The 57,671-nt window shown below is 60.4% G+C and carries 48 protein-coding genes (1 of these 48 only partly in view); 18 read left to right on the forward strand and 30 right to left on the reverse strand.

Going from position 1 to position 57,671, the window contains the following annotated elements; all coding sequences use genetic code 11:
• Positions 1–95: the final stretch of a metallophosphoesterase family protein gene (locus tag FY550_RS02275; RefSeq protein WP_070981333.1), read on the forward strand. Its footprint begins 427 nt before the window's first position; only the last 95 of its 522 coding nucleotides appear in the window; the start codon falls outside the window, past its left edge; the stop codon is at positions 93–95.
• Between the two features lie 46 nt (positions 96–141).
• Positions 142–873 carry an SDR family NAD(P)-dependent oxidoreductase gene (locus tag FY550_RS02280; RefSeq protein WP_070981335.1) on the forward strand — a complete coding sequence of 244 codons (732 nt, stop codon included), beginning with the start codon at positions 142–144 and terminating at the stop codon, positions 871–873.
• A gap of 106 nt (positions 874–979) precedes the next feature.
• On the opposite strand, the gene FY550_RS02285 is transcribed toward FY550_RS02280, so the two are convergent.
• From FY550_RS02285 to fnr, 4 genes are all read right to left on the reverse strand, one after another.
• On the reverse strand, positions 980–1,072 hold the full coding sequence (locus FY550_RS02285) for a cytochrome bd oxidase small subunit, CydX/CbdX family (protein WP_149054327.1): 93 nt from the start codon (positions 1,070–1,072) through the stop codon (positions 980–982).
• A 28-nt stretch (positions 1,073–1,100) separates the two neighbouring features.
• Positions 1,101–2,231 carry a cytochrome d ubiquinol oxidase subunit II gene (gene cydB, locus FY550_RS02290; RefSeq protein ID WP_070981337.1) on the reverse strand — a complete coding sequence of 377 codons (1,131 nt, stop codon included), beginning with the start codon at positions 2,229–2,231 and terminating at the stop codon, positions 1,101–1,103.
• A 4-nt stretch (positions 2,232–2,235) separates the two neighbouring features.
• Positions 2,236–3,822, reverse strand: coding sequence for a cytochrome ubiquinol oxidase subunit I (locus FY550_RS02295; protein ID WP_070981338.1), 1,587 nt, complete (start codon positions 3,820–3,822; stop codon positions 2,236–2,238).
• Between the two features lie 287 nt (positions 3,823–4,109).
• Positions 4,110–4,844: a fumarate/nitrate reduction transcriptional regulator Fnr gene (fnr, locus tag FY550_RS02300; RefSeq protein ID WP_070981339.1), complete on the reverse strand. Its 735-nt coding sequence runs from the start codon at positions 4,842–4,844 to the stop codon at positions 4,110–4,112.
• Between the two features lie 255 nt (positions 4,845–5,099).
• On the opposite strand from fnr, the gene hmpA reads away from it, so the two are divergent.
• The gene (gene hmpA, locus FY550_RS02305) at positions 5,100–6,278 is read left to right on the forward strand and encodes an NO-inducible flavohemoprotein (protein ID WP_070981340.1); all 1,179 of its coding nucleotides are present in this window, start codon (positions 5,100–5,102) and stop codon (positions 6,276–6,278) included.
• A gap of 74 nt (positions 6,279–6,352) precedes the next feature.
• On the opposite strand, the gene FY550_RS02310 is transcribed toward hmpA, so the two are convergent.
• The 3 genes from FY550_RS02310 to FY550_RS02320 all read right to left on the reverse strand — a co-directional run bounded on the left by FY550_RS02310 (position 6,353) and on the right by FY550_RS02320 (position 9,355).
• A complete protein-coding gene (locus FY550_RS02310) occupies positions 6,353–6,919 on the reverse strand; it encodes a peptidylprolyl isomerase (RefSeq protein ID WP_070981866.1) in 567 nt (188 codons plus the stop codon).
• A gap of 80 nt (positions 6,920–6,999) precedes the next feature.
• Complete coding sequence (narL, locus tag FY550_RS02315) at positions 7,000–7,653, reverse strand: two-component system response regulator NarL (RefSeq protein ID WP_070981342.1); 654 nt, start codon at positions 7,651–7,653, stop codon at positions 7,000–7,002.
• Positions 7,610–9,355: a histidine kinase gene (locus FY550_RS02320; protein WP_070981344.1), complete on the reverse strand. Its 1,746-nt coding sequence runs from the start codon at positions 9,353–9,355 to the stop codon at positions 7,610–7,612. Before FY550_RS02320 ends, narL begins: the two co-directional genes overlap by 44 nt.
• Positions 9,356–9,578: 223 nt before the next feature.
• Between FY550_RS02320 and FY550_RS02325 the strand changes: the two genes are divergently transcribed.
• The 7 genes from FY550_RS02325 (at position 9,579) to FY550_RS02355 (ending at position 20,987) form a co-directional block, all read left to right on the forward strand.
• Positions 9,579–12,248, forward strand: coding sequence for a nitrate/nitrite transporter (locus tag FY550_RS02325; RefSeq protein WP_070981867.1), 2,670 nt, complete (start codon positions 9,579–9,581; stop codon positions 12,246–12,248).
• Positions 12,249–12,270: 22 nt separating this feature from the next.
• On the forward strand, positions 12,271–16,044 hold the full coding sequence (locus tag FY550_RS02330) for a nitrate reductase subunit alpha (protein WP_070981347.1): 3,774 nt from the start codon (positions 12,271–12,273) through the stop codon (positions 16,042–16,044).
• Positions 16,045–16,143: 99 nt separating this feature from the next.
• Positions 16,144–16,497, forward strand: a complete 354-nt coding sequence (locus FY550_RS02335; RefSeq protein ID WP_070981349.1) for a DUF488 domain-containing protein — start codon at positions 16,144–16,146, stop codon at positions 16,495–16,497.
• Between the two features lie 630 nt (positions 16,498–17,127).
• Positions 17,128–18,702, forward strand: a complete 1,575-nt coding sequence (gene narH, locus FY550_RS02340; protein ID WP_070981351.1) for a nitrate reductase subunit beta — start codon at positions 17,128–17,130, stop codon at positions 18,700–18,702.
• Positions 18,695–19,444 (forward strand): nitrate reductase molybdenum cofactor assembly chaperone, encoded by a 750-nt coding sequence (narJ, locus tag FY550_RS02345; RefSeq protein ID WP_070981354.1) that lies wholly within the window; start codon positions 18,695–18,697, stop codon positions 19,442–19,444. The genes narH and narJ overlap by 8 nt, the downstream gene beginning before the upstream one ends.
• Positions 19,445–19,461: 17 nt before the next feature.
• Positions 19,462–20,142, forward strand: a complete 681-nt coding sequence (narI, locus tag FY550_RS02350; protein ID WP_070981356.1) for a respiratory nitrate reductase subunit gamma — start codon at positions 19,462–19,464, stop codon at positions 20,140–20,142.
• Positions 20,143–20,171: 29 nt separating this feature from the next.
• On the forward strand, positions 20,172–20,987 hold the full coding sequence (locus FY550_RS02355) for a peptidylprolyl isomerase (RefSeq protein ID WP_070981358.1): 816 nt from the start codon (positions 20,172–20,174) through the stop codon (positions 20,985–20,987).
• Between the two features lie 146 nt (positions 20,988–21,133).
• Here the strand turns inward: FY550_RS02355 and FY550_RS02360 are convergent, their stop codons facing one another.
• From FY550_RS02360 to FY550_RS02395, 8 genes are all read right to left on the reverse strand, one after another.
• Complete coding sequence (locus FY550_RS02360; protein WP_070981360.1) at positions 21,134–22,483, reverse strand: GntP family permease; 1,350 nt, start codon at positions 22,481–22,483, stop codon at positions 21,134–21,136.
• Positions 22,484–22,647: 164 nt separating this feature from the next.
• Positions 22,648–23,409: an amino acid ABC transporter ATP-binding protein gene (locus tag FY550_RS02365; RefSeq protein WP_070981362.1), complete on the reverse strand. Its 762-nt coding sequence runs from the start codon at positions 23,407–23,409 to the stop codon at positions 22,648–22,650.
• On the reverse strand, positions 23,402–24,067 hold the full coding sequence (locus FY550_RS02370) for an amino acid ABC transporter permease (protein WP_070981868.1): 666 nt from the start codon (positions 24,065–24,067) through the stop codon (positions 23,402–23,404). Before FY550_RS02370 ends, FY550_RS02365 begins: the two co-directional genes overlap by 8 nt.
• 22 nt (positions 24,068–24,089) lie before the next feature.
• The gene (locus tag FY550_RS02375; RefSeq protein WP_070981364.1) at positions 24,090–24,731 is read right to left on the reverse strand and encodes an amino acid ABC transporter permease; all 642 of its coding nucleotides are present in this window, start codon (positions 24,729–24,731) and stop codon (positions 24,090–24,092) included.
• Positions 24,732–24,806: 75 nt separating this feature from the next.
• Positions 24,807–25,688, reverse strand: coding sequence for a transporter substrate-binding domain-containing protein (locus FY550_RS02380; protein ID WP_233350257.1), 882 nt, complete (start codon positions 25,686–25,688; stop codon positions 24,807–24,809).
• Between the two features lie 140 nt (positions 25,689–25,828).
• Positions 25,829–26,758, reverse strand: a complete 930-nt coding sequence (locus FY550_RS02385) for a CobW family GTP-binding protein (RefSeq protein WP_149054328.1) — start codon at positions 26,756–26,758, stop codon at positions 25,829–25,831.
• On the reverse strand, positions 26,751–28,379 hold the full coding sequence (locus FY550_RS02390; RefSeq protein WP_149054329.1) for an amidohydrolase: 1,629 nt from the start codon (positions 28,377–28,379) through the stop codon (positions 26,751–26,753). Before FY550_RS02390 ends, FY550_RS02385 begins: the two co-directional genes overlap by 8 nt.
• Positions 28,376–29,779, reverse strand: coding sequence for a sodium/glutamate symporter (locus tag FY550_RS02395; RefSeq protein ID WP_070981370.1), 1,404 nt, complete (start codon positions 29,777–29,779; stop codon positions 28,376–28,378). Before FY550_RS02395 ends, FY550_RS02390 begins: the two co-directional genes overlap by 4 nt.
• 223 nt (positions 29,780–30,002) lie before the next feature.
• Between FY550_RS02395 and pdxR the strand changes: the two genes are divergently transcribed.
• Entirely contained in the window at positions 30,003–31,478 is a 1,476-nt protein-coding gene (gene pdxR / locus FY550_RS02400; RefSeq protein ID WP_149054330.1) for a MocR-like pyridoxine biosynthesis transcription factor PdxR, read from the forward strand.
• 10 nt (positions 31,479–31,488) lie between these two features.
• Here the strand turns inward: pdxR and FY550_RS02405 are convergent, their stop codons facing one another.
• A complete protein-coding gene (locus tag FY550_RS02405) occupies positions 31,489–32,808 on the reverse strand; it encodes an aspartate aminotransferase family protein (protein ID WP_070981372.1) in 1,320 nt (439 codons plus the stop codon).
• Positions 32,809–33,024: 216 nt separating this feature from the next.
• On the opposite strand from FY550_RS02405, the gene FY550_RS02410 reads away from it, so the two are divergent.
• The 4 genes from FY550_RS02410 to fabF all read left to right on the forward strand — a co-directional run bounded on the left by FY550_RS02410 (position 33,025) and on the right by fabF (position 36,513).
• The gene (locus FY550_RS02410) at positions 33,025–33,789 is read left to right on the forward strand and encodes a sulfite exporter TauE/SafE family protein (protein WP_199287836.1); all 765 of its coding nucleotides are present in this window, start codon (positions 33,025–33,027) and stop codon (positions 33,787–33,789) included.
• A 51-nt stretch (positions 33,790–33,840) separates the two neighbouring features.
• Positions 33,841–34,605 (forward strand): SDR family NAD(P)-dependent oxidoreductase, encoded by a 765-nt coding sequence (locus FY550_RS02415; protein WP_070981374.1) that lies wholly within the window; start codon positions 33,841–33,843, stop codon positions 34,603–34,605.
• Between the two features lie 86 nt (positions 34,606–34,691).
• Positions 34,692–35,198, forward strand: coding sequence for a winged helix-turn-helix transcriptional regulator (locus tag FY550_RS02420; protein WP_070981376.1), 507 nt, complete (start codon positions 34,692–34,694; stop codon positions 35,196–35,198).
• Between the two features lie 49 nt (positions 35,199–35,247).
• The gene (gene fabF / locus FY550_RS02425) at positions 35,248–36,513 is read left to right on the forward strand and encodes a beta-ketoacyl-ACP synthase II (protein ID WP_070981379.1); all 1,266 of its coding nucleotides are present in this window, start codon (positions 35,248–35,250) and stop codon (positions 36,511–36,513) included.
• Positions 36,514–36,557: 44 nt separating this feature from the next.
• On the opposite strand, the gene speA is transcribed toward fabF, so the two are convergent.
• From speA to FY550_RS02470, 9 genes are all read right to left on the reverse strand, one after another.
• A complete protein-coding gene (gene speA / locus FY550_RS02430) occupies positions 36,558–38,483 on the reverse strand; it encodes a biosynthetic arginine decarboxylase (protein WP_070981381.1) in 1,926 nt (641 codons plus the stop codon).
• 89 nt (positions 38,484–38,572) lie between these two features.
• Positions 38,573–39,547, reverse strand: coding sequence for an NAD-dependent epimerase/dehydratase family protein (locus tag FY550_RS02435; RefSeq protein ID WP_070981383.1), 975 nt, complete (start codon positions 39,545–39,547; stop codon positions 38,573–38,575).
• On the reverse strand, positions 39,544–41,211 hold the full coding sequence (locus tag FY550_RS02440) for a glycosyltransferase family 39 protein (protein WP_149054331.1): 1,668 nt from the start codon (positions 41,209–41,211) through the stop codon (positions 39,544–39,546). Before FY550_RS02440 ends, FY550_RS02435 begins: the two co-directional genes overlap by 4 nt.
• Positions 41,208–42,950: a glycosyltransferase family 39 protein gene (locus FY550_RS02445; RefSeq protein ID WP_233350258.1), complete on the reverse strand. Its 1,743-nt coding sequence runs from the start codon at positions 42,948–42,950 to the stop codon at positions 41,208–41,210. Before FY550_RS02445 ends, FY550_RS02440 begins: the two co-directional genes overlap by 4 nt.
• Positions 42,947–43,246 (reverse strand): lipid-A-disaccharide synthase N-terminal domain-containing protein, encoded by a 300-nt coding sequence (locus FY550_RS02450; protein WP_149054332.1) that lies wholly within the window; start codon positions 43,244–43,246, stop codon positions 42,947–42,949. Before FY550_RS02450 ends, FY550_RS02445 begins: the two co-directional genes overlap by 4 nt.
• The gene (locus tag FY550_RS02455) at positions 43,236–44,048 is read right to left on the reverse strand and encodes a glycosyltransferase family 2 protein (RefSeq protein ID WP_149054333.1); all 813 of its coding nucleotides are present in this window, start codon (positions 44,046–44,048) and stop codon (positions 43,236–43,238) included. Before FY550_RS02455 ends, FY550_RS02450 begins: the two co-directional genes overlap by 11 nt.
• 176 nt (positions 44,049–44,224) lie before the next feature.
• Complete coding sequence (locus FY550_RS02460) at positions 44,225–44,848, reverse strand: hypothetical protein (RefSeq protein ID WP_149054334.1); 624 nt, start codon at positions 44,846–44,848, stop codon at positions 44,225–44,227.
• 122 nt (positions 44,849–44,970) lie between these two features.
• Positions 44,971–45,927, reverse strand: a complete 957-nt coding sequence (locus tag FY550_RS02465) for a homoserine kinase (RefSeq protein WP_070981393.1) — start codon at positions 45,925–45,927, stop codon at positions 44,971–44,973.
• A 127-nt stretch (positions 45,928–46,054) separates the two neighbouring features.
• Positions 46,055–46,363, reverse strand: coding sequence for a DUF2782 domain-containing protein (locus FY550_RS02470; protein WP_084388277.1), 309 nt, complete (start codon positions 46,361–46,363; stop codon positions 46,055–46,057).
• A 158-nt stretch (positions 46,364–46,521) separates the two neighbouring features.
• Here FY550_RS02470 and polA point away from each other — a divergent pair, with 158 nt between their 5' ends.
• Positions 46,522–49,302, forward strand: coding sequence for a DNA polymerase I (gene polA, locus FY550_RS02475; protein WP_070981395.1), 2,781 nt, complete (start codon positions 46,522–46,524; stop codon positions 49,300–49,302).
• Between the two features lie 37 nt (positions 49,303–49,339).
• Here polA and FY550_RS02480 read toward each other — a convergent pair whose 3' ends face one another.
• The 4 genes from FY550_RS02480 to FY550_RS02495 all read right to left on the reverse strand — a co-directional run bounded on the left by FY550_RS02480 (position 49,340) and on the right by FY550_RS02495 (position 54,036).
• A complete protein-coding gene (locus tag FY550_RS02480; protein WP_233350259.1) occupies positions 49,340–50,113 on the reverse strand; it encodes a MipA/OmpV family protein in 774 nt (257 codons plus the stop codon).
• A 70-nt stretch (positions 50,114–50,183) separates the two neighbouring features.
• A complete protein-coding gene (locus tag FY550_RS02485) occupies positions 50,184–52,121 on the reverse strand; it encodes a TRAP transporter permease (RefSeq protein WP_149054335.1) in 1,938 nt (645 codons plus the stop codon).
• Positions 52,122–52,198: 77 nt separating this feature from the next.
• Complete coding sequence (locus FY550_RS02490) at positions 52,199–53,218, reverse strand: TAXI family TRAP transporter solute-binding subunit (RefSeq protein WP_070981399.1); 1,020 nt, start codon at positions 53,216–53,218, stop codon at positions 52,199–52,201.
• 50 nt (positions 53,219–53,268) lie between these two features.
• On the reverse strand, positions 53,269–54,036 hold the full coding sequence (locus tag FY550_RS02495) for a GntR family transcriptional regulator (RefSeq protein WP_149054336.1): 768 nt from the start codon (positions 54,034–54,036) through the stop codon (positions 53,269–53,271).
• A gap of 152 nt (positions 54,037–54,188) precedes the next feature.
• Between FY550_RS02495 and FY550_RS02500 the strand changes: the two genes are divergently transcribed.
• Together FY550_RS02500 and FY550_RS02505 are read left to right on the forward strand one after the other, a co-directional pair.
• Positions 54,189–55,982 carry a gamma-glutamyltransferase family protein gene (locus FY550_RS02500; RefSeq protein WP_070981405.1) on the forward strand — a complete coding sequence of 598 codons (1,794 nt, stop codon included), beginning with the start codon at positions 54,189–54,191 and terminating at the stop codon, positions 55,980–55,982.
• A 174-nt stretch (positions 55,983–56,156) separates the two neighbouring features.
• On the forward strand, positions 56,157–56,798 hold the full coding sequence (locus FY550_RS02505; protein ID WP_139148768.1) for a hypothetical protein: 642 nt from the start codon (positions 56,157–56,159) through the stop codon (positions 56,796–56,798).
• 42 nt (positions 56,799–56,840) lie between these two features.
• On the opposite strand, the gene FY550_RS02510 is transcribed toward FY550_RS02505, so the two are convergent.
• Positions 56,841–57,578: a Crp/Fnr family transcriptional regulator gene (locus FY550_RS02510; protein WP_233350260.1), complete on the reverse strand. Its 738-nt coding sequence runs from the start codon at positions 57,576–57,578 to the stop codon at positions 56,841–56,843.
• Positions 57,579–57,671 lie beyond the last annotated feature (93 nt).

A 57,671-nucleotide genomic window follows, 5' to 3' on the forward strand; every position in this document is an offset into this window, starting at 1 on the left:
AGCGACGCTTTCGTCTGCCGATCACGCTGGGGCGACTCTGGGCCGAAGAAACGCAACTGCGTCGTGCCATTCTCCACTTGCCACTGATTGATTGAGGCCGCTGCTATGCTGGGCCACACAGATTCGTATCAGGAGCGCAGTATGGATGATCTGACAGGACGGATCGCACTGGTCACCGGTGGTTCACGCGGTATCGGCCATGAAACTGCCGTGACGCTGGCGCGTGCCGGCTGCGATGTCGCCATCAATTTTCTTCATTCCGATGAAGCGGCCGAAGCGGTCGTCAACGAGATCGAAGCGCAGGGGTGTCGAGCGCTGGCAGTGCGGGCCGACGTGGCCGTGGGCGAGGAGGTCAATCGCCTGGTGGATGAGGTCGAGGCCCAGCTGGGCTCGGTCGATATTCTCGTCAACAACGCCGGCATCAACCCCATTTATCCCCCGGACGAGATTGACGAGGCGCGCTGGCAGGAGACCCTGCAGGTCAATCTGACCTCGGCCTTTCTGGCCAGCCAGCGGGTCATTCCAGGCATGCGCAGTCGTGGCTGGGGTAGGGTGATCATGATGTCGTCGATCGCCGCCCAGTTCGGTGGCGTGATCGGCCCCCATTATGCGGCCAGCAAGGCCGGTATGCTGGGGCTGATGCGCAGCTATGCCAAACAGCTGGCTGATCAGGGGGTCACCGCCAATGCCATCGCGCCCGCGCTGATCGAGACCGACATGATTCGCGATAACCCGAACATTACGCCGGATCTGCTGCCGGTGAAGCGCTTCGGCCAGTGTGACGAAGTGGCGGAAACCGTACTGTTAATGGCTCGCAATGGTTACATCAATGGCCAGACGTTCAACCTCAACGGCGGCTGGGTGATGAGCTGAGCAGATGAGCCAGGCGCGTCACCTGCCATTGGCGAGCCTCATGGCTGGCGAAGACAAACGACAAGGGCCCGGCAAAAGCCGGGCCCTTGTCGTTCAGTTGGGAGGATCAGCGGAAGTCGCGTTTTTCCAGTTTGGCGACCACCAGGATGGTCACGCCGCAGGCGACCGCCAATCCCAGAGCCCAGATCAGATACCACATGAGCGTTCTCCTTCAGCAGTTTCCGTATTCAGTAAAGGCCGTGGGCATCGCTTTTGATGTGCTCGACGGTAATACGCCGCCACATCTTGAAGTAACACCAGCTGGTGTAGGCGAGGATGATCGGTACCATCACCAGCGCGACCCAGAACATGATCCGCAGTGTGAGTTCACTCGAGGTGGCATCCCACAGCGTTAGGCTGGCCTTTGGATCGAGACTCGATGGCATGACAAAGGGGAACAGAGCCAGGCCGGCCGTTGCGATGACACCAGCCATCGAGAGCGACGTGGCAATAAAGGCCTGACCGCCTCGTCCGGCGCGCGCCAGACTTGCCGCCACCAGTGCACCGGCGACGGCCAGCAGCGGTGCGATCCACATCAGCGGATTGTCAAAGCGGGTGAGCCAGCTCTGCTGTGAGACCTGTTTGTCGAGCAGGTTCATGGCGGTATTGGTATTGCCGATGGTATCCAGGTGATAGCCCATACCGCTGGCGCTGACCCAGAAGCCGGCCAGTGCAAACAGTACGATCAGCGCAATGGCTGCCAGCTGCACCACACGCGCAGCCCGGTCGGCGACGATCCGATCAGCGCGGGCCAGCAGCCAGGCCGCACCGTGCATGACGATCATGGCCACAGAGATCAGCCCGCAGACGATCGCGAAGGGGTTGAGCAGACCGAAGAAGCTGCCGTCATAAAAGGCTCGCATCATGTCGTCGACCCGGAAGGGCACACCCTGCAGCAGATTGCCGAACGCAACACCGAACACCAGCGTTGGTACGAAACTGCCGAACCAGATCAGCCGATCCCACCAGCCACGCCAGCGACTCGATTCGATCTTGGAGCGGTAGTCGAAGCCGACGGGACGGAAGAACAGCGCCAGCAGTACCAGCAGCATGGCGAAGTAAAAACCCGAGAAGGCCGTGGCATAGACGGGCGGCCAGGCAGCGAAAATGGCGCCGCCGGCAGTGATCAGCCAGACCTGGTTACCATCCCAGTGCGGCGCGATGGTGTTGATCACAACGCGGCGTTCATGGTCGGTACGACCAATCATCGGCATCAGGATGCCGGCGCCCATGTCGAGGCCGTCGGCGATGGCAAATCCGATCAGCAGTACCCCGATCAGCAGCCACCAGATCAGCTTGAGCATTTCATAGTCGAGCATGGTGTCAGCCTCCAATAGCCGGTGAGGGAGTGCCGTGCGTGCTGTCACTCTCGAAGTGATAGCGCCCCGTGTGCAGGCTGGATGGGCCCTGGCGAGCAAAGCGCAGCATCAGCCACATTTCGACGATGAACAGACCCGTATAGACCACCACGAAGCCGGTCAGACTGATCCAGAGATCACGCGCTGTAAGCGATGAAGTGGCCAGGAAGGTCGGCAGGACCTCGCCGATTGCCCAGGGTTGACGCCCGTACTCGGCCACGAACCAGCCGCACTCGACCGCAATCCAGGGCAGTGGGATGGCGAACACACAGAGCCACAACGCGCGACGGTAGTTCGACACCGTTCGGCGCACGCTGATCCAGGTACCGAAGGCGAAGACCAGCAGCATCAGCAGTCCACAGGCGACCATGATGCGGAAGGTGAAGAACAGTGGTGCCACATTGGGGATGGTATCCAGTGCCGCCTGATGGATCTGGGCCGGCGTGGCATTGGCCGGATCCTCGAGATAGCGCAGCATCAGCATGCCGTAGCCGATATCGGCCTGGTGCTGTTCGATGGTCTGACGTACTGCGGGTGAGTCATTACCTTCGCGCAGCTGCTGGAGTGCCGTATAGCCCTTGATACCGCTGATGATACGCTGCTCATGCAGATCGGTGAGCTCATTGAGGCCGGTGACCTGCTCATCCATCGAACGGGTTGCGATCAGCCCCAGTAACCAGGGAATCTGAATGGAGAAGTCGTTTTCGCGGGTTTCCTGATTGGGTATGGCGAACAGGGTGAAATCCGCGGGTGCCGGCTGAGTATCCCATTCGGCTTCGATGGCGGCGAGCTTGTATTTCTGAACATCGCCCATTTCGTAGCCGGATTCGTCTCCCAGTACCATGACCGACAGCACCGCAAACAGCCCGAAGATCGAACCCACGGCAAAGGAGCGTTTGGCGAAAGCCAGATCACGCCCCTTGAGTAGATACCAGGCACTGATACCGACTACAAACAGGGCGCCAGTGCAGTAACCTGCTGCCACGGTATGTACGAACTTGACCTGAGCAACCGGGTTGAAGATGACATCGGCAAAGCTCTGCATCTCCATGCGCATGGTTTCAAAGTTGAACTGGGCGCCGGTGGGGTGCTGCATCCAGCCGTTGGCGATCAGGATCCACAGTGCCGAGAAATTCGAACCGATGGCCACCAGCCAGGTCACCACCATGTGCTGGACCTTGCTCAGTCGATCCCAGCCGAAAAAGAACAGCCCGACAAAGGTGGATTCGAGGAAGAAGGCCATCAGCCCTTCAATGGCCAGCGGGGCGCCAAAGATATCGCCCACATAGTGGGAGTAGTAGGCCCAGTTGGTGCCGAACTGAAACTCCATGGTCAGCCCGGTCGTCACGCCGAGGGCAAAGTTGATACCGAACAGCTTGCCCCAGAAGCGGGTCATGTCACGGTAGATTTCGCGGCCGGTGGCGACATAGGTCGTCTCCATGATGGCCAGCACGAAAGCCAGTCCCAGCGTCAGCGGGACAAAGAGAAAGTGATAGAGCGCGGTGAGGGCAAACTGCCATCTCGAAAGCGCGACGAGCGACTCGGAAATCATGTCCCGGACCCCTTGTCGAATGATCCCCTGATGTCCCCGTGTCAGCGAGCGCGTTGTGCCGGTTCTGTCGCCGGCTGTTCGAGTTATCGCGTACGAGGGCACCACCTGAAAGCCCATGCGACTTTCATGGCCATTTTACGGCCGATATGAAGAATCCCTATAGGGCAGTTTGTCGCATGCGCTTATATATAATGAATTGCTGTTTCAAAATAAAAAACCCATGTCCTGGAATTTTCCAATCAAAAGATGGGTTGTGGTACTGATGGAAAGCAATCCTGTCGTTTTTTTCAGGGTGAACCGTTTTCGGCAAGTTCATATAATAATTGTGGCTGCAATATTTGAACGTCGCGTCCCCTGATGGCGACCAGATGATTGTCCCTGAAGCGTTTGAGCACCCGGCTGACCGTTTCAAGAGCAAGGCCAAGATGATTGCTGATATCGGTTCGTGTCATGGGAAGCCGATAGGTTTTTGAAGAGTGCCCGCACCTCTGAAAGCGCACAGCCAGATTGATCAGAAAACCGGCAATACGCTCATCGGCCGTCTTGCATGACAGCAGGCGAATCAGACGGTGATCCTCTTTCATCTCGCGGCTCATGCTGCGAAATAATTGACTGCGCAGCTGTGGTATCCGTTCGGCCAGCGTCTCCAGATGGCTGAAGGGGATTTCACAAATACAGGTTTTCTCCATGGCATGGGCATAACCGGTATGGTAGCCATCGTCGATACCATCGAATCCCACCAGTTCTCCGGGCAGAAAAAAATGGGTGATCTGCTCATTGCCTGCATGATCAAAATTGACCTGTTTGAGGCTGCCGGAACGAATGGCATAGACGTTTGAAAAATGATCGCCCTGTCTGAAGAGACAATCGCCTGTCGCCAGTGGGGGGCGTCTTTTGATAATGGCATCAAAGTGATCCAGCTCACCGGTTTTCAACGCCACTGGCAGACATAGCGAGCTCAGGCTGCAGGTCTGGCAATGTGCGCCATGAGAACAATAAGGGGTGGCCGACGCAATGGTCATGATTTCATTTCCGTGAGGAGTTCATCGCGCATTCGAAAGGATCTTGTAATAAACAATGATAATGGATTTTCTCTCTGCAGAATTCTCGCTGAAGGTATCAAATTGACTCAGGTAGTGTCACTTGGACACTGTCGACAAGAATCAAAATGACACGCTTTTAATAATAGGTATGGTATTTCAAGCAGTTACAACCTGGCATGAGACTTGCTAAGTCATGATTGTGTTTTTATTGATTTGATCAAAGAGAATGTTTTTATGCTAACTAATGAACAGGCCCGGATTATTGCAACAACCGCACCGGTTGTTGCAGAGCACGCTGAAACCATCGCCAAAACCTTCTATCCGTTAATGTTCGAGCGTTATCCGCATGTGAGATCGATGTTCAACATGCGTCATCAGCAGACCGGAGAGCAGCCCCGGGCGTTGGCACGTTCGGTCGTGGCCTATGCCCTTGATCGGGAGGACCCGGTCGCGCTGGAGCGGCTCATGACACCGATCGTCAACAAGCATGTCGCCATCAATCTGCAGCCCGACCAGTATCCGATCGTGGGCGAGTGCCTGATGGCTGCCATTGGTGAAGTGCTTGGCGATGCCGTCACCCCTGATGTGGCTGACGCGTGGAGCGGACTCTACTGGGAGTTCGCCAATCGACTCATCGATGCCGAAGAGCAGACCTACCGTCAGCTGGAAGAGGCGCCGGGGGGCTGGCGTGGTGAGCGCGAATTCTATCTGATTGATCGTGTGCCGGAGAGCGATGAGATCGTGTCGTTCTACTTCAAACCGGTGGATGGCAAGCCGATCCGAACCTTTCAGCCGGGCCAGTACCTGGGCGTGGCACTCGAGATCGACGGTGAACAGTCCCTGCGTCAGTACAGCCTGACGTCACGGCCGGGGGATGATTTCTATCGCATCTCGGTCAAGCGTGAGGGTCAGGGGCGGGCCAGCCGCCACCTGCATGATCATGTGAAGGTCGGCGATCACGTCAGGCTACTGGCGCCGGTCGGTGAGATGGTACTCGATGATCGCGATGCGCCGGTCATGCTGATCAGTGGTGGTGTGGGCCAGACGCCCATGCTCTCACTCATGGCACAGGCGCTTGATGCAGGGCGCCGGGTGATCTACCTGCATGGCGCACGCAACGCTCGCGTTCATGCCTTTCATGAGCATCTGCAGGCAATGTCCGAACAGTACGGCAGCCAGCTGACCTATCGCTACGTCTACAGTGATCCGGAGACTGCCGATGGCCAGCACCACAAAGGCATCATCGATCGGGCGCTGCTGGCCGACTACCTGCCGCGTGAGGCGACGCCGAGCTGCTACTTCACCGGCCCCACTGGCTTCATGCGTGACCTGGATAACGAGTTGGCTGCTCTTGGTGTCGATGCACCGTATCGTCATTTCGAGTATTTCGGCCCCTCCGGTCAACTGCACTGAGTATCGCTGATACGCCAGCGCACGGCCCCGCAGGTCGAAGGGGCCGTGGCCTGATGGACCGCTGGCGAGGCACGTTACTGCAGTCGCCTGACGCCCAGAATGGTGACTGGTTCCCGAGGGACATCGGCGTGTTGGCCCTTGTGAGTGGTCGGCACGCCGGCGATGGCGTCAACCACGTCCATTCCCGATACCACATGTCCAAAGACGGTGTACCCGGGCGCCTGAAAGTTGCGGTAATCCAGTGTCGGATTGTCGACCAGGTTAATGAAGAACTGGCTGGTAGCCGAGTCCGGTTGGGCGGTACGCGCCATGGCAATGGTGCCACGGGTGTTACTGAGTCCACTCTCCTCCAGTGCCATGGGGGCATGCGTCTTTTTGGGCGAGAGATTCGCTGTCATGCCGCCGCCCTGGATCATGAAGCCGTCGATAACGCGATGAAAGATGGTGCCCTGATAGAAGTCTTCATCGACGTAGCGCAGGAAATTTTTCACCGTGCGAGGCGCCGCCGTAGCATTGAGTTCGAGCTCAATCTTGCCCTGGCTGGTTCTGATTTCGACGTGTGGATGATTGCCATTGGCCAGTGCCAGAGGCGAAAACAGCGACAGTATCAGCAGGCCACTGCGCAGTAATGGTTTCAACATGAAGGGGGCTCCGATAGTAAATGAGACCAGCATCCGGCCGGAAGAGAAGAACCTGCTCGGCCATGAAACACGCAAGGCGATCATTTCCACCCCTCTCGCGCCGCCCATACGGCTGCTTCGGTGCGGGTGCGCATGCCCATCTTCCTGAGCAGGTGACGCATGTGAACCTTGACCGTACCTTCACTGATGTCCAGCCTTCGGCCGATTTCCTTGTTGGCATAGCTGCGTGCAATCAGACGCAGGATGTCGCGTTCTCGCCGGGTCAGCCGGGCGATGAGCACCTCGGGGCCGCTCGCAGGTTCGCGTAGTGCTCGCGCGAGAAGGCCCATGAGTCGTGGGTCGAAGGCATCATCCGAGGTCTCGAGACTGTCAATGGCGGTCAGCAGCTCCTCGGGGGCCGTATCCTTGAGAAGATAACCACTGGCGCCGGCACGAATGGCCGCCAGCACGTCGTCCTGCTCTTCCGAAACGGTCAGCATGACAATGGGGGCCGATACTCCCGCCTCGCGCAGCCGGGTCAGTGTCTCGATACCATCCATACCGGGCATCCGCATATCCAGCAGGATCAGATCCGGCATGTGGCGCTCGCAGATATCCAGCGCCTGCTGGCCGCTTTCGGCCTCGCCACACAGGGTCCAATTCTCGCTCATGGCCAGCAGTTGCTGTACCCCGCGACGAAAAAGCGGATGATCATCCACGATCAGAATGCCCCGGCCCTGCTCGGACTGCGTCATGTCCTGCTCCTTCAACAGTGAATTCAAGCGCCACCCGGGTTCCGCCGGTCTCGCGCCGAGTGAGTTCCAGCGTGGTCCCCAGACTGCGCGCGCGTTCGGCCATGATGATGGTGCCGTAATGATGGGAGCGATTCACCTGCTCGGGCAGGCCAACGCCGTCATCTTCAACGGCCAGTGTAATGTGCCCGTCATGCTCGAGCAGGCTGATTGACACCCGCTGGGCTGCGGCATGCTGAACCACATTGGCCAGTGCCTCGCGCAGAATCTGAACCAGGTGCAACTCCTGATCAGGAGAGAGCCTGTTATCGGCAATGGTCAGGTGGGTATCGATCTCGAAATGACCGCGCTCGGTAAACTCTGCCACCGTTGCATTGACCGCTGCCTTGATGCCGTCTTCGGTCAGACGCAGTCGAAAGGTGACCAGCAATTCGCGCAGTTGACGGTAGGCATGGTCGATGCCATCGCGCAGCTCACCGAGAATGACGCTGGCGGTACTGTCGACCTCCTTTGGCAGGGCGCGGGTCAGCCGCATTGCCTGAATGTTGAGATAGCTGAGCGATTGCGCCAGCGAATCATGCAGCTCGCGAGCGATGACGGCGCGTTCGTCCATCAGCGCCAGACGACGTTTCTGCCGGCCCTGGGCGCGCAGCGCCAGCGCAGCCCCGAGCTGATCGGCCAGGGTTTCACAGATCCGACATTTCCAGTCCGGCAGGGGCGCGCCACCAGGTAGCCGGGCCATCAACATCAGAGGATCCTCTGTCTCCTCCAGCAGGGGGAAAAGATGGGTGTGCGGGGAATCATCCAGGGCGGTCTCCGGTGAGATCAGCGCCAGTTCGGCCGGTGCCATCAGCGCTTCGAAGGGGCTTAGCGCCTGCTGCAGATTGATGGCCTCGGGTGGCGTGGTGGCCAGGTAGCGCGCGTTGTCATAAAGCAGGGAGAGCGCCAGATGGCTCTGTTGCAGGCGGTGGCCGCGCTCTTCGACCTGATCGTTGAGATGCCGGCAGAACACGTCGAGCTGGCCGGCCATGTCATCGATAGTGGCTGCCAGCAGGCCGATCTCATCGTTGCGCCAATAGCCGGTGCGCACCTGAAGCTCGCCGGCACGCAATGCCTCAATCACGCTCAGAAGCCGCCTGAGCGGTCGACGCACATGAAAATGGAGCTGATACGCACCCCAGCCCATCAGCGGCAGGGTGAGCAGTAATAATATGCCCTGCAGGGCACGGAGGCGTGCAATACGCGCTTCGGCCAGATTCTGTAGATTGCCGGTCAATGCATCCAGACCGTTTACATGGGCAGTGATGCGTGCCGCATTCACATTCGTCGCCTGTTCGGGAGTGCGCATATCCGGTCGTAGCGCACTGACCCACTCAAGGTGCAAGGCTGTCAGTTGCTGCGCAACCCTGGCGTTGTACTCCAGGGCTACTGCTTCATCAAGCTGCTGCCAGGTGTGATCCATGGCGTTCAATAGCGCCTGCCACTGTTGTGTATCAGCCGTGGGTGCTTGCGCCTTCAGGCGCCAGGTCTGCATGCGTAGCGAGCCAGCCTGATTGATGACCTGCGCATCATGGCGCGCCGTCTCCGCCAGCCAGCCGCTGGCTACCATTCCGCTCAATGCCAGTAACGATACCCCAGCCAGTATCAGTCCAAGCGTTAAACTCAGTGTGTAGTGCGAGGGCACAAATTGTCGGCCTACCCCCATGTTGCTCTCCTGCGCCGTATGGATACCTCCATGGAGGTAGAAAGAAAAATAAAAGGCTGTCCATTCAGTCTTCTACATAACAGCCAGGCACTATCTCCAATGATATAAAGCACTGATTTTACTTTATTTTCTTCCAGCCCATTTTGACGACGATCAAAAGTCTGCGCAGCCCCCTGTGCAACAGTCGCCCTGACGCCATTTCCACAGGCACAAGGGCATGATCATGAAGGCAGATACCGCATCTCCCCGACGCTCGCAGCAGCGACGTGCGCTGGGTCTCTCGACACTGGCCTTCACGCTTTGCTTTGCGGTCTGGACGATTTTTTCGATCATCGGCGTACGTCTCAAGCAGGAACTGGGACTTTCCGATACCCAGCTCGGGTTGCTGATGGCCACGCCCGTACTGACCGGCTCCGTCAGCCGACTCGTGCTGGGCATCTGGACGGATCGGTTCGGTGGTCGCTGGGTGTTCGGTCTGCTCATGCTGACCTCCAGCGCCTGTGTTTATCTGGTGACGTTCGCAACTACGTATGCACTGCTGCTGCTTGCTGCACTCGGTATCGGACTGGCCGGTGGCTCCTTCATCGTGGGGGTCTCTTATGTTTCGGCCTGGTATGAACGCGAACAACAGGGGACGGCACTGGGGATCTTCGGGGCTGGCAATGTAGGAGCAGCCATTACCAGTTTTGTGGCGCCATCGCTGATGGTCGCACTGGGCTGGCAGGGCACGGCGCTGGTCTATGCCACCGTGTTGAGCGCCATGGGGGTAGCCTTCATGGTGCTGGCTGGCAACGATCCGATGCGTGCCGTTCAGGCGCAGAAACGTACCACGCTGAAAGTACAACTCGCCCCGCTGGCCGATCTTCGTGTATGGCGTTTCTCGCTGTATTACTTCTGTACTTTCGGCAGCTTTGTGGCACTGGCCATGTGGCTGCCGCTGTACCTGATGAACGTTTACGGGCTGGGCCTCACGGCGGCCGGTATGGTGGCCACGCTGTTCTCGGTGCCGGCAGCGCTCTTTCGCATTCTTGGCGGCGTATTGTCCGATCGTATCGGTGCCCGGCGGGTGATGTACTGGACGCTGGGGGTGGGGGCGATCTGCACCTTTCTTCTGAGTTACCCACCGACTCAATACAGCGTGAGCGGCGTGCATGGCACGCTTGAGTTTTCACTCGCCGTTAATCTGCCGGTTTTCATCCTCCTGATTCTTGTGCTGGGTTTCTTCCTGTCGCTGGGGATGGCGGCGGTGTTCAAGCACATCCCGGTTTATTACCCGACCCATGTGGGCGCTGTGGGTGGGGTGGTCGGCATGGTCGGGGGGCTGGGCGGATTTTTCCTGCCACTGACATTTGGCATGCTCAACGATGTGGTAGGCATCTGGCAGAGCTGCTTCATGCTGATGCTGATCATCATCGTGGCGGCACTGTTGTGGATGCATCTGGCAATCCGCCGTCAGGAGCGCCGCGAATGGGCCGCCAATACCCGCGGAGTGGATCTGCCGGAGCTTCTGAGGCCCGGGCACTTCGTGCTCGATGAGTGGCATCCTGAGGATGAGACCTTCTGGCGCCAGCGAGGGGCACGCATTGCCCGGCGCAACCTGTGGATCTCGATCCCCAACCTGCTGCTGGCCTTTGCGGTGTGGTCGATCTGGAGCATCCTGGTGGTACGCCTGCCGCAGCTTGGATTCTCCTATACCCCCAACCAGCTTTTCTGGCTGGCGGCACTGCCGTCACTATCCGGTGCCACGCTGCGTATCTTTTACAGCTTCATGGTGCCGATCTTCGGTGGGCGACGCTGGACAGCCATTTCGACCGCCTCGCTGTTGCTACCGTGCCTGTGGATTGGTGTGGCGGTACAGCACCCGAATACCCCCTATAGCGTGATGCTGATTCTGGCACTGTTGTGCGGTTTCGGCGGGGGCAATTTCGCTTCCAGCATGGCCAACATCAGCTTTTTCTATCCGCAGGCCCAAAAGGGCACTGCCATGGGCCTCAACGCAGGCCTGGGTAATCTGGGGGTTTCGGTACTGCAGCTGATTGGCCCGCTGGTGATTGCCGCTGGCGTGCTGGGGCCGGCCGCCGGTGAGCCGCTGATCGCCCAGCAAGGCGCCTACGCCGGGGAGCCGGTGTGGATTCAGAACATCGCCTTTATCTGGGTGCCGCTGATTGCTCTCGCCGCGATCGCGGCCTGGTTCGGCATGAACGACATCGCCTCGGCGAAATCGTCGTTTCGCGATCAGGCGGTGATCTTCAAGCGGCTGCACAACTGGCTGATGAGCTGGCTGTATCTGGGCACCTTCGGCAGCTTCATCGGTTTTGCCGCAGGCTTTCCGCTGCTCTCCAATATGCAGTTCCCGGATATCGATCCAACCCGCTACGCCTTCCTGGGGCCGCTGGTCGGCGCGTTGGCCCGACCACTGGGCGGTTGGCTTTCCGACCGGTTGGGTGGCGCCCGGGTGACGCTGTGGAACTTCGCCCTGATGGCCGTGGGCGTGACGGGCGTGCTGCTCTTTCTGCCCGAGCACGGCGAGGGCGGCAGCTTTGTCGGTTTCTTCGTGATGTTCATGGTGCTGTTCGTAGCCACCGGCATCGGCAACGGCTCCACCTATCGCATGGTGCCGGTGATCTTTTTCAATCAGCGCCGCCAGGCGCTGGGCGAGGATCATCTCGATGAGGCGCGCGTTCAGGCCAACCGTGAATCCGCTGCCGTGCTTGGCTTCATCTCGGCCATTGCGGCCTACGGCGGCTTCTTCATTCCCAAGTCCTACGGCACCGCCACCGCCATGACCGGCAGCGTGGCGCCCGCCCTCTACGGCTTCATTTTCTTCTATCTCAGCTGCATGGCGCTGACCTGGTGGTATTACGCCCGTCGTAACGCCCCGGCCCCTTGCTAGGCAAGCCTCAGGAGACTGACACATGAGTTACTTTCTCGACCGACTGCAGTACATGAAAAAGGTCCGCACGCCGTTTGCGGGCGGCCACGGCGAGATGCGCGAGGAGAACCGCGAGTGGGAGAACGGCTATCGCGCCCGCTGGCAGCACGACAAGGTAGTGCGCTCCACCCACGGGGTGAACTGCACCGGCTCGTGCAGCTGGAAGATCTACGTCAAGAACGGCCTGGTCACCTGGGAAACCCAGCAGACCGACTACCCGCGCACCCGGCCGGATCTGCCCAGCCACGAGCCGCGCGGCTGCCCGCGCGGGGCGAGTTACTCCTGGTATCTCTACAGTGCCAATCGGCTCAAGTACCCGCTGGTGCGCAAGGCGCTGGTGAAACTCTGGCGCGAAGCGCTTGCGCAGCACCCGGACCCGGTCGATGCCTGGGCCTCGATCGTTGAGGACCCTGCGAAAACCGCGCAGTACAAGCGCCTGCGCGGCATGGGCGGGTTCGTGCGCGCCGACTGGGAGGAGCTGGAAACCCTGGTGGCGGCTTCCAACGTCTATACCGCCAAACAGTACGGCCCGGATCGCATCATCGGCTTTTCGCCGATTCCGGCCATGTCGATGGTCTCCTACGCCGCCGGCGCGCGCTATCTGTCACTGATCGGCGGGGTGTGCCTGTCATTCTACGACTGGTACTGCGACCTGCCGCCGGCCAGCCCGCAGACCTGGGGCGAGCAGACCGACGTGCCGGAATCCGCCGACTGGTACAACTCGAACTACATCATCGCCTGGGGCTCCAACGTGCCCCAGACCCGCACGCCGGATGCGCACTTTTTCACCGAGGTGCGCTACAAGGGCACCAAGACGGTCGCGATCACCCCGGACTACGCCGAGGTCGCCAAGCTCTGCGACGAGTGGCTGAGCCCCACCCAGGGCACTGATTCGGCGCTCGGCATGGCAATGGGTCACGTGATTTTGAAGGAGTTCCATCTTGAGCGGCCCAGCGAATACTTTACCGACTACGTGCGCCGCTACACCGACATGCCGATGCTGGTCGAGCTGGAAGCCCGCGAGGACGGCAGCTTCGTGCCCGGCCGCCAGCTGCGCGCCGCCGACTTTGACCAGGCGCTGGGTCAGGACAACAACCCCGAGTGGAAAACGGTGGCGTGGGACGAGACACGCGATCAGCTCGTGGTGCCGCGCGGCTCGATCGGTTTCCGCTGGGGCGAAAGCGAGGCCGGCCAGGGCCGCTGGAACCTGGAGCCGCGCGACGCCGAGGGCGACGAGGTTCATCTGCGCCTGTCGCAGGTCAACAATCATGACGAGGTGGTGCGGGTCGGCTTCCCCTACTTCGGCCACATCCGCCATGAGCATTTCAACCACGTCGACGGCAACGACGTGCTCTATCACCACCTGCCGGCCCGCCGGCTGACGCTGGCCGACGGTCGCCAGGCGCTGGCGGTGACGGTCTTTGACCTGATGGTCGCCAACTACGGCATCGATCAGGGCCTGACGCTGGCCGGCAGCGAGGACGACGGTGCCACGGCAATCGATCAGATGCGCCCCTACACGCCGGCCTGGCAGGAAGCGATCACCGGCGTGCCGGCCGAGCAGGTGACCAGACTGGCCCGCGAGTTTGCCGACAACGCGGACAAGACCCACGGGCGTTCGATGATCATCGTCGGTGCCGGGCTCAACCACTGGTACCACATGGACATGCAGTACCGGGGCCTGATCAACATGCTGATCCTGTGCGGCTGCATCGGCCAGACCGGCGGCGGCTGGGCCCACTACGTCGGTCAGGAGAAGCTGCGCCCGCAGACCGGCTGGCTGCCGCTGGCGTTCGGGCTGGACTGGAACCGCCCGCCGCGCCAGATGAACGGCACCTCGTTTTTCTACAACCACTCAAGCCAGTGGCGCTTTGAAAAGGTCGAGGTGAAGGACCTGCTCTCGCCGCTGGCCCGCCGCGAGGACTATTCCGGCAGCCTGATCGACTTCAACGTGCGCGCCGAGCGCATGGGCTGGCTGCCCTCCGCCCCGCAGCTCGACACCAATCCGCTGCGCCTGGCCGCGGCCGCCGAAGCCGCCGGCAAGCCACTCAACGACTATGTGATCCATCAGCTCAAAAGCGGCGATCTGCGCTTTGCCTCGGAAGACCCGGACAGCCCGCAGAACTTCCCCCGCAACCTGTTCGTGTGGCGCTCGAACCTGCTGGGCAGCTCCGGCAAGGGCCACGAGTACATGCTCAAGTATCTGCTCGGCACCACCCACGGCCTGCAGGGCAAGGACCTTGGCGAGATGGGCGGGGCGCTGCCGGAAGAGGTCGAATGGCGCGAGGAAGCCCCCGAGGGCAAGCTCGACCTGCTGGTGACGCTCGATTTTCGCATGTCGACCACCTGTCTCTACTCCGACGTGGTGCTGCCCACCGCCACCTGGTACGAGAAGGACGATCTCAACACCTCCGATATGCACCCCTTCATTCACCCGCTGACTGCGGCCACCGATCCGGCCTGGGAATCACGCAGCGACTGGGAGATCTACAAGGGCATTGCAAAAGCCTTTTCCCGCGTGTGCGTGGGGCATCTGGGCGAGGAGACCGACCTGGTCACCCAGCCCCTGCAGCACGACTCCCCCGGAGAGCTGGCCCAGGTGGACGTGAAGGACTGGAAGCGTGGCGAGTGCGAGCCGATCCCGGGGCGCACCCTGCCCAATCTGGTCGCGGTCAAACGCGACTACCCGGCCACCTATGAGCGCTTCACCTCGGTCGGGCCGCTGCTTGATAGCCTTGGTAACGGCGGCAAGGGTATCAACTGGCCCACCGGCCCGGAGATCGACCTGCTCGGCAAGCTCAACCGGCGCAAGTCGGAAGGTCCGGCGGAGGGCCGCCCGATCATCGACAGCGCCATCGACGCCGCCGAGATGATCCTGACGCTCGCTCCCGAGACCAATGGCAAGGTGGCAGTGCGCGCCTGGGAGGCGCTGTCGAAAATCACCGGCCGTGATCATGCCCATCTGGCGCTGCCCAAGTTTGAAGAGAAGATCCGCTTTCGCGACGTGGTGGCCCAGCCGCGCAAGATCATCTCCAGCCCCACCTGGTCAGGGCTCGAGGATGAGCACGTCTCCTACAACGCCGGCTACACCAACGTCCACGAGCTGATCCCGTGGCGCACCTTAAGCGGTCGTCAGCAGTTCTATCAGGACCACGCCTGGATGCGCGCCTTCGGCGAGAGCCTTTTGACCTATCGTCCGCCGATCGACACCCGCGCGGCGATGGCCGGGGTCAAGCGCCCGGACGGCAACCGGAACCCCGAGCGGGTGCTCAACTGGATCACTCCGCACCAGAAGTGGGGCATCCACTCCACCTACTCGGACAACCTTTTGATGCTCACATTGTCGCGCGGCGGGCCGATCGTGTGGCTCTCAGAGGATGATGCGAAGTCGCTGGGTGTGGAGGACAACGACTGGATCGAGCTCTACAACGCCAACGGTTCGATCGCCGCGCGGGCGGTGGTGAGTCAGCGGGTCAAGAATGGCATGGCGATGATGTATCACGCCCAGGAGCGCATTGTGAATGTGCCGGGCTCGGAGATCAGCGGTACCCGCGGTGGCATCCACAACTCGGTCACCCGCGTGTGTCCCAAGCCCACGCACATGATCGGCGGCTACGCCCAGCTCTCGTATGGCTTCAACTACTACGGCACTGTCGGCTCCAACCGTGATGAGTTCGTGGTCGTGCGCCGCATGCACCACATCAAATGGCTGGATGAGGAGGGTACTGACAGCGTGCAGGAGCCCGTCAAAAGGTGAGACTTCATTGAACGTATCAGGCGCTCCACCGGAGCGCCTGATACGTTTAAAGGGTGAAGAACGTCACGCTTATCGTTCAGCAGATCACAGGCACCGATAATGAATATTCAGCTCAAGCGCATCTACGACCCATATGACAGGAATGACGGCTACCGCGTGCTGGTCGATGGCATGTGGCCAAGAGGTGTGGCGAAGGAAGACGCCCATATCGATGAATGGTATCGCGACATTGCCCCCTCGAAGGGACTGGTCAAATGGTTTGGTCATGATCGCGACCGCTGGCACGGCTTTTACGAGGCCTATCGCAGGGAACTGCGCGAGAGGGATTCCACGCTGTCGCAGACGCTTCGAGAACACGCCCGAAATGAAGGGCTGACGCTACTTTTTGCGGCGAAGGATGAAGAGTGCAACAACGCCGTGGTCCTCAGGGATTTTCTGAAACGTACCCATTGAGCGCTGTGTCGGACAATCACTGCCCGGGCCAACCCCCGGGTTCAAGCCATAAGATCATCGACCCTGGCAGGTTGGCCGACGGCCAGACTCGAACACCGGACAGGGGACAGAGTGTTGTTCGAGTGTCACTGCTGCCAATCGCAGAATCTCCAGCATGGCTGGCGAGCCCATGTTTATCCGCATGGCCACTTCCAGTGAGGTTATCACTGTCGTCTCTTCGGGCATTCTCGCACTGAAGGGCAAGACCTGAAGCAGCTTGCAGGTCATGCCGGCTCAGCCATGGGTGATCAGGAAGGTGCCAGCCTTCAATTGATGGCTCATCTGACATCTCTTTGCTCAACCCTTGAAGAAGGCCCTGAAGGCAGTAAGTGAAATCATTCGGCCTTACTCCCAAAGAACCTGTTTTCCCTGCAAGCCATGTCGGAGAGAGTGCCTCCCATTGTCATGTCATTGAATTAAAAGGGTTTATTGGTGATCCTGGGAGCTATTACCAAAGAGGTAGTTCGGCGCGCTTCTGCTTTTTCGTCTTGATCTGAATCAAAACCCCTTCGGCTGCAAGCGCACATGGTGTGCCCATGAAACAGCGCGGGCCCTGACACGCCGCCCGCGCGTCAGCCGGAGACCGTGATCATGAGAATTCGCTCCCAGGTGGGCATGGTGCTGAATCTCGATAAGTGCATCGGGTGCCACACCTGTTCGGTGACCTGCAAGAACGTCTGGACCAGTCGCGAGGGGGTAGAGTACGCCTGGTTCAATAACGTTGAGACCAAGCCGGGGGTCGGTTATCCGAAAGAGTGGGAGAATCAGCAGAAGTGGAAGGGCGGCTGGCTCAGGCGCCGAGATGGCAGTATCGAACCCCGTATCGGTGGGCGCTTTCGAGTATTGGCCAAACTCTTTGCCAACCCCGATCTACCCGAGATCGATGATTACTATGAACCATTCGATTTCGACTATCAGCACCTGCATCGTGCCGGTGAGAGCAGGCACCAGCCGGTGGCGCGGCCTCGCTCGCTGATCAGCGGTCAGCGTATGCAGAAGGTCGAATGGGGCCCGAATTGGGAGGAGATCCTCGGCACCGAGTTTGAAAAACGCCGCCGCGACAGAAATTTCGACCGCATCCAGGCCGATATCTACGGGCAGTTTGAAAATACTTTCATGATGTATCTGCCCCGGCTGTGCGAACACTGCCTTAACCCGGCTTGTGTTGCTTCCTGCCCGAGTGGGGCGATCTACAAGCGCGAGGAAGACGGTATTGTACTGATCGATCAGGACAAGTGCCGCGGCTGGCGCATGTGCGTCTCGGGTTGCCCGTACAAGAAGATCTATTACAACTGGAAAAGCGGTAAATCCGAAAAATGCATCTTTTGCTACCCACGCATCGAATCGGGTCAGCCGACCATCTGTTCGGAAACCTGCGTGGGCCGCATTCGCTCGCTCGGTGTGTTGCTCTATGACGCCGATCGAATCGAGGAAGTTGCCTCAAGCACCGATGAGCAGGATCTCTATCATCGTCAGTGTGAGATATTTCTCGATCCACATGATCCCGAGGTGATCGCCCAGGCGCGGCGCGACGGTATTGACGATAACGTCATCAAGGCCGCTCAGGCATCGCCGGTCTACAAGATGGCCATCGATTGGCAACTGGCCTTGCCTCTGCATCCCGAGTACCGAACGTTGCCAATGGTCTGGTATGTGCCGCCACTTTCGCCGATCCAGTCCGCCTTCGATCTCGATAGTATGCCGTCAGATGGCGTGCTGCCGGATATCGAATCGCTGCGTATCCCGGTGCGCTATCTGGCCAATCTGCTTACCGCTGGTGACGAAGCGCCCGTTGTGCGGGCCCTCAGGCGTCTGATGGCAATGCGCCTGTACAAGCGCGCCCAGCAGGTCGAGGGGTATGAGGCCACCGAGATCCTGGAGGCGGTGGGGCTTACGGCAGCACAGATCGAAGAGATGTACCGTTATCTGGCGCTGGCCAATTACGAGGACCGTTTCGTGATTCCCTCCTCCCACCGCGAGCAGGCCCGTGAGGCCTTCCCGGAGCGCGGCGGCTGCGGCTTCTCCTTTGGCCAGGGGTGCAACGGGGGGGATAGCGCCGCCAGCCTGTTCGGCGGGCGCCGCCAGACGTCCACCCTGGTGAAGCCGGTCTCCTACTACGAGCCTGAAGTGACTCACGCCGATGAGCGGGAGGATCGCCATGCGTAGCCTGATCGTTCTGGCACGGCTACTGGATTATCCCACCCTGGCGTTGCAGCAGGCAGCCGATGAAATGAGGGCGGTCATCGAAGCCGAATCCCATCTGCCGTGGGTACGGCGTCAGTCGTTGATGCAATGGATCGAGCGGATTGCCGAAAGCGACCTGCTCGATCTGCAGGCTGATTATGTGGCGCTTTTCGATCGCGGTCGCGCGACGTCTCTGCTGCTGTTCGAACACGTCCACGGTGAATCCCGTGATCGTGGTCAGGCGATGGTCGATCTGCTGGCGCAATACCGTGCGGCCGGGTTTGAACTCGACGCCCGGGAGCTGCCGGACTACCTGCCGCTCTTTCTGGAATATCTCTCCACTCGCCCCGAAGAAGTCATTGCTCAACAGCTGGGCGATATTGCCCACATCCTGGCGCGTCTGACTGCGCGGCTGGAGGAGCGGGAAGCCGATCAGGCACTGGCTACGGCGACGCTGCTGGCACTTATTGGTGCCGAGGATGAGATCACCGAGCATCAAAAGCAGGTGCGCGAGGAGAAGCGCGATGACACCCCCGCGGCTCTGGACGCGGTATGGGAAGAAGAGGCCGTGCGTTTTTCGGCCAGCTCGGATCAGGATTGCGCGGTTCGCTCCGCTGCCGGCCAGCGTCGCGCCCGGCAGCGTCAGAACGAAAAAGAGCGTGCCGAGCCAGTGCGTATCATCGATCCTGCCACCTCGGTCGGCAGGGAGTCTCACTCCCACTGAGCCACAGGAGCATTATCATGCTGGACTATCTGAATACCCTGCTGTTCGGGCTTTATCCTTATCTGGCCGGCTCGGTCTTTCTGATCGGCAGTCTGGTGCGTTTTGATCATGGGCAGTACACCTGGAAAACGGGCTCCAGCCAGCTGCTGAGCAAGCGTCGCCTGCGCCTGGGAAGCAATCTTTTTCATATTGGTGTACTGGTGATCTTTTTCGGACATCTGGTGGGTCTGCTAACGCCGCACTGGGCCTATGCATGGATGATCACACCGGGACACAAGCAGATCATGGCCATCGTGGTTGGCGGGATTGCCGGGGTGATGTGTCTGGCCGGCGGGTTGATCCTGCTCCATCGACGTCTGTTCGATCCTCGTGTGCGTGCCAGCTCCAGTGTGGCGGATATCATGATTCTGTCGCTTTTAATGGTGCAGGTCACACTGGGCCTTCTGACCATTGCCTTCGCTGTGCACCACCTGGACGGTAGCGTGATGCTGCAGCTGGCCGAGTGGGCGCAATCGATCGTCTTCTTCCGTGGCGATGCGGCAGCGCACCTCTCCGAGGTTGGCGTGATCTACAAGCTTCATATCTTCGTCGGATTAACCATTATTCTGGTCTTTCCATTTACCCGTCTGGTGCATGTCTGGAGCGCACCGCTGTGGTATGTCGGTCGCCGTTATCAACTGGTACGTCGGCGTGCCTGAAACGCAAGTCATGGTGTCAGGAAGCTCACATGGAACTGATTGAAACCCGTTCGTTACCAGCTGAACCGACGCTGTCGCTGCCTGAAATCAGGGTGGGGGGGCGCGTACTCGAGCCCGCCATGATCGCCGCGGAAATGCAGTATCATCCTGCTGCATCGTCGCATGAAGCTCAGTTGGAGGCTGCTCGAGCATTGGTGGTGCGGGAGTTGATGGCCCGGCGTGCCGAAATGCTTGGCTTCAGGATCACCGAAGAGAATGAACAACACTGCGTGAGCCAGCTTCTGGAATGTGAAATCGATGTGCCCGAGCCGGACGACGCAGCCTGTCGTCGTTACTTCGAGGCTAACCGCGATCGCTTTTCACAGCCGCCTCGGTATCGCGTGCGTCATATTCTGCTGCCGGCGGCGCCGGATGATCAGATGGCACGTGATCAGGCTCGGGCATTGGGTAATGAGCTGCTGGCCGAGTTGTCACACAATCCCGAACGCTTTGACGAGTTGGCGCAGCGCTATTCGGCCTGCCCCTCGAAAGAGAGCGGCGGAGCACTGGGGGAACTGCGCCCCGGTCAGACCGTACCCGAGCTCGACAACATCCTGAAGCGCCTGCCCGAAGGACTCTGCAAACGACCACTGGCCTCGCGTTATGGTTGGCATCTGGTCTCTCTCGATGAGCGTCTGGATGGCCAACCCGCTGATTTCGAAACAGTTCGGGATCGGGTTCGCAGGGTACTCCACGAGCAGTCGACTCGACGGGCACTGCGTCACTATCTGCTGGCACTGGCAGAGGAAATCGGTGTCGAGGGCATTTGCCTGGACGATGACGCAGCGGGCGCGTTGATGCAGTAACCCGGCCGGCCGGTCGCTTCAGTCAGAGCTGATGGTATACCCGGCAAGCTGCCTCAGCGGTATCGAAGGCGCCTGAAACGCTTTTGAAAATATCGCTGCATCAATGGTGATGACGTGCGTGCTGTGCTGCCTCTCATCATGCGTTGCTATACAAACAGGGCGATCAGCATGGCCATCACCAGGGCACTGAGGCCGATCAGTGTTTCCATGACGGTCCAGCTTTTAAGGGTGTCCTTTTCGGAAAGTCCGAGATAGCGGTTGACCAGCCAGAACCCTGAATCGTTGACGTGGCTGAGCACGGTTGAACCCGCGCCGATGGCAATGACCATCAATGCCGTCATGGGCGCATCCAGCTCAAGGGTGTTCATCAGTGGTGCAATCAGCCCTGCCGCCGTGATCATTGCCACGGTGGCCGAGCCCTGAATAACCCGGATTGTGGTTGCGATCAGAAAGCCCAGCAGCAAGGGTGGCAAATGGGTGCCCGCCATGGCGTTACCGATGACATCGCCTACTCCGGAGTCGCCCAGTGTCTGTTTGAAAACCCCACCGGCACCGGTTACCAGGATGATGATGCCCACCGGCTCCAGTCCTCGCGTACAGACCTCCATCACTTGTTCACGTGGCATCCTGAAACGGTGGCGGAGCATATAGACTGTCACCAGCACCGTAATGATCAGCGCCGAAATGGGATCGCCGATAAAAATCAGAAAATGGGCCAGCGCGCTCGTATCGGACAGGGCCGCATTGGAAACCGTATGAAGAAGAATCAGTACCAAAGGCAGCAGGATCAGTCCGACTACCGTACCCAGCCCGGGGCTTTTGTCACTGACACGCTCATTGCTGGTGCTGAACATGTAATCAGGGACTTCGACATGCATGCGGTTGGCAATGAAGCGGCCGAATATCGGCCCGCACAACACCAGCACCGGCAGACTGGTGATCACGCCGAACAGTACCACCAGCCCCAGATCCGCCCCCAGCATGCCGCTGACGGTAATCGGCCCGGGCTGGGGAGGGATGAACTTGTGGGCTACCGAAAAACCGGCCAGCAGAGGAATGCCATACAACAGCAGTGACTTGCCGGTCCGCTTTTGCAGCGCATAAATCATGGGCACCAGGATGATGAACCCCACATCGAAGAAGACCGGGATCCCTACCAGCAGCCCGGCGATCCCCATGCCCCAGTGAGCCCGATCCTCCCCCAGACGAGCGGTAATGCCGGAGGCCAGTCGATCAATCCCGCCGGAAACCTCCAGCATCTTGCCGAACATGCCGCCCAGGCCAATGATGATCGCCACCGATCCCAGGGTACTCCCCATGCCTTTTTCAACGGTCTCCATGATATCGGCCAGCGGCATGCCGCTACCGACGGCGACACAGATACTGGCAAGCAGCAGTGCAACCAGGGCATGAATCCGGACCACCATGACCAGAATCAAGAGAACGACGATACTGGCCGCGGTAAGACCGATCAGCCAGATATCATGTGGTGACATGTCTACCTCCCGGAGGCCGGGTCGATGGGTGAAGGCTAATGTGTGATGTCATACAACATAGAAGCCATCTCCATCCGGAGACTATTCGCCATTCGTCCAGGCAGGGAGAAGAGGAGAGTCCATGGCTGGCCCGTTATATCGCGACCGCGTGAGTGAGCCACGGCTTACTCATGTCGCTCCAGAAAGCGCTGGACTCGTGTTGTCGTCGGGCGGGTAAAGAAGGTTTCGGGGTCGGCACGCTCGATCAGCAGACCCTTGTCGAGAAAGACCACCTCATCAGAGACTGCGCGGGCAAATGCCATTTCGTGGGTGACGATGATCATGGTGTAGCCCTCGCCCGAAAGATCCCGAATCACCGAGAGCACCTCACCGACCAGTTCGGGGTCGAGAGCGGAGGTCGGTTCGTCGAACAGCATGACCCGGGGCTGCATCGCCAGAGCTCGGGCAATGGCCACGCGCTGTTTCTGTCCACCGGAGAGCGTATAGGGATACTGATGCATGCGCTTATCCATGCCGACCTTCTCCAGCAGCTGTCGGGCAAGCTGCTCGGCGTCATGGCGTTTCATTCCACGCACGTGAATGGGCGCTTCAGTCACATTGTGCAGCACGTTCAGATGAGGCCAGAGATTAAAGCCCTGGAAGACCATGCCGGTCATGGCACGGATTCTGGCCAGCGCGCGTCGGGACATGGGGCGCCCGGTGCGGTCATCGATGCCGATGCGTTGACCATCGATATGGATAGTGCCGCGATCAGGCGTTTCCAGCCAGTTGATGCAGCGCAGCAGGGTGGATTTGCCCGATCCCGAGGCGCCAAGGATACTCACTACCTTGCCACGGCCGACCTCCAGGTCAATGTCGCGCAGAATCTCTACACCATCGAAGCTTTTCGAGAGCTTGCCGATGATCACGGCAGGGGCTTCAGCCATTGTCGAACCCTCTCTTGCGACCGAAGATACCCAGCCCGCGGATCGTAATCTCCAGACCGATACTGATCAGCCAGTAGAGCGCGATGACCACGACAAAGGCATCCATGGGAATAAAATAGGTGGCCTGCACGGTGTTGGCGGCGGCAGTCAGTTCCTGCACGGTGATGATGATCAGAAAGGCCGTGTCCTTGAGCGCAATGATCAATTGATTGCCCATCAGCGGTCGGCTGCGGATCAGCAGTTGCGGCAGAATCAGACGCAGATAGGTGCGGTAAGGGGAGAGCCCCAGCGCAGTCGCCGCCTCGATCTGCCCCGGGGCCAGATTGGCTCGCGCCCCGCGCAGGATCTCCGCGACATAGGCGCCGTGATAGACAGCGAGTGCGCCCACACCTGCCCACCAGGCATTGAGCCGGATTCCGGCACTCGGCAAACCGTAGTAGAGCAGATAGGCCAGCATCAGAAACGGCAGCATGCGCAGGCCGTCGATGAAAAGTCGCAGCAGCCGGTTTATCGGGCGCGCACCCAGTTCCAGTGCCAGACCGGTGGCCATGCCGATCAGCGCCGCCAACACGGTCGACAGGGCAAAGATGGCCAAAGTGTTGAGAAAGCCCTGCCAGAAAATATCCCGTACCGACCAGATGATATCCCAGTTGCTCATGGTATCCGTCGTCCTCTCGGGATCAGGCGGCCAGTCGGGCCGCATGACGTTCCGCCAGCCGTTGCAGCCAGACCAGCAGACCGATGATGAGCATGTAGAGTGCCGCGGCGACCAGCATCGGTGGCAGCGGCTCATAGGTAACGGCGGCGATACGATTGGTGACCCGGGTCAGATCAACGACACCAATCACCGCAATGGCCGGGCTGCCCTTGATCAGAAACGACATCTCATTGACCAGTTCCGGCAGGCTGGTCAGTACCATCTGCGGCAGCATGATGCGGCGAAAGCTCAGTGCCGGCGTCATGCCCACTGCCAGTGCTGCCTCACGCTGCTCGCGGGAGAAGTTGCGAAATGCCGACCGCCAGATTTCAGCGTTGAAGGCCGCGGTATTGAGGGTCAGCGCCAGTATGGCGGCGGTATTGCGCTCGAGTGCCAGTCCCAGGTTGGGCGCGGCAAGGAAGATGAACAGTACCAGGGTGACCAGCGGTGTGGCGCGTGCGAGGCTGATATAAAGCACCAGCAGTTGATCGATCAGCGGCAGTCGCATCATGCGCACCAGGGCGAGGATCAACCCCGCCAGCACGCCGATGACGATCGAGATAACGCAGATCCAGGCAGTGGTCCAGGCGCCATTGAGCAGCTGCAACCATGCGTTGCCATCCATAGACGCTCTCCATGACAGCACGGCGATCGACGGGGTCGGTCTGTTGCCGACCCGCTGGGAGTGGCGGTGCCGACCTCAGTTCAGGTTGGCAAGCTGCCTGAACTGATCCACCTCGGTGATGGGCTGCTGCGGCAGGTCGGGGAAGGCCTCGCCAAACCATGTCTTCTGCAGCTCGGCCAGACGCCCGCTCTGTTTCATGTGGGTCATGAACTGATCGAGAAATTTCAGCAGTTCGGGATCGCTCTTCGGGACCGGCCAGGCGACGAAACCGGGGCCCGACACTGCCTGTCCCTTGCTGAACACATCGGGTCTGGCCTTGACCAGGGTGTTGACGGGCACTTCGGCGTTGATCACGTAATCCAGTCGACCGTTGGCGAGATCGGCATAGGCCTCCGGGTAGGATTGATACTTCACCACCTCTCCCAGCTGACCGCCGCTCTTGTCGAGCATCGCCTTCAGTTCGGGCAGACGGGTCAGCAACACGCTGCCGGCCTGAACACCGAGCTTTTTGCCACTCAGATCGGCCACACTCCGGATGCTGTCATCGTCGGCGCGCTTGACATAGAAATCCTGTGCCGAGGCGTAGGGGATGGTGAAGTTGAACACGCGCAGGCGCTCGGTGGAGACCAGTGCACCGGTCAGCGCCATGTCGTACTGGCCGCTGGAAACGGCAGCCAGCAAACCGGTCCAGGGCATGATCTCCTGGGTGATCGAGAAAGGGGCGTACTGCTTCAGCTCTTTGAGCATGTCCGCGTTGAAGCCCTTCGCCTGGCCGTTTTCCATGAAGTTGAAGGGAGCGTAGTTGTCCTCGGTTGCTACCTTCATCACGCCACGGCTTTTGATGTCGCTCAGATCCGCAGTGGCAGGCTGGGTCAGGGTGAAGGCAAGTGTGGCGACTGCTGCAGACAGCATGAGTTTGCAGGATAGGGCCTGCAGTCCCGGGACCTTCAGTCTCATTGCGATAACTCCCTGCCTTTGTTGTTGGAGATGGCATGGTTGGAGATGACGCGCCAACTATCGTCCCTGTCATCCTGAAGCAGATGCCGGCTGAAGCCCTGGGCCAGTTGTGAAGCCTTGTCTGGCCAGACAAGACCGGGTCAGCGGGAGAGCGCTTCAAGCGACGCTGCCAGAGTGCGAAACCGCTCTCCCTCGAAGCCGATACCGATCAGCGTGCCGCATTGGCCGGCAGCGGCCGTGGGGTGCCAGTTCGCCTGGCCACCACTCCACTGGAAAAGCTGTCGTCGCCCGGAGACATCGCACAGAATGCCCTTGGCACGCGCCAGCACATCGGCGTACTCATTCAGCACGGCTTCCAGTCGATGGCGCTCGATGCCGTCGGGTAAACGAATGGAAAATCGATCCCAACGGCTGTTGGCCGCCGGCGTCAGCCAGGCATGGGTAACGGATGCACTCTCGGAGCCCGGTGGGGCGTTATCGTCCGTGGTTGCAGTGCTTGCGAGCTGATGGGTCAGCCTGGCACTCATGGAAGGATTGAGCCGTCGCAGCTGATTGAATACGACACGGCGCTCGCCGTCATCGAGCCGGGCATGGCGGTTGATTGACAGTTCATCGGCGGCGCGAATCTGGCCGGCTGCCAGCTCTCCCACCCGTGGATCGGCAAGTGTACGGTTGATTGAAGCCGCATCGATCAGGCAGATCGTCGCCTGCAGCTCGAAATGACGCGCGACCGTGATCAGATCGATGATACGTGCCGGCTCGGCCACGCCACTGGTTTCGATATAGAGCGCCGAGGGCCGCTCGGGCCAGCGCGCGATGCGGGTCAGCTCCATGGCCAGCGATTCGCCCAGCGAGCAGCAGATGCAGCCATTGCTCAGGCGGAGCATGCGGTCACTGCGATACTCGATCAGATCAGCGTCAAGATTGATGGTGCCGAAGTCGTTGACCAGGATCAGTGCTCCATATGGGATGCCCTGGCGGATGCGAGCGTTGAGCCAGCTGGTCTTGCCGGCGCCCAGGTAGCCGGTGATCAGGGTCACCGGAATCGGGGTGCTCGCCCGCTCATTCATTGGCAAAGACCTCCCCACCCAGCACCGTGGCGACCACCCTGAGCTTCGGGAGGGCGTCGATCTCTACCTCGCGTGGGTCCTCGGCCAGCACGGCCATGTCGGCAAACTTGCCGATCTCCAGGCTGCCCACACAGTGATCGAGTCGCAGCGTCCATGCTGCATCAAGGGTGATCATGCGCAGCGCCCGTTCAACCGTGATGGCTTCCTGTTTGCCGAGCACACGGCCGTTCGCGGTGCGCCGTGCGATCGCACACCAGGCGGTGAACAGCGGCGCCAGCGGGGTGACCGGAGCGTCACAGTGGGCCGCGATGGGAATCCCCAGTCGATCAGCCGAGGCCAGTGGCTCGAGGCGTTGACAGCGCTCATGGCCGAGGGTGCGTTCATAGTGAATATCGCCCCAGTAGTAGAGATGGTTGGCAAACATGTTGAGACAAACCCCCAGCCGGGCGGCGCGACGCAACTGGGCGTGATCAATGATCTGGCAGTGCTGCAGGGTGTGGCGATGATCCGGACGTGGCCAGAGTGCCTGCGCCGATTCGATGGCATCGAGCATCAGCTCGACCGCTTCGTCGCCATTGGTGTGAATGTGCAACTGCAGACCGGCCTGATGGTACTGATGCACCATGTCGGTCAGCGCCTCGGGCGTGGCGTTCCACATGCCGTTGGGAGCGCCATCATGATAGCCCGGCCACTTGAGTCGCGCGGTGTGCCCCTGGATGGAGCCGTCGGTCATCAGTTTGACCAGTCCGAAATGCAATTTGTCATGATTGTGCTCGCGGGCAGCCATCACCCGCTCGACACCTTCCATCGGCACATGAGTCAACGCTCGCAGTGCCGGCACCAGCCGAATCGGCAGCGACGGTTCGGCGGTGACGGTCGTCATGGTGGCGATACCTTCATCGCTCATGGGATTGTGCAGATCGGTAAGGGTGGTCACGCCGGTACGCCGGGCCACCCGGGCATAGCGTCGCAGTGTCTCGGGGTCATTGGCCTTTTCGAACAGATCCTCGTTGAAGGTATCGAACACGGCATGCATGGCTGCCATTTCCAGCAACTCGCCGGTGGGTTGGCCGGCATCATCCTGTAGCACGCCATCGATGCCGGCATGCCGGTCCAGTCCGGAGAGACGCAGCATGGCGCTATTGACCGTCATCATGTGCAGGTTGGCGTGCAGCACCACCACCGGTCGCTCGGCAGCGACGGCATCGAGATCGTGACGATCGAGCCGCTCACCATCGAAGTAGATGGGATCGAAGCCCCAGGCGATCAGTGGCGCCTGCGAGTCGAGATCGCGCTGCCAGTGCTGGAGGCGTTCGATGACCGCTGCGATCGATTTCAGCCCCGGCCAGCTTTGACCCTCGGGGTCGAGGCGTTCGAAATAACCGGTATAGCAGTAGTTCCACATCACGCCCTCCAGGGCGTGACTGTGACCTTCGACGAAACCGGGCATCAGCACGTGGTCGGCGAAACGCTCATCCAGTTCGTACTCACCCAGCGTGGCCAGGCTGTCGAGTGTGCCGACCCCGAGAATGCGGCCCTCGCGCACCGCCACATGAGTGGCTTCCGGCTGGGAAGGGTTCATGGTCATGACTCGCCGAGCGGAAAAGATGCGGCAGCTCATGGCAGGGAAGGCTCCTGTGTAATGGGTTGGGCAGCGTCGGTGCGCTGCTGCCAGCGTCTGAGCAGCGGGATGCAGGCGAGCGCCAGCAGGGCGTAGCCCCCGAAGATGGCGATATAGGTCCAGGCCCCCAGCGCGGGCGCAATGGGCGCGAAGAAGAACAGTGTGGGAATGTTGACGACGATGATGGCAATGTTGAAAAACGCCAGCTCCTTGGGCACCGGAGTGGTGAAGTCGTTATCCAGCATTCGCAACAGCAACAGCCCGGTACCGGTCGAGCCACAACAGCAGCCGAAGGCGGTCAGCGCGCGTTCGGGACCGAAGCGACCACTCATGCGCCCGATTGCCAGCGCCCCGCAGAGGGTTACCAGAGTGATCGCTACGGCCACCAGCAGGATTGGCACCAGCAGGGCAGAGAGTACTGCCACCTGAATACTCATCAGGGTGGCCACGACCATGAAGTCTACCGACCCACTGGTAATCCGCTTGAGTGTGTCGTCATCGACCCGGTGCGACCAGCCCAGCCGGTCGATTGCCAATCGCATGAGGACGCAGACGGTCAGGCCGTGGGCAAAGAACAGGTTGTAGCTGAAAAAGACCGACAGTACCCGATTGCCGGCCACCAACGGCTGCATCGCTGAGAGCCATAGATAGGTGATGACATAGGCGATACCCAGCAGGCCGATGTGCCAGGCGAATGAGTCCACGGTCCCGGAGTGCGATACCTGACGGCCGGCAGAGGGTTGATTGGCCAGCGGATGAAATCCGGCCACGAAATCGGCGTTGAGGGTGGAGTCGCGGTTGGTATTGAGCCCCTTCTTCAGACAGTAGCGAGCCACTGGAACGCCTACCAGAAAGGCGGCCAGAAAGCCCAGTGAGGCAAAGATTACGCCGACCTGAGCAGCATGAGTAATGCCGTAGCCCTGCTCCCAGATGTTGCCGTAGGTCAGCGCCTGGCCGGGGCCCTGGGTGAACCCGTGAGTGACGATGGCGCCCAGCAGCGGGCTCAGGTGCTGACCGCTCAGTGCATCATAGCCGGCCATCAGGCCGTAACCGATCACCGCCTGAGCGCCGAGGCTGGCGGTCCAGATCAGCGTCAGCCACAGGCCGCCCATGGTGACACCCGAACGCTGTCCGTCGTCCTGACGCTTCGGGCTGCCGGTCAGACACAGCGACATGAAGCTCAGGGTGAAAAAGTGAAAGGCGAGACTGGTGAAATCCTTCGGGCCGTAACCCGGAATCAGCCCCAGTGACAGGCCCATGAAACCGATGAGGCCGGCGACAATGCTGCCGGGGACCATGGCGGTGCGCAACCATGGCAGACGGCTGCGCAACAGGCTGCCGATGACCAGCAGTGCAGCCATCAGGGCAAAGGCAATGACGCCGTGAAAGGTACTGCCCATGGCGGGATCCTCCGATGTGATGATTGTTGTGCGGGGTGTGATGGCAGCGATTGAATCCTGGGGCTGCTCACCCCGATCGAGGGTGATGACTCATGCTGGAGTGAGTGTCATCGGGACGGATAGGACCAGTTACTCGATCCGACATGGACAGTTCACGAGTTCTGTCTCCAGTGGCGTGTTATTTGCATCACCGATGATGCGTTCATGCTCCCGGGAGGCCGACATGCTGGATCATCACTTCCATCTTGAGTTCGATACCGAACGAGGATTGCAGGAGCAGCTGCGTCAGGCGCTGCTGGATACCATCCTGGCAGGTACCATCCCCGCTAACGAGGCGCTTCCTTCATGTCGCCGGCTTTCTCACCGTCTCGGGGTCTCCCGTAACACCGTGGCGCTGGTCTATGAAGGGCTGGTCGAAGATGGCTATCTGGTCAGCCGGCCACGCAGTGGTTACTACCTGCATGACGATTATCATGACAATGGCGAGCGCATGAGATCGGTGATCATGCACCACGAGAGTGCAGGGTCGTCGACAGAGGCACCGGACTGGCAACGACGCTTCATCCATCGGCCCAGTCACTGTCAGGGGGTGCTCAAGCCGAGCAACTGGCAGGATTACGCCTATCCCTTTATCTACGGTCAGCTGGATAACCGACGCTTTCCGCTGGAGCAGTGGCGTGAAGCTTCCCGGCGCATGCTCGGTGGGCGGCGTGATCGCCAGTGGCTGAGCGATCGAATCGATCAGGATGACCCCATGCTGATCGAGCAACTGCGTACCCGGGTGCTGCCGCGTCGCGGTATTCACGCTCGCAGTGATGAAATCCTGATCACCCTTGGGTCGCAGAATGCCCTGTTCCTGATCGCTCAACTGCTGTTCGACCACGACACCCGGGTGGGCATCGAAAACCCGGGCTATCGTGAAGCGGTCAATGTCTTCGAATCCCGGGGAGCCCGGCTACAGTTTCACGAGGTGGATGACGAGGGCATGCGACTGGATGCCGGCACCCGCGAGAGTGATTACCTCTATGTCACTCCCAGCCATCAGGTGCCCACCGGTGTGACCCTGAGTGCGGCGCGTCGTCGGGTTTTGATGGAGCAACTGGGCCAGCATGACCAGATCCTGATCGAGGATGACTACGATGCCGAGATCAACTTCGATCGTCATGCACTGCCGGCACTCAGGGCAGGGCTTGGCAGTCAGCGCATCATCTATCTGAGCAGTCTCTCCAAACCACTGTCACCAGGACTGCGGCTGGGATATCTGGTAGCGGACAGCGATCTGATCGATGAGCTTCGGGCGCTGCGTCGGTTGATGTATCGCCATCCCCCTTCGTTTCTGCAGCATCAGCTGGCCCAGTTTCTGGCCCAGGGGCACTATGATCGTCATCTGCGACTCTATGCCGAGGAGAGTCGACGACGCTGGGAGTGTCTGAATCGATCGCTGGAAAAGCATCTGCCCGAATGTCGTCGAATCAGCACCGAGCATGCCAGTGTCTTCTGGCTGGAGGCGCCGGCTGGCATGGATACCCAGCGCCTGGCCTGGCGCGCCTCGCAGTACGGGGTGCTGATAGAGCCCGGCTTCCAGCATTTCTTCGATCGGGTCCCGCCGCGCAATTTTCTGCGGCTGGGATTCGGGGCCATCGATGCTGAGCGTATCGCTCCCGGCATCGAGCAGCTCGCCCGGGCCTTCGGTCACTGACCCGGCGCGATCAAAGTGTGAGTGAGAAACGTCCCAGAACGTCATCGAGGATACCCAGCCCCTGATCGACTTCCTCGGGTAACACGATGCAGGGCGGCACTACGTGGATGCGATTTTCGACCATGAAGGGCAGCAGGCCTTGCTCCAGCAGCGCGGCCTTGATGTCGGCCATGGTGGCCGCCGGCAATGGGGCTCGCGATTCGGGGTCGCTGACCAGTTCGAGGGCGTGGAAGACGCCCAGACCACGGGTTTCACCGATGATGGCATGGCGCTTCGTCAGTTCGGCCAGCCCGGGCGTGAGTCGCTCGCGGCCGATGCGATCGGCGTGCTCGACAATGCCCTCGTCACTCATGGTATCGAGCGTCGCCACAATGGCGGCCATCGCCAGTGGGTGGCCGGAGTAGGTCAACCCACCGGCAAAGAAACGATCCTCGAAGTAGCGACAGATCGGTTCGGAAATAAGCACGCCCCCGGCCGGGACATAGCCGGAATTGACGCCCTTGGCGAACACGATCAGATCCGGTACCACATTGAAGTGCTCGAACGCGAACCAGCGTCCGGTGCGGCCGAAGCCGGCCATGACCTCATCGAGAATCAGCATGATGCCATGCTCATCGGCCAGCTGACGCACGCCCTGCAGATAGGCCCGTGGCGGCACCAGAATACCGGCGGTGCCAGGGATCGATTCCAGCAGGATGGCAGCGATCGCATCAGGTCCTTCGCACTCGATGACCCGGCGCAGATGGGTCAGTGCCCGCTCGCACTCTTCTTCCTCGCTGGTTGCCCAGAATTCACTGCGATAGAGGAAGGGGTTGAAGAAATGGGCGTGGCCGCGGGAAAACTCATTGGGCACCCGCCGCCAGTCGCCGGTAGCGGCGATCGCCGCGCCGGTGTTGCCGTGATAGGAGCGGTACGCGGAAAGCACCTTGTCGCGTCCGGTAAAGCTGCGCGCCATGCGAATGGCGTTTTCGTTGGCGTCCGCGCCAGCGTTGGTAAAGAACACCTTGCTGAAGCCGGCCGGAGCACGCTCGAGAATGCGTCGTGCGGCCTCGCCGCGTGCCAGGTTGGCATGCGCAGGGGCAATGGTGGCGAGTTGCTCGGCCTGGTGTCGAATGGCTTCGATTACCCGCGGATGTTGATGCCCGATATTGGTATTGACCAGCTGACTGCTGAAGTCGAGGTATTCACGCCCATTGTAATCGTGCAGACGACAGCCGGCCGCCTCGGCGATGACCAGTGGATCGAGCTGCGACTGGCGAGACCAGGAGTGGAACACATGCTGACGATCCAGCTGGCGTACGTACTCGTTGGTGATTGATGTCGCGGACATGGGGGCTCCTCACGGGCGTTGGATGACAGGAGAGGCAAGTGTTCGACTCAGCCTGTAACAGTCGATAGTGCGATCCGTAGAGCCAGTCGCATTCCACCGCCGGGACAGTCCCGGTCGGGTAGGATCATGTCCCGCCACTCTTGCTGATCTGGCTCTAGGAGTCGTTGAACGACGCGCACTAGAGTGCGTCTTCGATCTGTTGTTACGGAGTTGTCGATGCCTGCCGAGCCGCTCACGATCGTCACGGCGATGGCTATTGCGCTGTTGGCCGGGGTAACCCGCGGTTATTGCGGTTTCGGTTTTGCCATGTTGGTGGCACTGGGCCTGTCGGGATTCATGGCGCCAGTCGAAGCCGTGCCGGTGGCGCTGTTGCTGGATCTGCTGGCGGCGGCTGGCCTGCTGCAAGTGGCCGCACGTCATGCGCATCGCAGGGTGCTGGGACGACTGGTGCTGGGCATGCTGCTGGCGGTCGGACTGGGTGTCTGGCTGCTCTCTCGAATGCCGGCAGCTCCGATGCGCATGGTCATCGCGCTGCTATCACTGTCTGGTGGCATGGCGCTGCTGTGCCGCGTCGGACGACGGGATGTGGTGCCCGAAGAAGGGCGCTCTGCTACAGCAGGGCGGTGGGCGATCTGGGCCGGCGGAGTCTCCGGGCTGGCGATGTCCATGGCCTCGGCCGGCGGGCCACCACTGATGCTTTATCTGCTGTCGACTCGACTATCGACGGCACAGCTGCGTGGCACGGCGATTGTGTTCTTTGCCATCTGCAGCAGCTGTTCACTGCTGGGGTTGGGGCTGAGCGGTGTGCTGGGGGCAGGCAGTCTGGTCTGGGTGGGATGGCTGATCGTACCGGCATGGCTGGGCAATGCATTCGGCCAGTGGCTCTTTCATCGCGCCGGGCCGATCTCGCTGCGTTATACGGTCGCCCCGTTGTTGATCCTCCTGTCGCTATGGATGCTGCTCCCCATCAACACGCCATGAAATCCGGGAGCAGGGGAGTATCACTCAATCATTGAATACAAGGAGTTCGGCATGACCCAGGGCGTTGTCTTCATTACCGGTGCCACTTCCGGATTCGGACGGGCGGCGGCGCGTCGTTTTGCACGGTCAGGCTGGCCGCTGGTGCTGACCGGGCGTCGCAGCGAACGGCTGCACACACTGAAGCAGGAGCTGGAAGGGCAGACTCGTGTCCATACCCTGACGCTGGACGTACGTGACGCCGAAGCCGTACGTGAGGCGGTCGAGTCGCTGCCGGAAGCGTTCGGCTCGATCAGAACCCTGATCAACAATGCCGGTCTGGCGCTGGCGCCCGAACCTGCCCAGCGGGTTGCGCTGGAGGACTGGCATACCATGATCGATACCAATGTCACCGGGCTGGTCAACGTCACTCATGCACTGATCGAGCGCCTGATCGCCACCGGTTCCGGTGCCAGTATCATCAATCTGGGCTCGATTGCGGGCCAGTGGCCCTACCCCGGTAGCCATGTCTATGGTGCCTCAAAGGCATTCGTGCAGCAGTTTTCCTACAATCTGCGCTGCGATCTGCTGGGCACCGGAGTACGTGTCACCGATCTGGCGCCCGGGATTGCCGAAACCGAGTTCACCCTGGTACGCACCAAAGGCGATCAGACTGCCTCCGATGCGCTCTATCGCGATACCACGCCGCTGGAAGCGGCCGATATTGCCGAACAGCTCTACTACATTGCGACATTGCCCGACCATATCAATATCAACCGGCTGGAAGTCATGCCCACCCGCCAGGCCTGGTCGCCCTTTGCCGTCGATCGTGACGGCTGATTATCCTGCCTTTCCATGGTCTGGTTGCCATGATCTGCCTTCTCAGGTAGCTTTCATGATGAAAGTTACCTGGAATTGCCACTGCCATGACACCTACCGATCTGACCGCCATGCCCTGTCCGGCAGCACGTGCACTGGGTTGCGTCGGTGAGTGGTGGAGTCTTCTGATTCTGCGCGATACCCTCCAGGGGCTGCGGCGATTCGATGAGCTTCAGCAGAGCCTGGGCATTGCCAGCAACATGCTGTCACGTCGTTTGCGACGCATGCTCGATGAAGGATTGCTGGAGAAACGGCCCTATCAGAGCCGCCCGGTTCGTCATGAATATATCCCCACCCCCAAGGGGGAAGAGCTCTATCCGGTTATCGTGATGCTGTTTGCCTGGGGCGAGAAGCACATGAGTGACCAGGGGCGTCAGCTTTGTCTGATTGATCGCAACAGTGAGCGTGAGCTGTCACCATTGGTGGTCGATCGCCACACGCTCGAGCCGGTGACCGTGGCTAATTCCACTCTGGCGCCCGGCCCCCAGGCAGGCCCCGCCGTACTCGATCGTCTGGCTCGTTTGCGTCATGCTGATTCCTTAAAGGACGCATGATCGGTTCGACCATGATGTCTTTCTCTCTCCGCCTTACGGAAACCGTCTCATGAAACGAATTGTCGTCACCGGTATGGGCAGTGTCTCGCCGCTGGGTTGCGGTGCCGAAACGGGTTGGCAGCGTCTATTGTCGGGGATGTCCGGCATTCGCGAGCTGCCGGCTGAATTGCGAGGTGATCTGAGGGTACACGCTGGTGGACGAGTGCCGGATATTGCCGAGGATGCCAATGGCGGCTTCGATCCCGAGCGGGTCGGGGATGCCCGCGAGCTGCGTCGCATGGATCGCTTCATCCATTTTGGTCTGCTGGCAGCGCAGGAGGCACTTGAGCAGGCCAACTGGCAGCCACAGAATGAGGACCAGCGCGAGCGGACGGCGACCATTATTGGTTCCGGCATCGGCGGTTTTCCTGCCATTGCAGATGCGGTACGTACGGTTGAACACCGTGGTAGTCGCCGGCTGTCGCCTTTCACCATTCCTTCCTTCCTGGTCAATCTGGCCGCCGGACAGGTCTCCATTCGACACGGCTTCGAAGGTCCGCTGGGCGCACCGGTTACGGCCTGTGCTGCGGGTGTGCAGGCGATTGGCGATGCGGCTCGTCTGATCCACTCGGGCGAGGCCGATATTGCCCTGTGCGGTGGCGCCGAAGCCTGCATTGAACCGGTCAGTCTGGGTGGGTTCGCCGCTGCGAAAGCGCTCTCGACCGGGTTCGAGGGCAGGCCCGAAAGCGCTTCCAGACCTTTTGACCAGGCGCGTGAAGGCTTCGTGATGGGCGAGGGTGCCGGACTGCTGGTGGTGGAGTCGCTCGAACATGCCGAGTCGCGTGGTGCTACCCCGCTGGCCGAGATCGTCGGCTATGGTACGACCTCGGATGCTTATCACATGACGGCCGGTGCGCCGGAAGGCGCGGGCGCACGCCGGGCGATGGCTCTGGCGCTACGCCAGGCCGGTCTGGCGCCGGAGGCCATTGGTCATCTCAATGCCCATGCCACTTCCACACCGGTTGGTGATGTTGGCGAGTTGCAGGCGATTCAGCGTCTGTTCGGTCAGCACGGCGGGCCGGCGATCACCGCGACCAAGTCAGCGACCGGCCATCTGCTGGGAGCGGCCGGTGGAATAGAAGCGATTTTCACGCTGCAGGCACTGCGCGATCAGATCGTGCCGGCCACGCTCAATCTGGAAACTCCCGATGATGAAGCAGCAGGGCTGGATCTGGTATACGGCAGCCCGCGGGAGATGGCGTTCGATTACGCCATCTCCAACGGCTTTGGTTTCGGTGGGGTCAACGCCAGCCTGATCCTGCGGCGCTGGTCCTGAGAGGAAGGCGTACCACTTCGTTTGATGCGCGAGTGGTGCGCCTGCTATTGCTCCAGATAGGTATATCCTTCAAGACCCGCTTCCAACTCCTCGAGAAACTGCTCGCGCTCGCGGCTGGAGACATCACTGCGGATCAGCTGGCGCTGGAGGCGGTTACGTAACCGGTCGGGATCGAAGTTCACGTAACGCAGCACATTGGCCACGCTGTCGCCCGTAATCGGCGTGCCCAGACGCCACTGGCCGTTATCATCAAGACTGACATCGATCGAATCGGTATCGCCGAAGAGGTTGTGCAGATCCCCCAGGATCTCCTGGTAGGCCCCCACCAGGAAAAGCCCCAGCAGTTTTTCCTCGCCGGCTTTCCACTCCGGCAGCGGGAGGGTGGTCTCCACGCCCTGACCATCGACATAGCGCTCAATACGACCGTCACTGTCGCAAGTGATATCCTGAATCACTCCGCGTCGTACCGGCGGCTGGTCGAGGTTGGAGAGTGGTATGACCGGAAAGATCTGATCGATGCCCCACACATCCGGGACCGACTGAAACAGTGAGAAATTGACGAACAGCTTGTCGGCAAGCTTCTCGTCGAGTTCATCGAGAATCTCGCGATGGGCCCGGTTGCGATGATCGAGCCGGGCGCGCAAACGCCGGCTGGCTGCCGCATGGACGGCTTCACCTTCAGCGCGGACGGCCAGTGAGGCATCGCCCAGCACGAAGCGATCCTGCAGATCGGTCATGGCCTGATGAATGTCATGATAATACTCGACCAGCAGGCGTGGATCGGCAGACTCGCCCAGCCATTCCCAGGTCCGCCAAAGTACATCCAGCTGGGCATCCCCCCTGTCGGAGCGCTCCGGCAGGGCATCATCGTGGCGCTCTTCGTCGATCACATTGGTGATCAGTACGGCGTGGTGCGCTGTCAGGGCCCGACCGGACTCGGAGATGATCTGCGGATGTGGCAGGCCGGTCGCCTGACAGAGCTGCTGAAAGGCGCCCACCACGTTGTTGGCGTACTCATCCATCGAGTAGTTGATCGAACAGTAACTGCGCGAACGGGTGCCTTCGTAGTCCACGCCCAGGCCACCGCCGACATCGACCACCTCGACTGCTGCACCGGCCTCGCGCAGACTCTGATAAAAACGGGTGCACTCGCGCAAACCGCGCTGAATGTCGCGGATATTGGCGATCTGAGAACCGAGATGAAAGTGCACCAGCTGAAGGGCATCGAGCCGGCCGATCGCTCTCATGTGGTCGACCACGGCCTGCACCTGACGGGCAGTAAGACCGAACTTGGATTTTTCGCCGCCAGTATTCTGCCAGTTGCCCTTGCCGATCGAGGAGAGCCGGGCGCGCACGCCAATGCGGGGCTCTACGCCGAGCCGATCGGCTTCCTCGATGATCAGTTCCAGTTCGGCATGCTTTTCCACCACCAGATAGACATGGTGACCGAGCTTTTCGCCCATCAGCGCCAGGCGAATGTATTCACGGTCCTTGTAGCCGTTGCAGACGATGGTCGAGGGATGCTCGGAAGAGAGTGCCAGTACGGCCATCAGTTCCGGTTTGCTGCCAGCCTCCAGTCCTACCCGGCCGCGACCGCGCTCGGGAGTGGCCAGCAGTTCTTCGACCACGCGGCGCTGCTGATTGACCTTGATGGGGTAAACGGCGGTGTAGTGAGCGTCATAGCCCTGCTCCTGGATGGCACGATCAAAGGCAGCGCAGAGCTGCTCGACCCGGTCATGGAGGATATCGGTGAAGCGCACCAGTACCGGCAGGCGCAGGCCGGCCTGCTGCAGCCGAGTAGCCAGCTCCGTGATCGGCAGTGCCGGGCGCTGTTGTTCCGGGGCATTGCCATGCGGACGTACGACCACCCGACCCTGGGGGTCGATGTCGAAATAGCCGCTGCCCCATTGATCGATATTCCAGGTGCGTAGCGCTTCCTGCAGGGAACGGGAGGTCTGGGAATCCGACATGGGTACTCCGAATGGGAATCGGGTGGCGACAGCCGCAAGGGATGCGGCGTCACGGTAACGATGACATCAGTGTAGCGAACAGCGTAGCGTCAATCGCCGATCCATTGTGGATAGGCGTGACACCACGCGGCGAAATGGGCAATGCCTTCGCTCAGTGAGACCTGGGGGCTGAAGCCGGTAACCGCTTCCAGGCGTGAAGTATCCGCCCAGGTGCGCTCGACATCACCGGGTTGCATGGGTCGCCAGTGGCGCTCGGACTGGTGGCCGAGCGACTGTTCCAGCAGTTCGATGAAACGCATCAGCTCGGTTGGGGCGCCGCGGCCGATATTGTAAATGGCATGGCAGGCGCCGTGACTGTCAGGACCGGGACGGCAGTCGATCAGCCGAGTGATCCCTTCGACGACATCGCCGATCCAGGTAAAGTCGCGTGCCATGCGGCCATGATTGAACACCTCGATGGGTCGTCCATTCATCAGACTGCGCGCGAACAGCATTGGCGCCATGTCCGGACGCCCCCAGGGACCGTAGACGGTAAAGAATCGCAGTCCGGTGGCTGCCATGCCGTGCAGATCGGCATAGCTGCGCGCCATCAGCTCATTGGCACGCTTGGTGGCGGCATAGAGCGAGGCCGGTGTATCGACCCGATCGTCCTCGCGGAAGACCGAAGCTTCACTACGCCCGTACACCGAGCTTGATGAGGCGTAGATCAGATGCTCGATGCCATGACGACGGCAGGTGTCGAGCACATTGAGAAAACCGGACAGATTGGCATCACCATAGACATAGGGATGCTCGACGCTGTAGCGGACGCCGGCCTGAGCCGCCAGGTGGATCACATGGGTAAAGTGCTCGCGTGCAAACAGGGCCTCCAGTCCCGGCTGATCCTCGATCAACAGGGTATGGCAGGGGGTGACTCCTAGCGCTTCGAGGCGGGCCCGCTTATAGGTCACGCTGTAATAATCGGAGAAGTTGTCGATGCCCACGGCATCGATACCCTTCTGCTGCAGGCGCTGCATCAGCCAGCCTCCGATGAAACCGGCGGCACCTGTTACGAGCACTTTCATGGCATATCGTCTTGTTGATGTTGAACGGTGCCGGAGCTGATATCGCACCAGGGGGCGGCAGGCAGAATCATCAGCTGATGGCCGCGCCATGGGAAACGATGCAGACTCGCGGGTGGCGTCATGGTATCAGGCAGCTCATCACTGTCACCGATGACCCAGCCTGCTGGATGTTGCTGCTGCCACTGACAGACCTGGTGTGGCCGATCGCCGATTTCATCAAGCGACTGTGACAGTCGGCCGGCAAACTGAAAGGTGGCCTGATAATTGTGACCCAACCAGGCGAGAGGATACCCTTGCTGTTCCAGTCGGGCCAGCATCGCGGCCGGAGGGCCAGGATCTTCGCGGGGCCAGAGCGGTGCCAGAGCCCATTGCAGCAGCAGGGTGGGTATCACGCCGGCCAACAGCACAACTGCCATCATGCCGTGACGAAATGAAAGCCGCATGAGCCAGAGGGCCACAGCCACGAGCAGCATGATCACGGCAGCCGATGGCGCCACCATGGCGCCGCTGCCTTCAGGCTGCAACAGGCTCAGTGCGATGATGGTCAGCGCCAGTATGGCCAGGCTCAGAGCGATCAGCCGCAGTGTGACCGTGGCGGACTGCGTCCGACGATGCAGGGTATCGGCAATGATCAGGGCCGTGGCCGGCAACATCGGCATCAGATAGTGGATCTGTTTGCCGCCGATCATTGAAAACATCAGCAACAGTGCCCCGGCCCAGATCCAGGGCAGTCGGCGGCGTCGAAGTCGCGGTCGTTCGGTCGGTATTAGCGCGGATCGGCGCCAGAAGGGCCAGGCTTGTGGCCATAACGCCCAGGGAAACAGCAGGGCAGGCAGTACCGGTAGATACCACCAGAACGGTCGGGCGTGATCGGCGGTCTGGCCCAGCCGATCGACGCTCTGATGCCACAGCAGCTGGTCGGCATAGGCCGGCCCACCATGCCAGGCCGAGATCAGCGCCCAGCCGAGCAGCATCGCCACAGCGCCCGCGAGACTCAGCCACAGCCGCACGCGTCCTCCCGAGCCGAGAGGCGACGTGCGCCACAGTGGCATGCTCAGCGCTACCGACAGCCAGGTCAGCAGCGCCACCGGCCCCTTGGCCAGCAGTGCCAGCCCCAGCCAGAGCGCGCTTTCCAGCATGCGATGGCGCGTAAGTTCGCCACGGATCAGGGGCACAAGAGCGCCCAGCAGGCAGGCCGTCAGCAGTACATCGAACATCAGTGCGCCGCTATAGAGCGACCACAGCAACATCGACATCAGTATCAGTACTGCCTGTCGTGCGGTATGACGTGTGTGTCCCAGCCGCCGGGCGAACCGATAGAGGTGCACGCCCCCCAGCAGGGAAGCGAGAGGCGAAATGAGTTTGGGCCACCAGACCGAGACGCCGAAGCACTGCCATCCCAGATTGATCAGCCAGAACAGCAGAGGCGGTTTGTCGGCATAGGGCGTGCCATTCATGTGTGCCACCCACCAGCTGTGATCGCGCCACATCTCCCAGGCAACCGAAATATAACGGGTTTCATCGATCGGCATGAAGGGGCGGGCGAAGGCATTCAGCACGATCAGCCCCCAGAGCAGGCCAAGCAGGGCTGATTCGACCAGGGCCGGTCGATCCAGAGCGCGCCATTCGAGGCGGGCTCTGGTGGGCAGGGTAGGCGTACTCATCGCTCACCTTCGCCCAGGGGCGTCGTGGTGGGTGCCTGAAACAGTGGCGCAGCGTCGCGATCCCCCGGGCAATCGGCTACAGCCGTTCCCGGTAACAGTCGCCAGTCGTGACGATCAGGCACTGTCAGCTGAATGACCTGATCGCTGGAGACACAGGGATGAGCCTCGAGCTCGCCTGCCGTCAGCAGGCCCCAGCGCTGCTGCGGTGCTGTCTGAAGCCACGCTGTCATACGAACGAACTGGGCATCCGAGGGGGTAGCGTCGCCGAACTGGACGATGGGTTGTCGTGCCTGCAGTACCTGAGCCTCATCAAAATCGATCAGGGCCAGCGGGGCATCCCCGGTATGGTGATAAACCGTACTCATCAGGGCCCGTTCGGAGCGGGCGGCGTCCATTACGTCATAGCCCCAGGTCGACCACAGTACCCAGAACATCATCAGCCAGACGGCCAGACTGACAAGCCCGCGGCGTGGCGGTAACCAGAAGGCAATCACGGCCGTTAATGCACCGATCGTCAGCCACCAGCTCCAGGGCGTGAAGCCCTGGGTGGCGGCCAGCCTTGTCAGTGCCGGGAGCCCCAGCGCGCCAAGCAGGCCGGCCAGGGCAACCAGGCTACCCAGCAGCACACCAAGCCCCCAGGCGAGCCGGTTGAGCAGTCGCTGTTCCAGCAGTTGTGGCAACAGTGGCGCCAGCGACAGCACGAACATGGCAATGCCCGGTGTCATGTAGACCCCGCGCTTGCCCGGGCTGAGCGAGAAAAATGCCACCATCAGGACTACATAAGAGAGTGGCAGCCACAGTCGTGGATCGCGCGCGCCCAGACGCTGCTTCCAACCGCGCAGGCTCCATGGCAGTGCCAGAATGGGCGGCAGCCAGGCCCAGGGCAGGACCTCGATCACGTAGTACCAGAAGGGTTCGAGGTGGTGCCAGCTATCGGCATAGCGCTGTCCGGTCTGTTTGAACAGGATGTTATCCCGATAGGCGGCCAGCGTCGGATCGCTGCTGTAAGAGGTATACAGGATCATCGGCACGCCCCAGGCGGCCAGGGTGGCCAGCAGCAACAGCAAACCGATCAGCAGTTGATGCCATCGAAGCGGTATGACGGTTAATCCGCCCCCCGGTCGACGGCCCAGCCACCACCAGGCGGGGAGCAGCAGCAGGGGGAGGAATCCCACGCCCTTGGTCAGAATCCCCAGCCCCATGGCAATGCAGGCGACATACCACCAGCCCGGGCGAGGGCCGGTCAGCGCATGTCGCAGGGCACCATAAAGCCCGAGGGTGATGAAGGCGGTGACCAGCATGTCGATCTGGGCAGTGCGCGCCTGCAGGGTGAACTGCACGGTCACCAGCAGGGTCAGGCCGGTCAGCAGGGCGATTTTCGGAGAGTAGAGCCGTCGGGCAAGATCCGTGGTCATGGCCAGTGTCGCCAGCGCACCCAGCAATGAAGGCAACAGGAAGGCAACACGCAGATTGTCGGTCAGCCACAGGCCCGCGGCAATCGCCCACATGAAGATCGGCGGTTTATCGGGATAGAGTTCGCCGGCGCGATGCGGGATCAGCCACTGGTGCGTGGTCAGCATCTCCTGGGCGATCAGGGCAAAACGCGGTTCATCGGCCGGCCAGGGGCTGCGCAGCCCGATACCCAGGCCACACAGGAGCAATCCCGGCAGGAGCAGGGCCAGTACCGGGTGACGCTGGCACCACGCCCACAGCTGTTGCATGCGATACGAGACGGTCACGCGCCTTCTCCACGATCCGGCGGAGTATCCCCGGTGTCTCTCTCGCGTCGGATCAGGGCCAGATTGCGCGCATAGATGAGCAATCCCGAAGCCTGACCGACAATGAAAACCGGGTCCTGACGATAGATGGCATAGGTGAGCAATACCACGCCACCGCCGATGCTGCAGTACCAGAACAGGGTGGGAATCACGCTGCGTCGAGCGCGCTCGCTGGCCAGCCACTGAATCAGAAAACGTGCCGAAAACAGGGCCTGACCAAAAAAGCCGATGGCGACCCAGAGGGCTTCAATGTGCATTCCGGTCGGCTCCATGATCGGAAAAATTGGCCTGCTCGCCTGTGGGGCCGGGTTTGCTGGGGTGCCCGTCCGGTGAAGGGGAAGAGGGTTCACTGTAGAGCATCGCCGGCAGACGACTGCGATGGTTCAACCACATGACACCGATCAGATCGGCCAGCCCGGCGATGAGTCGATCCAGGGTGCCATAGTTGGAATGACCGGCCTGACGGGGGCGGTGATTGACCGCACAGGAGAGGGTTTGACCCCCCTGCATGCGAATCAGTGCCGGTAGAAAGCGATGCATGTGATTGAAATAGGGCAATTGCAGGAAGGCATCCCGTTCGATGATGCGAATGCCGCATCCGGTATCGGGGGTGGCATCGTTGAGCAGTCGGCTGCGAATGGCATTGGCTATGCGCGATGACCAGCGTTTGACCCAGCTGTCATGGCGTTGCGTCCGATGGCCGGCGACCAGCGTCACCTCGCTGCCGCGTGCCCGCTCCAGCATGCCTGGCAGGTCGGCCGGGTCGTTCTGACCATCACCATCCAGGGTGGCAAGCCAGGTGCCGCGAGCCAGCCACGCGGCCTGCCACATCGAGGTGCTCTGCCCGGCGCTGATGGCATGTCGCAAGGGGCGCAGGTTGCTCTGCCGCGTGGCACGCTCGGTCAAAAGCTGCCAGGTGGCATCGGTCGAGCCATCATCGATCACGATGATTTCATGGGCGATATCCTGCAGGGCCGACTCGATCTCATCGAGCAGGGTGGGCAGGTTGGCGGCCTCATTGCGGGCCGGAATCAATACAGAAAGCGTAGCGACAGACATGGCAGGACACCCGATCCGAAACACGACCAGCCTATGGAGAGCGACTTAAGTTCTTATTAAGCAGAAGGTCGATAGTATCGAACGCACAATGCAGGTGTGTCGATTGTTCGGAAGCAGTAGCGGGAAATACGCGGGCGCCTGAGGTGGGGCGCCGCATGGACGGCGCCCCGGCATGTTCAGCTCAGCAGCAGTGGTAGAGCGGCCACTACGGCGCCGGCACAGGCACGGCGCAGATTGACCCAGTCGGTGTGCTTGAGTGCAGTGCGCCGCCAGAGTGGCGCCGAGAGTGCCGCCATCAGCAGCATGAGAACTGCGCCCGGGCCGAACAGCATGATGGCCAGCATCAGCCAACAGCCGGTTTCGATGGCCCGGCGACGATGAAACTCGCCGCGCATCAGTGGGGCAGTGGCGGCCAGCATGGCACCGACAAACAGCACATCGAAGGCCCATACGCCGCCCATCAGGGTAAGAGAGAGCATGACCAGCCACACACAGCTGGCACGAACCGCCGTGCGTCGAATGTAGCCGAAGCGACGCATGATGCGATGAAAGGGCAGAGTGGTCAGCAAGACTGCCGCTGCAGTCAACCAGTTGACCTCAGCTGTATCGAAGGGCGCGGCCCCGTGCTCCAGCGCCTCGAACAGGTCGGTTTCTCCCAGTACCTGAAGCGACAGGACATCAGTCAGCTGATAGAGCGGTTGCCACAGGCTCAGTGCAATCACACCGAACAGGGCCAGTGACAGGCTGTCGCGATGGTTGCCCAGAAGAGACAGTGCATAGCGACTCATCAATCGTTGCATCACGGAAAATTCCTCTCGGCTTGAAGCCATTGACCGGTCAGAGTCTCATGAGAGTGCGCGAAGTCTCTTAATGTTTCATGAAAGTTCGGTACCGGTGATGTAACTTTTGGTATCCGAGACTCTCAAGGGCCAGCTGTGGGTAGTGGAGGAACCGCGTGCGTGATACGCCGCTTCAGCAGTGTCAGATACTCATTGGGGTCCTTGGGCGTCAGGGTATGCGCCGGCGGATCGACATGTACCACCAGCAGGCGAGACAGCCAGTAGCGCAGGGCCGTCATGCGCAGCATGACCGGCCAGACTTCACGCTCGACGGTGGTAAAGGGGCGCTCTGCCGCATAGGCCACCAGGATGGCCTGATAGCGGGATTCGTGCAGGGCTGTCTGTGAGGTGGTGCACCAGTCGTTGATGACGATGGCGAGATCGAACAACAGATCACCGGTGCAGCCATTGTAGAAGTCGATGATCCCGCCCAGCTGCTCTCCATCAAACAGGGTATTGTCACGAAAGAGATCGCCATGAATGGCGCCACCAGGCAATTCATGCGGGGTCAGCAGGCGTTCGAAGTCGGCAATCTGCTCACGCATCAGCTGCTGCTCGTCATCGTCCAGATACGGCATGACCCGTTCGGCGGCCTGTTCGATCCAGCTCAGATCACGCGGGTTGGGGCGCTGAACCGGGAACTCACGCGTCAGACGATGCATTTGTCCCAGGGCGTGACCGATGGCCCGGCACTGCGCCTGCGTGGGTTGTTCGGGATGTTCGCCGGGCAGACGCGGGAAAAGTAGTGCCGGACGCTCGGCAAGCCGTTGCAGGGCGACACCCTGGCGATCATGCAGGGGACCCGGAACGGGGAGATCATGCGCGGCAAGATGATCGAGCAGCTCGACAAAGAAGGGCAGTTCGCGTTGGTCGCCCTGCTCGAACAGGGTCAGGACCAGGGCATGGCGATCGGTCGTGACGAAGAAGGTGCTGTTTTCGGTACCACCGCTCACGCCTTCAAGCCGTATCAGGCGGCCGGCATCGAAACGCTCGAGAAAATCGGCGACCTGATCGTCGCTCAGGGGAGTAAAGACCGCCATGGGACTCCTGAAGGGCTGCTGCTCGGAAATCGGGCACATCGCTGTGTGCTGTCGCAGCGAAGTTTAACACTCTCCTGTCAGAAGGCTGAATGCTGCCGGAAGTCGCAGTGCACGTGATCCGAACGCTTCATTTTTTGCCAATCACCCACGGGGGAATCGGGGGAGGGCCTTCGCGGGTGTCCGTACGCTGAAAATTGCCGTCGCCATCATGGTCGATCAGTATCAGGGTCTTGCCATCGCTGATGATCTCGAGGGCATAGAGCTGATGATCGATCCGATATTCGCGGATGGTCCGCCCCTGGTCATGCTGTGTCGTCACCTGGGGCTGAGGCGCCCTGTCGGCCGCCGCCGCCGGTAGTGCGGGCAGCAGGCATAGCAGCAGTATTGACCAGGGCCGTCGCATGGTGAAAGGCAGGCGATGGTGCAAGGCAATCATGACAACCCCTTTTGGCGGGTCGGAGATATCCGGGAAAGATGCGTAAATGTTATCCGATTGTAATTGGACTGGCGAGTCGATAAGCGTGCGTTGACTTCGCCACACCGCGTTCGCTTGCGTATCATGTCACTCCGATTTTGCCTGATGCTGGAGTCCTCATGGCCGACGCCCCGATCGTCCTCGTTGACGGTTCCGCCTATCTCTACCGCGCCTTTCATGCCCTGCCACCGCTGACGACCAGTACGGGTGAACCCACGGGCGCCGTGCGCGGCGTGGTGGCGATGCTCAAGAGCCTGATCAAGCAGTATCCGGAAAGCCCCATGGCGGTCGTCTTCGATGCCGGTGGCAAGACCTTTCGCGATGAACTCTTCGAACAGTACAAGGCGCATCGCCCGCCGATGCCGGACGATCTGCGTGCACAGATCGAGCCGCTGCACGAATGTGTCAGGGCGCTGGGCATACCGCTTTTGTGCATCGAGGGCGTCGAGGCCGACGATGTCATCGGCACGCTGGCGCGGATGGCCACCGAAGTGGGCCGTGATGCGATCATCTCCACTGGCGACAAGGACATGGCGCAGCTGGTCAACGAGCACATCACCATGGTCAACACCATGAAGAACGAGACGCTTGATGTAGCCGGCGTCGAGGAGAAGTTCGGTATTCCGCCTCGACTGATCATCGATTATCTCGCGCTGATGGGCGACAGCGTGGATAACATCCCCGGGGTGCCGGGCGTGGGGCAGAAAACGGCACTGGCACTGCTGACCGGTATGGAGGGCGGTCTGGAAACCATTTATGGTGACCTTGAACGGGTCACCACGCTGGGTTTTCGCGGGGCCAAAACCATGCCGAAAAAGCTCGAGGACAATCGCGAGCAGGCCTGGCTCTCTCATCGTCTGGCCACCATTCGTACCGACTGCCCGTTACCGGTCGGGCTCGACGATCTGGAGATTGCTCATCCGGATCGTGAAGCGCTGCTGGCCCTCTATCAGCGCCTCGAGTTCAAGGGCTGGCTCAACGAGTTGCTGGAGGGCGGCAGCGAAGGGGCGCCAGCGCCTGATGTGCCGACCGGCGATGGTGAGTACGACCGGGGGGCGATGACCAGCGAGGCCACCGCACTGGCCAGCGAGCACCGCGACTATCGCACCCTGCTCAAGTGGTCGGAGTTCGAGTCATGGCTGGCACGGCTGGCGCAGGCAGAAGCGTTCTGCTTTGATCTCGAGACCACCAGTCTCAACTATATGGAAGCCGAGATTGTAGGTATCGGACTGGGCCTGGTGCCCGGTGAGGCAGTCTACGTGCCGGTGGCGCATGATTATCTCGATGCCCCCGAGCAGTTCGAGCGTGAGCGGGTGCTGACTGCATTGCGGCCGCTGCTGGCAAACGCTGCGATCGGCAAGATCGGTCAGAATCTCAAGTATGACATCGAAGTGCTGGCGCGTTACGACATCAGCGTTGAAGGGGCGCTGACCGATACCATGCTGGAGTCCTACGTGCTCAACTCCACCGCGACCCGGCATGACATGGATTCGCTGGCGCAGGCGTGGCTGGGGCACAAGACCATCAGTTTCGAGTCGATTGCCGGCAAGGGGGTCAAGCAGCTCACCTTTAACCAGATCGATCTTGATACCGCTGGCGAATACGCCTGTGAGGATATCGATGTCACGCTGCGTCTGCACGCGCATCTGCGCCCGAGGCTGGAGCGCGAAGGGCGTCTGGCTGAAGTGCTCGATACGCTGGAACGGCCGCTGATTCCGGTGCTGGCGCGCATGGAGCGTACTGGTGTGTCGATCAATACGGCCCTGCTGGGCAGTCAGAGCCGCGAACTCGACGAACGCATGCGCCTGCTGGAGCGCGATGCCTTCGAGCAGGCCGGACGTGAGTTCAATCTCGGCTCACCCAAACAGCTCGGCGAGATCCTGTTCAATGAGCAGAAGATTCCGGTGATCAAGAAGACCCCCAAGGGGGCTCCTTCTACTGCGGAGGCGGTACTCGAGGAACTGGCACTGGACTACCCGCTACCAAAGACCATCATGGAGCACCGCGGGCTGACCAAGCTGAAGTCGACCTATACCGACAAGTTGCCGCAACTGATCAATGCCACCACCGGGCGCATTCATACCAGCTATCATCAGGCGGTGACTGCGACCGGGCGATTGTCGTCCTCCGATCCCAACCTGCAGAACATTCCGGTGCGTACCGAGCTGGGGCGCAAGATTCGCCAGGCCTTTACTGCCGAACCGGGCTACCGGCTGGTAGCGGCGGACTATTCCCAGATCGAGCTGCGCATCATGGCGCATCTCTCCGGCGATGCCGGGCTTCTGACAGCGTTCGCCGAGAATCGCGATATCCATACTGCGACGGCCGCCGAAGTATTCGGTAAGCCGGTCGAGCACGTGACCGGTGAGCAGCGGCGCAGCGCGAAGGCGATCAACTTTGGCCTGATCTACGGCATGAGTTCCTGGGGGCTGTCGCGGCAGCTGCGCATCGAGCCGGGGCAGGCGAAGATTTACATCGAACGCTATTTCGAACGCTATCCCGGCGTGGCGCGCTACATGGAGCAGATTCGGGCGCAGGCAGCGGAGGATGGTTTCGTCGAAACCGTGTTCGGCCGTCGGCTCTATGTGCCCGATATCAACAGCAGCAACCACAATCGCCGCCAGGCCGCCGAGCGCACTGCCATCAATGCGCCGATGCAGGGCACCGCCGCCGATATCATCAAGCGTGCCATGATCGACGTGGATGGCTGGCTACAGACGAGTGACTTCGATGCCGTGATGGTGATGCAGGTTCATGACGAACTGATCTTCGAGGTGCGCAGCGAGCAGGCCGAGTCCTTCATGCAGGCGGTACGTCAGCACATGCAGGGCGCCGCCCGGCTCGATGTACCGCTGCTGGTGGAAGCCAATGCCGGCGACAATTGGGATGAGGCGCACTGACACTGGCCTGAGTCCGGGTATGCTGGTGGCGCCGATACTAGAAGTGATAATTGATGAACGCCCCGGCCCGCCACTGCGTCGCATCGCCGATGTCGTCAACGATCGGGCTGTCTTTCGCATCACCGGTCAGGCGGGCTACGCCGACCAGGCCGGTGATCGACCATTGGCGGGTAATGTAGTAACTGAGCGAGGCATCGGTGCCGATCGAAAAGTAGCCGTTATCCGGATTGTAGGCGTCGATGCCCGAGCGCGTGCTTTCACGTTGCGAAACACTGAACAGATCGTCAGTCCAGGCCGCGCTGGTATAGCTGACACGTGGGCCAAGGGTAAAGGCGGCGCGCTCACCGAGGCGCGTTACGTAGGTAGCGCCAAATCTGAACCTGTAGCCATCGATATCGCCGGTGAAAGGCGTCTCGACAGAAGCCTTGTAGCGCCAGGCATCGTCACGATAGCTCACACGCAGCCCGGCGGTTGCGCCGCCGTCGACCTTGTCCAGATCATCAAGGTCTCCATCATCATCACGCCCAAACGTGTAGCCGATAAACGGTGCAACGCGCCACTTGTCCTGGTGCACCACATTCCAGCCGATGCCATCGGTGACGCTGACGAAAAAGGTATCACCGTAGCTGACATCCAGTGCCGGCCTGGCCTTCCACTCGTAGTCGTCGCTACCCAGGTAGTCGGGGCTGTAGAGTCCCCCGGCGCCAATGGTGCCTTCCCAGCCGGGTGATTGAGCTTGTGCCACGCCGGTGAGCAGTAAACCGCCGAGCATCCATGGCGAGCGCAAAACCTTGTATGAAAATGTTGGCATGTAGGTTGCTCCAGGCCCTTGAGCGTTAATGAACGAGCATGAACATACAAGGATGCGTCTGAAAGTCCAGTCAGGTTGTCCGCGAAGAGATCGGGTGATGACGCCGTGTCACCCACCATTGGCCGGTCAACAAGGCAATGACAGTGACTGTTCCCAGCAGAGTGCCGGTGATCCCCGGAACCAGAATGACCATGGCGGCCAGCAGTAACAGGAGACGAAGTGGCCAGCCGGCGCGACCGAACCCCTGACCGACGATGGCGATATTGAGTGCCACCATTGCCAGAAGGCTGACGATTGCGATTCCGATCTGTTCGGGAAGCGAGCCCTCGATCAGCAAGAGCTCCGGTCGTGCCACGAATAAAAAGGGCAGGAAAAATCCCGGCAGACCCAGTTTGACGGCCTGCATTGATGTGGCGAAGTACGGAGCTTCGGAGATGCGTGCTGCGATCAGCGACGCCACTGCCACGGGCGGCGTCAGTGCAGAGAAGATTGCGAAATAAAGTACAAACATATGGGCTGCCATCATGCTCAGTCCCATATCGATCAATGCGGGAGCGGTCAGCAGGGCCACCAGGATATAGGCGGCTGATGTTGGCAGACCCAGTCCGAAAGCCAGACACGCCAGAGCGGCGATAGCCAGCATGATGGCGAGGTTGCCGTCTGCGACACTCAACATCAGGTAAGACAGCTTCTGAGCGAATCCCGTCGCTGTGAGGACTTCGACAAAGATACCAATGACCGCCACGATAACGGCAATGCTGGCGCCGCTTGTGCCCCCTTCGCGTAGTCCCTCGAGCAGACGCACGAAAGCTGCCCGGAGCCCTTTCAGTGGCTGTTGGTGATGCCGGGCTGCGGCACTGATGAGTTCCAGAACCATGATCGCCAGGCAGCCATAGGCAGCGGCATAGGCCGGTGGCATCTGACTCATCAGCAGATAGACCAGCAATGCGATCGCGAACAGTAGATGTCCGTAGCGTGCCAGCAGGGTTTTGGCGGGGGGAATATCGTCCATGGACTGACCCTGCAATTGATCCTGATCACGCACTGCTTGCAGGTGGATGGAGAACAGCAGGTAGAAATAGTAAAGCAGGGCGGGAAGGGTCGCTGCCAGAATGACTTCGTCGTAAGGGATACCGGTCACACCGACCATCAGGAAAGCTGTCAGCCCCATGACCGGTGGCGTCATCTGCCCCCCGGTCGAGGCGACTGCCTCGACGGCGCCTGCGAAGGGCGCTCTGAAGCCCGTACGCTTCATCAGGGGAATGGTCATGGTGCCTGTGCTGGCGATGTTGGCCACCGTACTGCCCGATATCATGCCCATGAATGCGCTGGCGAGTACTGCAATCTTGGCCTGGCCACCGCGGGAATTGCCCGCGAGTTTGGTGGCGAAGCCCATGATGAAGTCGATGCCACCGGTTGATTTCAGCAGGCCTGCAAACACCATGAATGCGAAAATGGTACCGGCGGAGAGTGCAGTGAGCGAGCCGAGTACCCCCTGAAAATTGGGGATCGAAGCATAAGAGATCAGACGCTCGAAGCTCAGCCCGGAGTGATGCAGCACCTCGGTTGGCATGAGGTTGCCATAGTAGCCGTAGAGCAGACCGAGTGCGCCGATGATGGGGATGGTGGCGCCCCATTGCTGCCAGGCAGCGATCAGAGCGAGAACGATGAGCGCGCAGCCCACCACGACGTCCCGGTGCTCGGGGCCGAAGACCCGCTCGGTCGTCAGCCCCTGATACTCGACCAGGACGTAGCCGGCGCTGACGACAGCAGCCACGAAAAGCAGCGAGAAAGCGAGGCGTGCGAGGGCGCGAGTACTCTGACCAGCGGCAAGGGCAAAGACGATGAGCAGTGACAGGCCGAGATGCAAAGCCTTGAATTGTCCCGCCGGCAAATAGAAGACAAAGGTCTGCGTCAGGTGCGTAGCGACCATGACGAGCGTCAGCAACAGCACCAGGTTATGTGCATTACAGTAGTCGCGTTCGGCATGAAGCAGGGGTGGGTTCATGGCATTGACCGCCTGGCAAGTGTCTCAGGGAGAAATACCCGCGACCCTCTCCCGGTCAGAGGAAGAGGGCATGCAGGCTATGCAGAGACGGGATCAGCAATGATCAATTGCTCGTCCCAGACCCCTTTTTCCTTGAAGTAGCGAGCCGCGCCGGCGTTGACCGGATAATCGGGCAGCAGATATCGGGTAGCGAACCCGGCGCTGACGTCCTTCAACTGACTGCCTACCTTGCGCACCTCTTCACTGTTATCGAAGATGGCCTTGCAGACCTGGTAGGCTTCGTCATCGGTCACATCCGGGCTGGCTGCCAGTACGCCCGAAATCGCCGGGATCAGCATTTCACCCTCAACGTGTTTCCACTGTTCACTGCTGACGGTGCTCTTGAGCAGACCACCATTGATGCCTCTGGCCTTGTCGAGCGTCTCCTGCTCGATCGGCAGCACACGAAAGGGCGTCGAGGTATTGATCTCTTCCAGCGAAGGCGAGGCTCGGCCATTGGTCAACACGGCGGGGATGGCATCGACCGCGCCCGATTTGAAGGCGTTGAAGGTGTCGTTCCAGGAGCCATAGGTCCAGTCGACACTGTCGGCCACACCAGCTGCCTGTAGCAGTGCCTGATACATGATCGCCGTCGCACCGCCTGCCGAGGAAGGCATGATGCGTTTGCCAGCCAGATCGGCGTAGCTCCGGATATTCGAGTCCGCACGTACGATCAACGGAATATTCCATACCGTGTAGGCGCAGACCTGACGCGCATCGACCGGTGCCCGAAAGGGTTTTTTACCCTGGGTTGCCACGGGCCAATCGGTAGATGTGGTTTGCCCGAAGTCGATCTCGCCACGCTGGATCAGTGCCATGTTCTCGGCACCGCCGGAGGTCGACAGGGTTGAGGTCGGGATATCGCTGTGTCGCTGCACTGCCTGGGCCAGCGCTTCGATAATGATGTATCCCGTGGAGCCGAGGGAGGCCGAGCCCCATTTCAGTTCGCGTGGTCTGCCTGCTGCGTAACTCAGCCCGGGCATCATCAACAGGCCCGCGCTGGCTACACCGAATTTGAGTAGCTGACGTCTTTTGGCGTTATGGTCATCCTGATACATGGTCGATAGCCCTCTTGAGTTGTTGTTGCTGGAGTTCGGGTCGCGCGATATCACCGCTCAAGCTGTGTTTTCAGCTCGATCGGTCGGTGCTCAGGGTGAAGTTCGAAACGTTGGAAGGTGGCTGGCTTGCCTTCCCGGGTATAGCCGTAGACCTGCCATTGCAGACAGGGTGCAGGCGTTTTTTCGATTCCCAGGGCCTGACAGGCAGCACTGCTGAAATGACGCATGCAGAGCTGATGCTCAAAACGGGCGGTCAGTAACTGTCTTGAGCGATGGAGGTATTCATGCAGTGAGAAACCGTCGAAATCGGCGGGCGCCATCTTTAGTAGTTCGTCGGCGAGTGTTATTGGCAGATAAAAGGCGTTGAACGTCCATGGTTCACCCTCGACCTGAACCAGACGCTCTATGACGGCACACTCGTCCCGGTCGAAGAATTCGGCCAGTTCTCCCTCGATGGGCAGCCGTTGAATACCAACACCCTGCAGGGTCAGTGGTAACGGTCTGCCGGAATCGAGAAAACGAAACACTCGAATGTCTTCATAGCGGATGGCCTGGTCACGAATGAAGGTCCCGCGACCATGCTGGCGGACGATGATGCCATCATCCGCGAGTGCCTTGAGTGCCTTTTGCAGCGTGCCGAGACTGGCGGGCAGGCGCGTCGATAATTCCTGTTCGGAGGGCAGCTTGTCTCCCGCAACGAGCCGGCCGCTTTCGATGGCATCGCGTATGGCATTGTAGAAACGAGCGTACTTCGGGACGCCCAGGCGCGTGTTTTCGAAGTGCGGAAGGCAGACTTCCACGATTTTATCGAGTGTCATGGTACAACCCGCTATCGTTTCCGGGAGCGCTATTCACTAAATAGCTATATAGCTATGATAGTGCCGAGTCCTCATGCTATCTTCAAGTCCTTTTCCGGCGCCTGGCTGAAGCTGATCCCGGGCGCTTAACCTTCCTGTCAGCGAGAGAGTCGATGGCGATATCCTCCCCCTTTACTACCCGACCCGAGATCAAGGGGACCTTCGGTGCCATCAGCAGTACACACTGGCTGGCGTCCAGTGTTGGCATGGCAATGCTGGAAAAGGGGGGAAACGCTTTTGATGCCGCCGTGGCTGCCGGATTTGTGCTTCAGATTGTCGAACCGCATCTGAACGGCCCGGGTGGTGAAGTGCCCATTATCGTCAAGCGTCCGGGAGACGAGTCACCGACCGTCATCTGTGGTCAGGGCGTGACGCCGGCGGCCGCTACGCCGGAACGGTTCGCGGCACTCGGGCTTGGCACGGTGCCTGGTACGGGGCTGCTGCCGGCGGTAGTGCCGGGGGCCTTCGATGCCTGGATGCTGCTATTGCGTGATTATGGCTCGCTCCCTCTGGCAACGGTGCTGGCCCCTGCCATCGGCTATGCCCGCGACGGTTTTCCACTGCTGGCACGGGCCGTGTCATCGATTATTCCGGTGGTCGACTATTTTCAACGTGAGTGGCCCTCTTCGGCCGAGCAATGGCTGGTAGACGGTCGTGCTCCTCGGCCGGATGCGCTGTTTCGCTCACCGACGATCGCTGCCACTTACCAGCGTATTGTCGACGAAGCCAGTGCGGCAGGAGGGAGCAGGGAAGCCCGGATCGAGCGTGCCAGGGCCTGCTTCTACGAGGGATTTGTTGCCGAAGCGATCGATGACTTCTATCGCCGGGAAGCGTTAATGGACAGCACCGGAGAGCGTCATCAGGGACTGTTGAGCGGAGATGATATGGCGCAGTGGCGTGCCAGCTACGAGCCAACGCTCAGCTACGATTATGCCGGCTATACGGTGCACAAGACCGGTCCATGGGGGCAGGGGCCGGTCTTTCTACAGCAGCTGGCGCTGCTGAAGGACATTGATTTTGATGCCATGACGGGGGACAGCGCCGAATTTGTCCATACCGTCACTGAAGCAGCCAAACTGGCCTTTGCTGATCGGGAAGCCTGGTATGGTGACCCGTTGTTCAGTGATGTGCCGATACAGCAACTGCTGAGCGAGCCTTATAATCGAAAGCGCAGGCAGTTGCTGAGCGAGTCGGCTTCAGTCGCCATGCGCCCCGGGCTCCCCGGTGGTGAGACAAACCTGAAGGCCATGCTGGCGCTTGCCGGCAGCGAGCCGACGATAGGGCCGGGGGGCGGTGAGCCTACGTTTGCTCCACTACCGGAAGTCGAAGGCGATACGGTTCATCTCGATGTGGCTGACCGCTTTGGCAATATGGTGTCGGCGACGCCCAGCGGTGGCTGGTTGCAGAGCTCACCGGCGGTACCCGGGCTGGGGTTCTCGATTTCAACGCGGGCACAGATGACCTGGCTGACCCCGGGTCTTCCTTCATCGCTTCGACCTCGCATGCGCCCCCGGACAACGCTGACCCCCACGCTGGTAACGCGCGATGGCGAGGGTTACATGGCACTCGGATCTCCTGGAGGCGACCAGCAGGATCAGTGGAGTCTGATCGTATTTCTGCGTCACGTGCATTACCACATGGGGTTGCAGGCGGCGATCGATGCCCCCTTGTTTCAGATGCGCCACTTTCCGGCTTCGTTCCATCCGCGTGAACACGTGCTCAACCGGCTCATCATCGAAGGCCGTTTCCCCCCCTCGACCCTGTGCTCACTGCGCGAGCGCGGCCATGAGATACGCATTCAGGACGACTGGGCACTCGGGCGCGTATGCGCTGTTTCCCGCCGCGACGGTATGATTCATGCCGGGGCTACACCCCGTCATATGCAGGGATATGCCATCGGTCGCTGAATAGGCCCTGTACCGGCCCTTGCAGGCGCCATCTCCCTGGCTCTGCCGAGATCAGCAGAAGGTCGGGGCGCGATCTGAATCTGTTTTTACTCATCTAACCTGCTTTAGCGCGTTCCGGCTTTTTCTCTGCAATCCTTCCATCGATTCATGTTCCCGCGATTGCAGAGGCATCAGGTGCTCAACTGGCTGAACCTGCCCTGGCACTGGCTGTTGGCCAATGTCAAGGTTTTCAATGCATTAACGACCTTCGCCACGCTGCTCGTCTGGGCCGGTTTTCTGCAGGTCTTTCTGCATCAGGTCCATATTGCCCGACGTCCCAGGCTGATCATCAATCGCGTGCTCGGCAATCACATCAACGCCTATTTTCTGATCGGTAACATGAGCAGTGGCGAGGCGTTTGTCGATTCGATCATTGCCCGGGTCGGGACCTCGCAGGGCGTCTGGGAACTGGATATCACCGATATCTTCGAAGAGGATATCGTCATCGATGAATTTGAAGGGGATCGCTCCCAGCGGGCAACCCGGCGACGGACGCTCAGCCAGGGACAGTGTCTGGCCGGTATCACCTTCAACACCCTGATCCGGCGGGCAGCCGAAGCGCATGGCGTGACGTGGGGAGACAAGGAACACCCGCTGCACCATCCGGAGCTGCGGGTTGATGAGGTCGAATTGCGACTGGGGGTGTTTCACGGCGCCGAAAAGCGCTACCTGGAAGCACGGCGGCGCTTTCTGCTTGAAAACGCCCAGGGGGCATTCAGCGTGCAGCCGGATGCGATGGTGACGCATCAGCGCAATCGGCGGTATCGCCCGCGCTGAGCATGGTTATCGGCATCGGCCGGTGTCATGAACCGGACTCGCTTACTGGCGTGTATCGATAACCGATGAGGCGCCCAGATACCCTTCCGAAAATCCGGCGAATTCTTTAAGGCGTGCCAGATCGGGGATATCGACCTGGTGCCGGTAGCGCCGGGCAAGGCCTTCAGTGTTGAGATGCGTAAAGGTTCGGCTGACATGAACGGCCGAGAGCCCCGTAACATCTGCCAGAATTTCCTGTGACAGTGGCAGTCGAAACTGCGATGTCATGTTCGAATTCATGCGCTGTAGTCGCGTATACATCTCGCATAGCAGGTGGGCAATGCGTGTGGCGGCATCACGCCGTCCCAGATTGATCATTCGCTCGACCAGAATGGACTGCTGGGTCGCCGCTGCCGCAAAGATGACGCGGGTCAGCTTGCTGGATTGATCGAAGACTTCGGTCAAATGACGATAGGGAAAACGGCAGACCGTGCAGTCGGTCACCGTTCTGACACCCGCCTGGTGCTCCGACTGAGCAAATTCACGCAGACCGGCAATGTCACCGGGTAGCAGAATGTCCAGAATCAGCCGAGTTCCATCTTCCATCGAATAGTAGCTGCAGGCCCAGCCCTTGCTGATCACAGCCATGTCACCCGCTGAATCGCCTTCTCGCCAGAGGTCTTCTCCAGCCGCAATATCTTCCGGCGAGCGCTCAAGCGTATTCAGCAGCTCGACTTCGCGTTCGTTGAAACGAGCATAATGCTGCAGTTGGCTGACCATGCAGCTTTGGGAATGTGCCACGGCGTTCCTCCCTGAGCGCTCCGAGGTGTGTCGAATGTCAAATCAATAGGGTTCACGCGGGCTGTTTTGTGGTCATGCCTGCGCGGGAAGGCA

It is taken from the genome of Kushneria phosphatilytica (assembly GCF_008247605.1).
Taxonomy (GTDB): domain Bacteria; phylum Pseudomonadota; class Gammaproteobacteria; order Pseudomonadales; family Halomonadaceae; genus Kushneria; species Kushneria phosphatilytica.

Bases quoted from the DNA above. Each gene is read 5' to 3' on its own strand.
- hmpA (WP_070981340.1), top strand. From the start codon at position 5,100: ATGCTAACTAATGAACAGGCCCGGATTATTGCAACAACCGCACCGGTT.
- FY550_RS02335 (WP_070981349.1), top strand. From the start codon at position 16,144: ATGAATATTCAGCTCAAGCGCATCTACGACCCATATGACAGGAATGAC.
- FY550_RS02375 (WP_070981364.1), bottom strand. From the start codon at position 24,731: ATGGATGGCAACGCATGGTTGCAGCTGCTCAATGGCGCCTGGACCACT.
- FY550_RS02405 (WP_070981372.1), bottom strand. From the start codon at position 32,808: ATGTCCGCGACATCAATCACCAACGAGTACGTACGCCAGCTGGATCGT.
- narL (WP_070981342.1), bottom strand. From the start codon at position 7,653: ATGACGCAGTCCGAGCAGGGCCGGGGCATTCTGATCGTGGATGATCAT.
- FY550_RS02390 (WP_149054329.1), bottom strand. From the start codon at position 28,379: ATGAGCTGCCGCATCTTTTCCGCTCGGCGAGTCATGACCATGAACCCT.
- FY550_RS02440 (WP_149054331.1), bottom strand. From the start codon at position 41,211: ATGAGTACGCCTACCCTGCCCACCAGAGCCCGCCTCGAATGGCGCGCT.
- FY550_RS02285 (WP_149054327.1), bottom strand. From the start codon at position 1,072: ATGTGGTATCTGATCTGGGCTCTGGGATTGGCGGTCGCCTGCGGCGTG.
- speA (WP_070981381.1), bottom strand. From the start codon at position 38,483: ATGTCGGATTCCCAGACCTCCCGTTCCCTGCAGGAAGCGCTACGCACC.
- FY550_RS02495 (WP_149054336.1), bottom strand. From the start codon at position 54,036: ATGACACTCGATAAAATCGTGGAAGTCTGCCTTCCGCACTTCGAAAAC.
- FY550_RS02485 (WP_149054335.1), bottom strand. From the start codon at position 52,121: ATGAACCCACCCCTGCTTCATGCCGAACGCGACTACTGTAATGCACAT.
- FY550_RS02370 (WP_070981868.1), bottom strand. From the start codon at position 24,067: ATGAGCAACTGGGATATCATCTGGTCGGTACGGGATATTTTCTGGCAG.
- FY550_RS02480 (WP_233350259.1), bottom strand. From the start codon at position 50,113: ATGCCAACATTTTCATACAAGGTTTTGCGCTCGCCATGGATGCTCGGC.
- FY550_RS02420 (WP_070981376.1), top strand. From the start codon at position 34,692: ATGACACCTACCGATCTGACCGCCATGCCCTGTCCGGCAGCACGTGCA.
- narH (WP_070981351.1), top strand. From the start codon at position 17,128: ATGAGAATTCGCTCCCAGGTGGGCATGGTGCTGAATCTCGATAAGTGC.
- FY550_RS02380 (WP_233350257.1), bottom strand. From the start codon at position 25,688: ATGAGACTGAAGGTCCCGGGACTGCAGGCCCTATCCTGCAAACTCATG.
- FY550_RS02470 (WP_084388277.1), bottom strand. From the start codon at position 46,363: ATGATTGCCTTGCACCATCGCCTGCCTTTCACCATGCGACGGCCCTGG.
- FY550_RS02355 (WP_070981358.1), top strand. From the start codon at position 20,172: ATGGAACTGATTGAAACCCGTTCGTTACCAGCTGAACCGACGCTGTCG.
- FY550_RS02385 (WP_149054328.1), bottom strand. From the start codon at position 26,758: ATGAATGAGCGGGCGAGCACCCCGATTCCGGTGACCCTGATCACCGGC.
- FY550_RS02450 (WP_149054332.1), bottom strand. From the start codon at position 43,246: ATGCACATTGAAGCCCTCTGGGTCGCCATCGGCTTTTTTGGTCAGGCC.
- narJ (WP_070981354.1), top strand. From the start codon at position 18,695: ATGCGTAGCCTGATCGTTCTGGCACGGCTACTGGATTATCCCACCCTG.
- FY550_RS02500 (WP_070981405.1), top strand. From the start codon at position 54,189: ATGGCGATATCCTCCCCCTTTACTACCCGACCCGAGATCAAGGGGACC.
- FY550_RS02490 (WP_070981399.1), bottom strand. From the start codon at position 53,218: ATGTATCAGGATGACCATAACGCCAAAAGACGTCAGCTACTCAAATTC.
- FY550_RS02465 (WP_070981393.1), bottom strand. From the start codon at position 45,927: ATGGCGGTCTTTACTCCCCTGAGCGACGATCAGGTCGCCGATTTTCTC.
- polA (WP_070981395.1), top strand. From the start codon at position 46,522: ATGGCCGACGCCCCGATCGTCCTCGTTGACGGTTCCGCCTATCTCTAC.
- FY550_RS02280 (WP_070981335.1), top strand. From the start codon at position 142: ATGGATGATCTGACAGGACGGATCGCACTGGTCACCGGTGGTTCACGC.
- FY550_RS02395 (WP_070981370.1), bottom strand. From the start codon at position 29,779: ATGGGCAGTACCTTTCACGGCGTCATTGCCTTTGCCCTGATGGCTGCA.
- FY550_RS02360 (WP_070981360.1), bottom strand. From the start codon at position 22,483: ATGTCACCACATGATATCTGGCTGATCGGTCTTACCGCGGCCAGTATC.
- FY550_RS02455 (WP_149054333.1), bottom strand. From the start codon at position 44,048: ATGTCTGTCGCTACGCTTTCTGTATTGATTCCGGCCCGCAATGAGGCC.
- FY550_RS02415 (WP_070981374.1), top strand. From the start codon at position 33,841: ATGACCCAGGGCGTTGTCTTCATTACCGGTGCCACTTCCGGATTCGGA.
- FY550_RS02295 (WP_070981338.1), bottom strand. From the start codon at position 3,822: ATGATTTCCGAGTCGCTCGTCGCGCTTTCGAGATGGCAGTTTGCCCTC.
- FY550_RS02330 (WP_070981347.1), top strand. From the start codon at position 12,271: ATGAGTTACTTTCTCGACCGACTGCAGTACATGAAAAAGGTCCGCACG.
- FY550_RS02325 (WP_070981867.1), top strand. From the start codon at position 9,579: ATGAAGGCAGATACCGCATCTCCCCGACGCTCGCAGCAGCGACGTGCG.
- narI (WP_070981356.1), top strand. From the start codon at position 19,462: ATGCTGGACTATCTGAATACCCTGCTGTTCGGGCTTTATCCTTATCTG.
- FY550_RS02410 (WP_199287836.1), top strand. From the start codon at position 33,025: ATGCCTGCCGAGCCGCTCACGATCGTCACGGCGATGGCTATTGCGCTG.
- FY550_RS02435 (WP_070981383.1), bottom strand. From the start codon at position 39,547: ATGAAAGTGCTCGTAACAGGTGCCGCCGGTTTCATCGGAGGCTGGCTG.
- cydB (WP_070981337.1), bottom strand. From the start codon at position 2,231: ATGCTCGACTATGAAATGCTCAAGCTGATCTGGTGGCTGCTGATCGGG.
- FY550_RS02460 (WP_149054334.1), bottom strand. From the start codon at position 44,848: ATGCAACGATTGATGAGTCGCTATGCACTGTCTCTTCTGGGCAACCAT.
- fnr (WP_070981339.1), bottom strand. From the start codon at position 4,844: ATGACCATTGCGTCGGCCACCCCTTATTGTTCTCATGGCGCACATTGC.
- FY550_RS02320 (WP_070981344.1), bottom strand. From the start codon at position 9,355: ATGGGGGTAGGCCGACAATTTGTGCCCTCGCACTACACACTGAGTTTA.
- FY550_RS02310 (WP_070981866.1), bottom strand. From the start codon at position 6,919: ATGTTGAAACCATTACTGCGCAGTGGCCTGCTGATACTGTCGCTGTTT.
- FY550_RS02365 (WP_070981362.1), bottom strand. From the start codon at position 23,409: ATGGCTGAAGCCCCTGCCGTGATCATCGGCAAGCTCTCGAAAAGCTTC.
- pdxR (WP_149054330.1), top strand. From the start codon at position 30,003: ATGCTGGATCATCACTTCCATCTTGAGTTCGATACCGAACGAGGATTG.
- fabF (WP_070981379.1), top strand. From the start codon at position 35,248: ATGAAACGAATTGTCGTCACCGGTATGGGCAGTGTCTCGCCGCTGGGT.